Raw genomic sequence first — 55,759 nt, 5'->3', positions numbered from 1 at the left:
CCCGAGAAGAAGGCTCCGGAACCCAAAAGGCCGGAGGCTGCTTCGGCAAGTGAAGGCGAGCTTACGTCTCAAGTTGGTACGACGAAGTGAGTTCAACTACAAACCGTCACCAAGCATTCGCAAGTTGTATATTCAGTTCTTTTCTCGGCGCGGCCTCTATTAGATTAACGCCCCTCAGAACCCTGGGCCCGGAAGTCGCCGGGGGCCATGCCATAGGCGGCGTTGAAGACCCGGTAATAGGTCGCCAGACTCTCGAAGCCGCAGGAGGTCGCGATGTCGGCGATCAGCCGCTCTGGCGCCTCGCGCATCAGGCGGCGGCTCTGCTTGAGACGTTCGTCGGTCACCGTCTGTGAGAAGCTCTTCTCGGCGGCCTCGAACAGCATGTGCAGGTGACGCACGGAGACGCCGAGCTGGTCGGCCACCATCGCCGGCGCGAGCTCAGGGTTGTGGAGGTGGCGCGCGATCAGGCGCCGCGCCTGCGAGAGGCGGGCGGTCCGCAGCGCAGCCTGTCCGAGCCGGCTGCCGGGCCGCACGATGCCGCGCTCGATCAGCGCCAACTGGGCCAGCGCCTGGACGAGGGAGGTCGCATCTGCTGTCCCATCCTCGGCCGCGGCGGCCTCGCCGAGATCGGCAAAGCAGGCACCGAGCAGCGGCGCCAGGGTGAGGTCGTCGAAGGTCCGCGGCGTCAGCTCACGGACCCGCTTGTCCTGGGTGGGGAGGGCGCCGACGGGGATCTTCAGGATCCGCAAGTGGAAGCCGCCCGCACCGAGCGGCGCGGTACGATAGGGCAGGTCGGTATGGCTGGTGGCGAAGCCGCCATTGGCAATCGCGAAATCGCTTCCGCGCATGCCGCCGAACCAGCCGCCGCTACCGAGCTGCTGGTAGACGCAGATGCTGTCGCCGGGCGCGTAGGCGATGTCGGAGGTGCTGCGCTCGACCGTGTAATGCGAGGCCTTCAGCTCGACGAGGCCGCCGCCGCCAAGCTGGCGCAGCGAGAATTCGCCGTAGAAATCCGCGCGCCGCTCACGCTCAAGTTCGGCGGTAACGCCGAACAGGCCCTTGGATCGGACCTCGCGCCAATAGTCGAAGCGGTCGTGCGGTTCGACTTCGTCAGTACACCAGCGATACACGGCAGCCCCCGCTTCCAGTGCAATTGCCCAAGAAAATCGTCCAAGAAAAAGCAGATTCCAGCGCAACCTGCCATAGCCCAGATGATGGAACCGAAGGCCCATACCTGTTCGTGAGCCTGTTCTTGCCCCTGTTCTTGGCCTTGAACCGTCGATATGGCTGGGCCGACTATCACATCAACGGCAGAGGGTTCCATGAACCCCGGTTCAAGGGACTGGCGCGGTGCCGTTCTGCAACGGGAATTTTTCGATGATGCGTCGGCTTTTCAGAATTCTGGCGGCTCTTGGCCTCGTGGCGAGCCTGGGCGGCTTTGCGCTTCCCGCTTATGCCGAGAAACGCGTCGCGCTCGTCGTCGGCAACAACGATTACAGAAACGTTCCGAAGCTGCTCAAGGCCGTCAACGACGCCCGCACCATGGGCGACACGCTGAAGCAGCTCGGCTTCTCGGTGATGGTTGCCGAGAACCAGAGCCGGCAACAATTCTCCGAGACGCTGCTCGCGTTCGACCGGGCGATCGAGCCCGGCGACACTGCATTCTTCTTCTACGCCGGCCACGGCTTCGAGATCGCGGGCCAGAACTATCTGCTGCCGACCGACGTGCCGGCGGCGACGGAAGGGCAGGAAGAGCTGGTGCGCGACGCCTCCATCCTCGCCGACCGCATCGTCGAGCGCCTTCAGAACAAGAAGGCGCGGACCTCGATCCTGGTGTTCGACGCCTGCCGCAACAATCCGTTCGAACGTTCCGGCACGCGCGCGGTCGCCGGTGGCGGCGGGCTTGCCCCGATGGTGCAACTGCCCGAAGGCGTGTTCTCCGTGTTCTCGGCGGGGCCCCGCCAGACCGCGCTCGATCGGCTCTCCAATGACGATGCCAATCCCAATTCGGTGTTCACCCGCACCTTCGCCAAGGAGCTGTTGCAACCCGGCGAGAACCTCGTTCAGGTGGCGCAGCGCACGCGTCGTCTGGTCAGCGAGATGGCCGACACCGTCAAGCACAGGCAGGTCCCGGTCTATTTCGACCAGATGGTCGACGACGTCTTCCTCAGCGGCATCACGAAGGATACGGCCGCGCGTCCGGCCGATCCGCCCGCGCAGAAGCTTGCGGCGCTGCCGCCGGTGTCGGTGCCGCGTGTGCCGAAGGAGGAAACCACCAACGCGCCGATCGCGAGCTTCTCGCGCCACAATGGCGGCTGGAGCGTGGTGTTCTCCTTCGCCGATCCGACGCTCGGCATTTCCTGGCGCATGGCCGGCAACGGTGATTTCCGCGAGACCGGATTCATCGACACGCTCGACCCGCGCACGCGCAAGCGGATGCCGAACCCCTCGATCGAGCTGCCGCCGGATGCTGCGGCCGGCACCATCGAGGTCCGTTATGTCGATCAGTCCGGCGACATGCAGGGGCCGTTCCCGATCAAGTTCGATCCCGAGGCCGCGCTGATCCGCGACCAGCGCAAGATCCTCGACATGACCGCAACGAGCTGGCTGTCATTCCGTGAGTTCAACGGGCTGCTGGTCTACTACACGCATCTCGTCTCGTATCGCTGCGCCATCCGCGAGGTGCGCATCGGCATCGACACCGCCGTGCCCAACCAGGTGCTGAAGATGCCTGCCTGCGATATGCGCGACCCCAGCGCGATCACCGCCGGCATGCCGCTCTACATGAAGCTTGCCCCGGCCACCCAGTCCGTCTCGGTGGAGCTGACCTATCGCGACGGCAGCGTGTCTGAGATCAAGAGTTTTCGCACGGCGAACCGCAGCAACAATTGATGACCCCTGTCATCGCAGAGACGTGACGCTCGGACATTTATCTGCAATGCCTTGATCATTGCGGCCTCCGTCCCATTCGTCATTGCCGTCGCGTTCACTGGCGGCGCGATCTTATTCCTTTCTACAATTTTTAATTGTGATCTTGGCTTGAGTCGAGTCTTAGGTAGAATCGGCGGTCCGGGAACTGCTCCGGTCCGTCAAATTGAGACTGCAGTCGACCGTGACTGGCGCTACAATTATCCGCCGATTCCGAGCGACGGAGCGCGTTGTAGCCGCAATGACATCCGATCAACGGCCGATCCGAGTTCGGTGTTGCATCGTCGGTGGTGGGCCCGCCGGCATGATGCTCGGCTATCTGCTGGGGCGCGCGGGCATCGATGTCGTGGTCCTGGAGAAGCATGCGGATTTCTTCCGCGACTTCCGCGGCGACACCGTGCATCCCTCGACGCTCCAGGTGATGGACGAGCTCGGCCTGATCGACGGATTCCTGAAGCTGCCGCATCAGCGCTTGCAGACGATGGACGGCCTGTTCGGCGGCACTAAGGTGCGGATCGCCGATCTTCGCCGGCTGCACACCAAGTACCCGTTCATCGCCTTCATGCCGCAATGGGATTTTCTGAATTTCCTGCGCGAGGCCGGCAAGCGTTTCGCCTCGCTCAAGGTGATGATGGATACGGAGGCCGTCGATCTGATCCGCCGCGGCGAGACGATCGCCGGCGTGCGAGCAAGGACACCCGACGGCATCATCGACATCGAGGCCGATCTCACCATTGCCTGCGATGGCCGGCATTCGACCGTGCGCGAGCGTGCGGGGCTCGCGGTCGAGGAGATCGGCGCGCCGATGGACGTGCTCTGGTTCCGCGTCGGCCGCAAGGCCGATGAGACCGAGAATCTGTTCGCGCGCATCGAGCCGGGCAAGATGATGATCACCTTCGATCGCGGCGACTATTGGCAATGCGCCTATGTCATCGCCAAGGGGCAGCACGATGCGGTGAAGGCGAGGGGACTCCAGGCGCTACTCGACGACGTCGTGCGCATGGCGCCGGTGCTCGGAAGCGGCATTGCGGATGTGAAGAGTTTTGATGACGTCAAGCTGCTCACCGTCGCGATCAACCGTCTGCCGCGCTGGACGCAGGCAGGCCTGCTTTGCATCGGCGACGCCGCACATGCGATGTCGCCGGTCGGCGGCGTCGGCGTCAATCTTGCCGTGCAGGATGCGGTCGCGACCGCCAACCTGCTTGCCGACAAGCTTCAGCACGGCTGCCCGTCCGAGAGTGAACTCGATGCCGTGCGCCGACGGCGCGAGTTCCCGGTGAATATGACACAACGCATGCAGATGATCGTGCAGAACAACATCATCAGCGGCGCCTTGCAGGGCGGCGACCGGCCGCTGAAGGTGCCGCTGGTCGTGCGCCTCATCACCGCGCTGCCATGGCTCCAGGGCATACCGGCGCGCCTGCTTGCGCTCGGCGTGCGGCCCGAGCACGTGCATTCGAAGGTCGCGCCGGCGCCATAGCGCTACAATTCGGTAGGGATAATGCCGCGTTAAATCGCGCGCGACGCGTTGCGGGCATGCAACAGCGCAGACGGATTCAGGGACCGCGTCCTGCCAATCCGGCGTCTTAACTTTGTTGATTCAAATTTGAGTAAGAACTGCGTGTGAGCGTGCACCCATCAAAGGACACGGGGTGTACCATGCGTAACAAATTGATTGCCGCCTTCGCCTGCACGACCGCTCTGGTTTCGACTGGCGCTGCGTCCGCCGCCGATCTCGGTGCGCGCTACACGAAGGCGCCCGCTTATGCCGAGCCGCTGTTCAACTGGACCGGTTTCTATGTCGGCGGTCACATCGGTGGCGCCTGGACCAATGAGCAGTTCATCAACAGCGCGAACACCACGATCTTTGGCGATCTGGCGCCAGGGCAGGGCTACCGCCAGCGCGGCGCCGGCATCATGGGCGGCGCCCAGATCGGCTACAACTGGCAAGCCAACAACTATGTGTTCGGCATGGAAGGCACCATCTCCGGCCTCGATAACAAGGGCACCGTCGTGAACACCGTGTTTGGCGCGGGTGACGACGTGTTCTCCTGGCGCGCCAACGTGCTCGCGACCGTTGTCGGTCGTGCCGGCTTTGCCGTGCAGAACAACCTGTTCTACATCAAGGGTGGCTATGCTGGCGTGAACAACCGTCTCTCGGTCAGCGACACCGTTCCGAACCCGGCGACGGGCTCGGGTGGTCAGACCCACTGGGCCAACGGCTGGACCGTCGGCGCCGGCTGGGAATACGGCATCACCCGCAACTGGATCGTCGGCCTCGAATACAATTACGCGGCCTTCGGCAGCCAGACCTATCAGCTCGGCGGCACCGGCGGCAGCTACACCTTCGACGCCAAGCCGCGCGACATCCAGTGGGCCGTCGTGCGCGCGAGCTACAAGTTCGACGCGCCGGTCATCGCGCGCTACTGAGCAACGAACGACCAAGCAGCAAAAAAACGATCACGACCCAAATTCAAAGCCCCGGCATTGCCGGGGCTTCTTTTTTGCGTGCAACTTTCCCGCGTGCGGGATGAACTCAAGCCATCACCGAGAACCCGCCGTCGACGGGGATCGCCGTACCCGTGACGAAGTTCGAGGCGGGCGAGGCGAGGAATACCGCGATGCCGGCGAAGTCGTCGATGTCGCCCCAGCGTCCTGCGGGCGTGCGCGCCAGCACGCGCTCGTGCAACCCCGAGACCTCTTTCCGCGCGCCGCGGGTGAGGTCGGTGTCGATCCAGCCCGGCAGGATGGCATTAACCTGGATGTTATCAGGCGCCCAGGCATTGGCGCAGGCGCGCGTGTACTGCACGATGCCGCCTTTGCTCGCCGCATAGGCGGTGGCGAAGCTGGCGCCGAAGATCGACATCATCGAGCCGATATTGATCACCTTGCCGTTGCCCGAGGCCTTCAGCGCCGGATAGGCCAGCTTCGAGCACAGGAAGGCGCTGGTGAGGTTGGTGTTGATCACCTTGTTCCACTCGTCGAGCTCGAGCTCGTGCGGCGGCTTGCGGATGCTCATGCCGGCATTGTTGATCAGGATGTCGACGCGGCCGAGCTCCTTGACGACACGCTCGACCATCGCGGCGATGGCCGCCTTGTCGGTCACGTCAGTGGTGACGGCAATCGCCCTCACGCCGCGCGCTTTGAGATCGGCGACGGCTGCGGCCGACTTGGCCTCGTTGCGTCCGACCACGGCGATATCGGCGCCGGCATCGGCGAGGCCATGAGCCAGGCCGAGCCCGATGCCGCCATTGCCTCCTGTGACGATCGCGACCTTGCCGCGAAGATCGAACCGGTTGGATATCATGCTTGTATTCCCTGGTTTCTTCTATTGGTTGCTCTGCCAGATCAGCACCAGCCCGAAGCCGGCCATGGCTGCGCCATAGCCGGCCCATTGCAGCTGGTTGACCATGAAGCTTGACCGCGGCCAGGGAACCGTGCCCGTGCCCTGTCCGATCCAGAGCAGCCCGACGACGAGGGCAAACAAGCCTGCGACCAGCAGAAATCTGCGCATGCATTCCTCCCCATCGGTCTGCTTCTGTCGCAGTCCTCGGCATACGAACGATCGCCGCGGCCACGAAAACTTCCCGCCAGACTAGCCGTAGCTTCGGTTCGGATACAATGGGCAGCGGACGCAAGGCTGCGCGGAGGACGCATGTCGGTGCGCAAGATCATCATGGGCATCACGGCTGCAGCCGCACTGGCTGCGGCCTATGCCGCCATTCCCCGGCATGCGGATCTGCGGGCACTCGATCCGGCCGAGATGGCGCGGCTCGAGACCGCGATGTGGCGCGACTATTACGACAAGCGCTATGCCGCGCTGTTCTTCCATCTCTACCAATCGACGCGGACGCAGTTCGGCTTTTCTCCGCTTCAGAGCCTGCATATCGCGTTGAGCGCGGCCGAAGCTGCCAGGACGTTCCAGCCGACGCGGTCGCGCCGGGAGGCTGATGCGGCCCTGCCGGCCCTTGTGACGTACTACCGCGATTTTGCGGCTGCCGCGCCCGTGGCGTTCGATGTGCGGGAGGCCGCCCGTCTCGAGCTCGACTGGTGGCAGGCACGCCGCGAGGCCATTGGTCCGCAGGACTATGGCCTCACCATCGCGCGCGTCGCGGCGCTGACCTATGGCGAGGGCGCTGATGCTTCCGGGATCAGGCATTTCGGCATCGCCCGGGCGGAAGCCATGGCGTTCCGCGATGCGCGGGGCGAGGCGATCACCGAAGCTGACTGGAGGAAGATCGAGAGCCAGCTTGGCGAGGCATACCGGTCGCTGAAAGCCAGCGTCAGCCGATAAGGCGCCGCACAACGAAAAAGCCCCGGACGATGCCGGGGCTTTGACGCTTGAGATGTTGGTTGCGATCAGTACTTCGCAACCAGCGGAGCGCCCCAGTTGAAGCGGTAGACGAGTTCGCTGCGAACGCTGTGCTCGCGGAACTTCTGGCTCTCGCCGTAGCCGGTGGCGGGGCCGCCGAAGCCGGTATAGTTGATGCCCACATCGGCGCGATCGAATTCCGAGTAGCGATACTCGGTCTTCCAGAACAGGCCGGGCACGAAGCTGGTCAGAGCGTATTCGTCGCCCGCGCCAATGAACCAGCCCCCTTTGGTCGCTCCGCCCACGCTTGCCGTTCCGCCCGGAAAGAAAATGGAAGTGATCGCGGTGCTCTTCCAGTGTGCCTGCGTGTAGCCGGCCGAAACGTAGGTCAGCAATTGCGGGACGATCAGATAGCCCACGCGGGCGCCGACCGCCCATTGCTGATCCTGCTTCTGGCTTCCAGTCGATCGGGGGACAACAACGCCATCGATGCTGATATCGCCTTTGACATCCATGAAGTCATAGTCTGCGAACGCGCCAACCACCCAGTTCTGGAGCTGGTAGTCGCAACCCACCTGGACGGTGCCGAACCATCCCCGTGCACCGGACGTGACACTGGTGTTGCTCGCAATCGGCACGCCCGTGGTCGGGCCGTAGGTCTCGTTATGGTCGTTGTTGGTCATGGCGCCGCCGCCGCCGGCGCCGACATAGCAGCCGGTCCAGTTTACGACCGGCGCAGCAGCCAATGGCGCCTTGGTGTAGGGACGTGCCGACAGATCGGCGGCAGAAGCCGCGCTCGTCATCGCTGCGACCGCCGTCAGAGCAAGTGCAATCTTTCTCATTTCCAGTCCAACCCTTAATTTCCAGTCCAGCGCTTTGTGAACGCCGATTTACTGTTCCGTGTGGGAACCGTATGTCGACAACGTGCATATGGCTGTAGCTGGCAGGACACAATCTGAAATTGATTGTGCGGGGCGGCAGGACCGGGGGTGTATGATCGTGCCTTGTGACTGCACGGGACGACATGGCGGCCAGCAGGCCATGCCACAAGGCCACCATCAAATAGGAAAAAGCCCCGGACGATGCCGGGGCTTTGACGTCTGATCGTGAGATCAGATCAGTACATTTAAGCTCAGTACTTGGCGACGACCGGGCCGGTCCAGTTGAAGCGGTAGACCAGCGAGGTCGAGATCGTCTGGTTCCAGCTGTTGGCGCGGATGTCGCGGCCAACGAGGACGTTGCCGGCGTCGGTGAGCTCGTTCGAGGTCTTGGCGTTGTAGAAGGCCGAGCGATATTCGGTCTTCATGAACCAGCCGGGCGAGGTCAGGCCGAAGATGTTCAGGCTGTTCTCGACGCCGCCGCCGACGAACCAGCCGTTGCGGTTGTAGCCACCGAGGTGGGCACCGGCCGGCACGCCAGCCAGGGTCATGAAGTTGGTGCTGCCGAAGTGAGCGCCGGAGTAACCGCCGTTGACGTAGGAGAGAACGTTCGGGGCGACCAGCCAGCCGAGGCGGACACCAGCGGCCCAGGAGTCTTCCAGCTTCTGGTTGCCGGTCCAGCCAGCGATCGGGTCCTGCACGGTGGCGCGGATGCTGCCGAACTGACCGTCAGCGAACACGCCGGCGACCCAGGTGCTGTTGAACTGCCAGTCGTAGCCGAGACCGACGGTGCCGAACCAGCCCGAGCCACCCTGGCGCTGGGCGATCGTCAGCGGAACTGCGCCGACGGTGGTCTGGACGGACTGGTCGGCGTTCGAGAGGCCACCGCCGGCGCCGCCGAAGATGTAGAAGCCGGTCCAGTTCGCGACGGGCGCTGCCATCGGGGCCTTCACGTAGGGACGAGCAGCGAGGTCGGCCGCCGAGGCCGAACCGGTCATTGCCGCAACCGCGGTCAGAGCCAGCAAAATCTTCTTCATGATAAAATCCCCAACCTTGGTCTGTAGCAGGCGCGAGCGCACTGAAGTTCGTGTCATCTGATGCCTGAACTATAGACGGTTCTCGCTGAAATGCTGTTGCAGGGCAGGCACAGTTGGCGGAAAACGCCGCTCGGCGGAGATTGGGGTCGGTACCACCAGAATCGAAAATAATCATATCAATTCAATTGCTTGTATCGATTTTCAAAAGTCGAATTTGGGTAAGCTTTCGTTAGTAAAATCGGCTTTGTCCGAAATGGAGGCAATCCTGCCTCGGCCTTGACGCCTGTGAGTCGCTGGCCGAGTCGCAGGCCGCATGTGGCGGATGGCCGGGGATCGCCCGGCATGGACTGTCGGGAAGAGGCGGTATCGTCTCCACAAATGAAAAAGCCCCGGACCTGAGCCGGGGCTTTTTTGGCGGCAGATCCTGGCCTCAGACGTCCAGCAGGTCCTCATTGGCAAACTCGGCCTTGTCCGTGATGAAGGCGAAGCGCGCCTCGGCCTTGGTGCCCATCAGGCGCTCCACCGAATCCGCGGTGGTGTCGCGGTCGTCGGGCAGCAGCACCACCTTGAGCAGCGTCCGCTTGCTCGGATCCATGGTGGTTTCCTTGAGCTGCGCCGGCATCATCTCGCCGAGGCCTTTGAAGCGGTTGACCTCGACCTTGGCGTTGGCGTTGAACGTGCTCTTGATCAGCTCTTCCTTGTGCTTGTCGTCGCGCGCGTAGACCGACTTGGTGCCGTGGGTCAGCTTGTAGAGCGGCGGCACCGCGAGGAAGAGATGGCCTTCGTCGATCAGCTTGGGCATCTGCCGGTAGAAGAAGGTGATCAGGAGCGAAGCGATGTGCGCGCCGTCGACGTCGGCGTCAGTCATGATGATGATGCGCTGATAGCGCAGATCCTCTTCGCGATAGTGCAGGAGCTGGCCGCAGCCGATCGCCTGCACGAGATCGGAGAGCTGGGCGTTCGCCGTCAGCTTGTCCTTGCCGGCGGAGGCGACGTTGAGGATCTTTCCGCGCAGCGGCAGCACGGCCTGGGTCTTGCGGTCGCGCGCCTGCTTGGCGCTGCCGCCGGCCGAGTCGCCCTCGACGATGAAAAGCTCGGAGCCTTCGGTGCCGGCGTCGCTGCAATCGGCAAGCTTGCCGGGCAGGCGCAGCTTCTTGCCCGCGGTTTTTCGCGCGGTCTCCTTCTCCTGCCGCCGACGCAGCCGCTCCTCGGCGCGGTCGATGACGAAGTCGAGCAGCCGGTTGGCCATGTTCGGATTGCCCGACAGCCAATGGTCGAACGGGTCCTTCATCGCCTGTTCGACGATGCGCTGCGCTTCCGCGGTCGCGAGTCGGTCCTTGGTCTGGCCCTGGAATTCAGGCTCGCGCACGAACACCGAGAGCATCACGGCTGCACCGACCATCACGTCTTCGGACGTAATCGACGAGGCGCGCTTGCCCTGGCCGACGCGCTCGGCGTGATCCTTCAGGCCGCGCAGCAGCGCGCTGCGCAGGCCCGATTCATGCGTGCCGCCATCGGGCGTCGGCACGGTGTTGGTGTAGGAGGAGAGGAAGCCGTCGGCATCCGCGGTCCAGGCGACGGCCCATTCGCAGGCACCATGCGCACCGTTGCGGCCGGACTTGCCGGAGAAGATGTCGGGGTGCACCAGCGTGTCGGCGTGGATCGCCGCGGCCAGATAATCCTTGAGCCCGCCGGGGAAGTGGAACGTCGCTTCCGCCGGCACGTCCTCGACGCCCTTCAGGAGCTCGGGCGCGCAGTTCCAGCGGATCTCGACGCCGCCGAACAGATAGGCCTTCGAGCGCGTCATCTTGAACAGGCGTTGCGGCTTGAACGCGGCCTTGGCGCCGAAGATGTCGGTGTCGGGCTTGAAGCGTACGCGAGTGCCGCGACGGTTGTTGATCTTGCCGAGATCCTCGAGCTTGCCCTTGGGGTGGCCGCGCTCGAACGTCATGCGGTAGAGTTTCTGGCTGCGTGCGACCTCGACCTCGAGCAGCGAGGAGAGGGCGTTCACCACGGAGATGCCGACGCCGTGCAGACCGCCCGAGGTCTCATAGACCTTGCTGTCGAACTTGCCGCCCGAATGCAGCGTGCACATGATGACTTCGAGCGCCGACTTCTTCGGAAATTTAGGGTGAGGATCAACAGGTATGCCGCGGCCGTTGTCGGTGACGGTCAGGAACCCGTCAGCGGTGAGCTCGACTCCGATGAAGGTCGCGTGTCCCGCCAGCGCCTCGTCCATCGAATTGTCGATGACTTCGGCGAACAGGTGATGCAGCGCCTTCTCGTCGGTGCCACCGATATACATACCGGGTCGGCGCCGCACCGGTTCCAGGCCTTCGAGCACCTCGATGTCGGCCGCGGTGTAGTCGGCTTCCCCGCCGGTTCCGCGCGGAGCCGCCTTGGCGGCCGCGCGGGACTTCGGCTCGTCGCCGCCAAAAAAGTCGTCTTTTGTCTTGGTCTTCAATTGCTTGGACATATGTCTTGATGCGTTTTGAGGGCCGCGCAGGCCGCGAATCGGTTGAGCCGACTATGCCACTTCTGGCTTGGAAAGGTTACCGCAGGGCCGGTCCGGCGGTGTGGTTGGGAGCCAATCCCGGCGAATTTACGCCGCAGGCCCACCAGTTCCCGGCAATTTGACGCTCCGGCCCGCTCTGGGGCCGACTTTGTGACTTGATGTCACACAAGCCCTTGGCTTACCAGTCTTTTTATCTAACAGGACCGTGACGGGGCGGGGAAGGCAATCTGGAATGGAGCAGTATGCGCACGCACTGGCCGATTTCGTGCGTGCTCACCAGGCCTGGGCGGCTCCGATCGTGTTCCTGCTCGCCTTCGGGGAGTCGCTGGCCTTCATCTCGCTCTTGATCCCGGCCTGGGGCGCGCTGGTGGCGATCGGCGCGCTGATCGGGGCGAGCGGCATCAGCTTCTATCCGGTCTGGATCGCCGGCGGCATCGGCGCCGCGCTCGGCGACTGGGTCTCCTACTGGTTCGGCTATCGCTACAAGGAGCAGGTCGCCCAGATGTGGCCGCTCTCGCGCTATCCGGAACTCTTGCCCAAGGGCGAGGCCTTCGTGCGCAGCTGGGGCGTGCCCAGCATCTTCATCGGCCGCTTCTTCGGCCCGTTGCGCGCCTCGGTGCCGCTGGCGGCCGGCATCTTCGAGATGCCGTACTGGAGCTTCCAGGCCGCCAATTTCATTTCCGCGCTGGTCTGGTCGGCGGCGCTGCTGCTGTTCGGCGACGTGATCGCGAAGATCATGGAATGGCTCTGGCGCGTGATCTGACGCCTGAACCTTGACGGGAACCGCGACTGGCCTTATAGCCCCGCGCCATGATCAACGCCGCGACCATCCTGTTCGCCCGTCGCCGCCGCCGCTCTTTAGCGGTTTGGGCGGTCGATCGCGTTTGAGATCATCGTCTTTGCCGCTGGATCCGATCCGCGGCATTCTCTCTCCTGTCAGCGCGATCTGATCCGGCGGCCCCCAAGGAGGCCCAGCAGGAGACCACGATGTACACGCCACCCTTTTTCAAACCGGACCGCGCCGCGAGCCTGAAGTTTGCCGACGCGCGCGGCTTCGGCACCATGTGCGCCTTCGACGGCCACAAGCCGGTCGCATCCCCGCTGCCGTTCTACCTGACCTATGCCGATGACGGCACGCCGCAGGCCGCCTTTCATGTCGCCCGTCACAATCCGCTGCTAAAGCTTGCGGACGGGACGACGTCCTGGCTGCTCGCGGTCAACGGCGCCGATGCCTATGTGTCGCCGGACTGGTACGTCTCGCCGGATCAGGTGCCGACCTGGCTCTACCAGTCGGTCCATCTGAGCGGGCCGGTGAAGCTGTTGTCGGACAGTGAGCTGGCGGTGCAGATCGACACGCTCAGCGACAAGTTCGAGAGCTGGCTGCTGCCGAAGAAGCCCTGGACGTCGGGCAAGATGACGGCGGGCAGGCTCGAGGCGCTGAAGAAGGGGATCGTGGGTCTGGTCATGAATGTTGAAGAGGTCGAAGGCAGCTTCAAGCTCAACCAGCACAAGTCCGACGCCGATTACACGGCGATCGCCAATGCGCTCGGCGCGCAAGCCCATGCCGACGCCAGGGCAATCGCCCAACTGATGCAGGACGTGAGGCCGGAGGCCTTCGCGAACGAAACCAACATGCTCGAAAGGAGCGCACCATGAGCCTCACGGACACCAAGCAAGCCCCGAAGACGGTCGCTGCGACAAAGCCCGCCACCGTCTTCGTCGATGGCGGCTCCGGCACCACCGGGCTCGGCATCAACGAGCGGCTCAAGCTCCAGAACGACGTGGTCGTCAAGACCATCGCCGACGACAAGCGCAAGGACCCGGCCGCGAAGAAGGCGCTGATGGAGGAGGTGGACCTCGTCATCCTCTGCCTGCCCGACGATGCCGCCAAGGAGACGGTTGCGCTGGTCGACAGCATGGGCGCTGCGGGACCGAAGGTGCTGGATGCTTCCACGGCCTACCGGGTCGCACCCGACTGGGCCTATGGCTTTGCGGAGATGACGCCGGATCAGGCCGGCAAGATCAAGGCCGCGAAGAAGGTCTCCAATCCCGGCTGCTATCCAACCGGCGGCATCGCGCTGCTGCGGCCGATCGTCGATGCCGGACTGCTACCTCCTGACTATCCCGTCACCGTCAATGCGGTGAGCGGCTATTCCGGCGGCGGCAAGTCGATGATCGCGAGCTTCGAAGACGGCAGCGCGCCGTCATTTGAGCTCTACGGCCTCGGCTTCGAGCACAAGCATCTGCCGGAGCTGCAGCTCTATTCGAACCTGACGCGGCGGCCGATCTTCATTCCGTCCGTCGGCAACTACCGGCAGGGCATGCTGGTCTCGGTGCCACTCCAGCTCGACACGCTGCCCGGCAAGCCCAGCGGCGCGGATCTGCAGGCCGCGCTCGCCAAGCGCTACGCCGGCTCAAAATACGTCTCGGTGATGCCGCTTCAGAACGAGGCGTCGAAGGGCGGCCGGATCGAGCCGGAGGCGCTCAACGAGACCAACATGCTCGAGCTCTATGTCTTCGCCAGCGACAAGTACCATCAGGCGGTGCTGGTCGCCCGGCTCGACAATCTCGGCAAGGGCGCCTCGGGCGCAGCCGTGCAGAACATGCGGCTGATGCTGGGCATGGCGGACGCGTAGGGCACACGGCCGTGCCCCGGACGCAGCGTAGCGCCACTTGGCGGTGCGCTGCAGAGCCGGGGCCCATTCTTCTGCGGAGCAGCGCTACGCGCTGCACCGCGTCCGGGACGCGAGACCTCAGTACTTGACCTCAGTACTTGGCGATCACAGGGCCGCCGAACCGGTAGTTGATCCGGGCCGTGATCAGGTCGACGTCTTGCTTGATGCTGTCGGTGCGCGAGAAGGTGCCGACCGGCGTCAGCGCGCCATTGGACGTCAGCGTGACGTCGTGCCGGCCCATGAACAGATGGTCGTATTCGAGGCCGACCGACCAGTTCGGGGCAAAGCCGTATTCCAATCCGACGCCGATCGTGCCGCCCCAGCGGGTCTCGTCGGCGCGATCGAACTCGGCTCCGGCCAGACCACCCGTCCCGATGCCGCGGTAGCGATCGCGGGTGACGGCGGCACCGCCCTTCACATAGAGCAGGGCGTTGTTCCAGGCGTAGCCGACCTGGCCGGTGAACAGGCCGAAGGCGTCAACGTGGGTGCGGTTCGCGACGCCGAACACGGCGCTGGCACTCCGGGCGGAGAGGTCGGCCCAGTCGCCCTGAGCTTCGAGGCCGAACACGAAGGCGCTGCTCTGCCAGCGATAGCCGATCTGGCCGCCGGCGACGGCGCCGGTCGCATCATGACAGCCTTCCGCAACGCCGGGTGCGAAGCCGACGGTCTGGTCCCAGCATTTGCGCGACGAGCCATAGCCGCCGTTGGCGCCGATGTAGAAACCGCTCCAGTCGTAGATCGCCGCGATCATCGGCGGCGCCTTGGTGTAGGGACGGGCGGCGAGGTCAGCGGCACTGGCCTGGGTCGTGACAGCTGCGAGCGAGAGCGCGCCGAGCGCGGAGGCAATCTTCCAATTCATGTCTGTTCCGAATCAATCAATTGCGATGCGCAAATATACGTGTGGATGGACGACAACCTGTATGCGCAAACCGGAGCGCCGGTTGTTTTCTTCCGCACTGTCATCTGGCGGCCACACCTGCGGTTGATGGCTGCCGTCAAACTGGGCAGACTGGTCGAGATTTTGAAAGCGAGTGACGCCATGGACGAGCCCACGCTGACATTCTACCGGCAGAACGCCGAGGCCTATGCCGGTTGGAAGAAGGCTCCCTCGACGCGGCTGCTGAGCTTTCTCGCTTTGTTGCCGCGCGGCGGCGCCATCCTCGAGCTCGGCTGCGGTGCCGGCAATCATTCGGCGGTAATGCTGGCCGAGGGTTTTTCGGTGCGCGCCACCGACGGTTCGCCTGAAATGGCCGAGATCGCGTCGCGGGCGCTCGGCCATCCCGTCGAAACCATGCGGTTCGACCAGCTGGATGCGCATGAGGCCTATGACGGGGTCTGGGCGAGCGCCTGTCTGCTGCACGTGCCACGCGACGAACTCGCCGGCATCCTCGGACGCATTCACCGCGCGCTCAAGCCGTCAGGCGTGTTCTACGCGAGCTACAAGATGGGCGAGAGCGATGGCCGAGACAGCCTCGGGCGCTACTACAGCTATGTGTCGCCAGAGTGGCTCGATGAGACCTACGCCAGCGCGGGGCCGTGGATCACGCTGTCATCCGACACCAACGTGATCCAGAGTTTCGACGATACGCCAGCCAACATGCTGAATCTTGTCATGCGCAAGACTGCGGCCTGATCTTTCGGAAGTCCTGGAGATCACCGGCACCGACTAGGCGGCGATCCATTCCAGCAGGGCGTTCTGCGCATGCAGAAGGTACGCCTTCGCCGCCGTGCTCTGGCAGATGGCATGATCCATCGCATCGGCCGTGACCTCCTGGCCCCTGGTCACCGGCGGGCAGGGGAGGAAAATCGCATCGCGCCGGCATTTGTCGAGCAGTGAGGCAGATATCCGGTAGCTTGCGAGTTGCTCGTCATGCGCGCCGCCGAGCCAGCAATCCGTGATGATCACGTCCGCATCGTGTAATGCGTCCAGATCAGTGCTGGCGGTGAACCTCGGACTTGTGATGTCCCGGATGTGCCAGTCTGCCGGATAGGCCTGGATGACGTTGATCGGCAAGGCGATGGACGCTTCAACCCAGGAGCGGAGGATGTTGGCATCGGGTGCGACGCCAACCACCTTCAGGCCCTCGAGCGTTCCTCGCTTGCCGCTGACATAGGCGAGATCGCCAAGCGTCTCGCAAGGGTGATTCAACCGCGTTCTGGCATTGACGACCGGCGCGGTGGCGTGCGCTGCAAGCTCGCGCAAGGTTGACAATTCCCGGGTGCGTACGACCAGGATGTCGAACCAGTTGTCGAGATATCCCGCAAGATCTGCCGTCGTTTCATGGACATTGAACCTCACCGGAGGCTGCACGCAGATGCCTCCCATGGCCTTGACGCCAAGATCGAAGGCGGCCGTATTTCGCCATCCGCCGTCGTCAGCGATGACGGCCACGCGCCTGCCGGCGAGACTTTGCGGCATGGCACGATCCTTCCACGCCGTAGCCAGGACCTGCGCGCGGTCGATGATGGACAGGATCGTGTGCGCGCCGAGGTCGTGGAACTCTACGAAGTCCCGGCTGGATTCGCTGCGCATGGCCTGAGGTCGAGGAGCCGCGCTCAAAGCACCTTGAAGATCGCCACCGCCAGCACGGCCTGCGCAGCGAAGCCGACGGTGAAGGCCAGCGTGCGGAAGACCGGGATCCCCAGCGCATAGACGATCAGATGCGCGACGCGCGACCAGAAATAGACGGCGCAGGCGAGCACAGTCCATTTCGAGGAATAGTCGATCGCATTCAGGATCAGCACCAGCGGTGCGAACAGCACGAGATTCTCGACCGCGTTGTCATGCGCGAACATCAGGCGGTTCGCCCAGTCCGACTGCGGCTTGTCACCGCGCGAGGGATTGGCCATCGCGCCAGTGAGACCCCGAATCTGGCAGCGGTTGATGGTGTAGGGAATCCAGAGGATTCCGGTGAGAATCACCGTCAATGTCAGCCAGAACAATTCACGCGTCATAACCCGGTCCCCTCATTCATCACTGTGCTGAAAGCGAGCTTATACAAGCGCGCAAGATTGCGCCATGCGCAAGGAATCTCCTGCTAGGCGCGCACCCTGACATAGCTGCCGGGTGCGTCCTCGATCGCGGGCAGGGCGTCGCTACCGACGCAGCGCGCCGGGACTTCCTCGGGATCGAGCCCGCCCAGCCATTCGCGCCAGTCCGGCCACCACGAGCCCTTGTGCTCCACTGCGCCCTTCATCCAGTCGGCGACGGTGACGTCCTTGATGTTGTCGTTGGTCCAGTACTGGTACTTGTTCGAGGCCGGCGGATTGACGACGCCGGCGATATGGCCCGAGCCGGACAGCACGTATTTCACCGGGCCGCCGAAGAACTGCGAGCCGTACAGCACCGACTCGGCCGGTGCGATGTGATCCTCACGGGTGGCGAGGTTGTAGACGGGGACCATGACCTTGGAGAGATCGAGCAGCGTGTTGTCGAGCACCATCGTGCCCGCCGACAGCCGGTTCTCCAGATAGCAATTGCGCAAATAATAGGAATGGTTCGACGCGGTCATGCGCGTCGCATCCGAATTCCAGTGCAACAGGTCGAACGCGCTCGGCTGCTGCCCCTTCAGATAGTTGCTGACGACGTAGGACCAGATCAGATCGTTGGAGCGCAGCATGTTGAAGGCCATCGCCATCTTCGAGCCTTCGAGCACGCCGGCCGCCTTCATGTCCTGCTCGAGCGAAGCGATCTGCTCCTCGTCGACGAAGACCAGCAGATCACCCGCATGGGTGAAGTCGACCTGGGCCGCGAAGAACGTCGCCGACGACACCCGCTGGCGGCGCTTCTCGGCAAGCCAGGCCAGCGTGGTCGCGAGCATGGTGCCGCCGACGCAATAGCCGGCGGTGTGCACTTTCATCTCGCCGGTGACCTTCTCGATCACGTCCATCGCCGTGAGCGGGCCTTCCTTCATGTAGTCTTCCCAGCTCTTGTTGCCGAGCCGCTTGTCGGGATTGACCCATGAGATCACGAACACGGTGATGCCCTGGTCGACGCACCATTTGATGTAGGATTTCTCCGGCTTGAGATCGAGGATGTAGAACTTGTTGATCCAGGGCGGCACGATCAGCAGCGGGGTACGCAGCACGTTCTCCGTGGTCGGAGAATACTGGATCAGCTGCATCATCTCGTTCTGGTAGATCACCTTGCCCGGCGTCGTCGCCATGTTGACGCCGACGACGAGATTGTCCGGGTTGGACTGGCGGATCTTCAGCATGCCCTTGCCGGCGGCGATGTCCTCGGCCAGCATCGTCAGGCCGCGCGCGAGGTTCTCGCCGCTGCTGGCGACGGTCTCGCGCAGCACTTCCGGATTGGTCAGCACGAAGTTCGACGGCGACAGCGCGTTGGTAAGCTGCTGCATGTAGAACTCCGCCTTGCGGCGCGTCTGCGCATCCAGCCCGTCGGCGTCGCGCACCAGCTCCTGCGCCCATTTGGTCGTGAGCAGATAGAGCTGCATTACGAAATCGAAGAACTGGTTGGACTTCCATTCCGGATCGGCAAAGCGCTTGTCGCGCGGCGAGGGCGCGATCGCAGGCGCGGCGTCCTGGCCGGCCATGCGGCGCGCCGCCGAACCCCAGAGATCGAGATAATCCTTGGCGAGCTTGGTCTGGAGATCGGAGGAGCGGGACGTATCCGACAGCCAGTATTCGGCAACCGAGGTGAAGGCCTTGACCACCTCGGTGAGCTCGGCCGGCGGGCGATCCTGCACCTCGCCGCTCTCGCGCGGCTTGAGGTAGGCGGCCAGCGCCTTGCCGCCGCTCTCCATCGCCCGCGCGACATTCATCGCGAAGGCTTCCGCATCGAACTTCGTCTCGGACTTGCTGCCTGACTTGGGCTTGTCGGTCGTGGCGGTACTCATGAGCAGAACAGTAACGATTCATTCCGTATTCGTCACCGCGAAGCTCGCATGTTTGGCGTTAAACACGCTCCAAGATGTGCTGCACTGCGATAAGTTTTCTTGGTTCCGTCATAATCAGGCCGCACCGCTCGGTTTGGTGGTGCCGGGGCGTTTTCTCGCTCGTACCATTTGGGCAGCAATGGTTTGAGCTTGGGCGCGGTGTCGGGTAGGCTTACCCGGGGCCGTGCTTTGGGACGAGTAGGGGAATTCCCAAGTGTTGGCGTTATGGGACCTGCAAAAGTCGCTGCCGATCCGCGGCGCGCTGCTGATCGCGGCGCTCGCGCTGGGCGGCTGTTCGAGTCAGCTCGCGGATATGACGCCTGCGGATGCCCAGGCGCATCCCAGGGAGCCCGGCACCTATCTGCCGGTGCATGACCTGCCGCCGGATCGCGATCAGGCGGTCATTCCGCCGGACCAGCGTGCCAAGATCGAGGCCGAGCTTGCCGCCGCGCGCGACCGTCAGGCCGTCGCCGCCAAGGACGCGAAGTGAGGCGGTGCAAGGTAATCGCTGGCGCCCCCGCCACTCCGTGCTAAAAAGACCTCAATTCAGCCGAGAGTCAGGGCGAAGGTGTTCAGCCCTTGTCACCGAAGGTCGCTCCAAGTATTTGATTTTGAGTGATTTTTGCGCAAGGGGCGACTGCCTTTCCGATCGGCGCCATCACCCGTCGATTCTGTTCTGACCGGTTGCCCGGAGCCCAGAGAGCCATGGACGATTTTTACCGCATCCGCCGCCTTCCGCCTTACGTGTTCGAGCAGGTCAACAGGGCCAAGGCGGCCGCGCGGAATGCCGGCGCCGATATCATCGACCTCGGCATGGGCAATCCGGACCTGCCGGCCCCGCCGCACGTGCTGGAGAAGCTGAAAGAAACCCTCGGCAAGCCGCGCACCGATCGCTACTCGGCCTCCCGTGGCATTCCCGGCCTGCGCCGGGCCCAGGCTGGCTATTACGCCCGCCGCTTCGGCGTGAAGCTCAACCCCGATACCCAGGTGGTGGCGACGCTCGGCTCGAAGGAGGGCTTTGCCAACGTGACCCAGGCGATCACCGCGCCGGGTGACGTGATCCTCTGTCCGAACCCGAGCTATCCGATTCACGCCTTCGGCTTTTTGATGGCGGGCGGCGTGATCCGCTCGGTGCCCTCCGAGCCGACGCCGCAGTTCTTCGAGGCGGTGGAGCGGGCGATCGTGCATTCGATCCCGAAGCCGCTCGCGCTCGTGGTCTGCTACCCCTCGAACCCGACCGCCTATGTCGCGAGCCTCGACTTCTACAAGGACCTCGTCGCGTTCGCGAAAAAGCACGAGATCCTGATCCTGTCCGATCTCGCATACGCCGAAGTCTATTTCGACGAGAACAACCCGCCGCCCTCGGTGCTCCAGGTGCCTGGCGCGATCGACGTGACCGTCGAGTTCACCTCGATGTCGAAGACCTATTCGATGGCCGGCTGGCGCATGGGCTTTGCGGTCGGCAACGAGCGCGTGATCGCGGCGCTCGCCCGCGTCAAATCCTATCTCGACTACGGTGCCTTCACGCCGGTGCAGGTTGCCGCGACCGCGGCGCTGAACGGTCCTGACGATTGCATCAAGGAGATGCGCGACACCTACCGCAAGCGCCGCGACGCGCTGGTGGAATCGTTCGGCCGCGCCGGCTGGGAGATTCCGCCGCCGGAGGCCTCGATGTTCGCCTGGGTGCCGCTGCCGGAGACCTTCCGCAGCATCGGCAGCATGCAGTTCGCGACCTTGATGGTGGAGAAATCCGGCGTCGCGGTATCGCCCGGTGTCGGCTTCGGCGAGCATGGTGAAGGATATGTCCGCATCGCCATGGTGGAAAACGAGCAACGGATCAGGCAGGCCGCGCGCGGCGTGCGTCGCTTCCTTGAAAGCGGCATCGAAACGTTGCACAACGTCGTTCCGCTCGCCAATCGGCGCTAATTCTCTTCGACAGGTTTTCTAGAAGCATCATGGTCGCACCCCTGAAAGTGGGCATAGCGGGGCTCGGCACCGTGGGTGCCGAAGTTGTCCGGTTGATTGAAACGCAAGCCCGCGTGCTTGCCGGCCGCAGCGGCCGGGGCATTCGCGTCGTCGCCGTCACCGCGCGCTCGAAGGCGAAGAAGCGCAGTGTTGACCTGCGCGGCGTCGAGTGGGTCAAGGATCCGATCGCGCTCGCCACGCATCCCGGCATCGACTGCTTCGTCGAGCTGATGGGCGGCGCCGGCGATCCCGCACTTTCTGCGGTTGAAGCTGCGCTGAATGCCGGCAAATCGGTCGTCACCGCGAACAAGGCGTTGCTCGCCAAGCACGGCCTCAAGCTGGCGAAGGCCGCTGAAAAGCACGGCGGGGCGCTGAATTTCGAGGCAGCGGTCGGCGCCGCGATCCCCGTCATCAAAACGTTACGTGAGGGTCTCGCCGGAACCGGCATCAACCGCGTTTACGGCATCCTCAACGGCACCTGCAATTACATCCTGACCCGGATGGAGCAGGAAGGCCTGTCCTTTGCCGAATGTCTCAAGGATGCGCAGCGGCTCGGCTATGCCGAGGCCAATCCGTCCTTCGACGTCGACGGCCACGACACTGCGCAGAAGCTCGCCATTCTCGCCAGCCTCGCTTTCGGCACGAAAGTTGCTCAAAGCGCGGTGTATGTCGAAGGTATCTCCTCCATCGCGCCGGAAGATCTGCGCGCCGCTGACGATCTCGGTTATCGGCTCAAGCTGCTCGGTGTTGCCGTTCGCACCGCCAAGGGCATCGAGCAGCGCGTGCATCCGACCATGGTTCCGAAATCCTCCTCGATCGCGCAGGTGATGGGTGTCACCAATGCGGTCACGATCGATGGCGAGGGCATTCCGCCGATCACGCTGGTTGGGCCCGGTGCCGGCGGCGCTGCGACCGCATCCGCCGTCGTCGCCGATATCGCCGACGTCGCGCGCGGCATCCGCGCCAATCCGTTCGGCCGGCCGATTGCGCAGCTGCGTGACACCAAGAAGGCGCCGATGGAGCGCCACGAGGGCGGCTACTACATCCGCCTCTTGGCGCGCGATTTCCCGGGCACCGCGGCTGCGATCGCCACCCGGCTTGCAGAACAGAAGATTTCGATCGAGTCGATCGTGCAGCGTCATCCCAATGGCGGCGCTGCCCCTAGCGACGGCAAGGTGGTCCCCGTGCCCGTCATCCTGATCACCTATGCCACGCATGAGGACGCGGTGCGCCGCGCGCTCGCCGCCGTGCAGAAGGACAAGGTGATCAGCGGACGGCCGCAGGTGATCAGGATCGAGAAGAACTGAGCATGCTCCGGAAAAGTGTGATGCGGTTTTCCGGCAAGGGCATGCTCAAACTATAAGGCGGTTGTTCGTTCGAACGAACACCGGGTGTTGAGAGTTGATGCGGACGGAGATTTCCGTCCAAAACCGTTTCGAAGGAGTTAGCCGATGTCGACCCATATTTCAGTCCCGCCGCAGGCGTTGCTCGAGCGCATTCTCACGCTGGAGATCGTGCGCGTGACGGAGCGGGCGGCGGTGTCGTCGGCGCGTCTGCGCGGACACGGCAACGAGAAGGCGGCCGACCAGGCCGCGGTGGACGCGATGCGGCGCGAACTGAACAAGCTGCCGATCGAAGGCACCATCGTGATCGGCGAAGGCGAGCGCGACGAAGCGCCGATGCTCTTCATCGGCGAGAAGGTCGGCATGAACGCCGGCCCGCAGGTCGACATCGCGGTCGATCCGCTCGAAGGCACCACGCTGTGCGCCAAGAACATGCCGGGCTCGATCGCCACCATGGCAATGGCCGACGGCGGTACGCTGTTGCACGCACCCGACGTTTACATGCAGAAGCTCGCGATCGGTCCCGGCTACGCGAAGGGCGTCGTCGAGCTCGACGCGACGCCGGCCGAAAACGTACGCCGTCTCGCCAAGGCCAAGGGCGTCCAGCCTGATGGCATCACCGTTCTCGTGCTCGACCGTCCGCGCCACGCCAGCATCATCGAGAGCGTGCGCTCGACCGGTGCCGCCGTGCGCCTGATCACCGACGGCGACGTCGCCGGCGTGATCCACTGCGCCGACCCCGACAACACCGGCGTCGACATGTATCTCGGCACCGGCGGTGCGCCGGAAGGCGTGCTTGCGGCCGTGGCGCTGCGCTGCATCGGCGGCCAGATGCAGTGCCGCCTGATCCTGGATTCCGGCGAGAAGATCGAGCGCGCCGCCAAGATGGGCGTCAACGATCCCAAGATGATCTACGGCATCGAGGACATGGCCCGCGGCGACTGCCTGTTCGCCGCCACCGGCGTCACCACGGGCTCGCTGCTGTCGGGCGTCAAGTTCCGCAAGGACGGCGTAATCGAGACCGAGACGGTGGTGATGCGCTCCGTCACTGGCACCGTGCGCTACATCAAGGCCGAGCACCGCGAACTGGCGAAGTTTCACCTGGACTAAAGCAATGCAATAGCAACTGCCGTCATTCCGGGTCTGCGCGTCACGGCGCATCCGGAATGACCAAGAATGAATAACATACGAGGAAGTGCAGATGTCCGATCTCACCGCCGTCAAAGCCCTCGTCTTCGATGTGTTCGGCACCGTCGTGGACTGGCGCACCAGCCTGATCGCCGATCTCATGTGGTGGGGCAAGGGCCGCGGCATCGCCGCCGACTGGACTGCCTTGGTCGACGGCTGGCGCGGCATGTACACGGCCGCCATGGATGACGTGCGCAAGCACCCCGAACGCGGCTATGTCATCCTCGACGTCCTGCACCGTCGTTCGCTGGACAGACTGGTCGAGCAGTTCGCGATCAAGGGCCTCACCGAAGCCGATCTCGACTACATCACCAAGGGTTGGCATCGCCTGCATCCCTGGGCCGACAGCGTTGCCGGCCTGACGCGGCTGAAGACCAAATTCGTCATCTCGCCGCTGTCGAACGGCAACGTCGCGCTGCTCACCAACATGGCGAAGTTCGCAGGCCTGCCCTGGGACCTCATCATGTCGGCCGAGCTGTTCGAGCACTACAAGCCGGATCCCGAAACCTATCTCGGTGCCGCGCGGCTGCTGTGCCTCAAGCCGGAAGAGGTGATGATGGTCGCCGCGCACAATTACGATCTCAAGGCGGCGCAGAGCCACGGCCTGAAGACCGCCTTCGTCGCGCGCCCGACCGAGTACGGCCCGTTGCAAAAGATCGATTTCGAAGCCACTGGCCAATGGGACATCGTCGCGAAGGATTTCGGCGGGGTCGCCGATCGGCTCGGGTGCTAGGGGACGAAATCGCAATCTTGATAAGTCCGCCTTGCGCGCGGGAGGATGACTGATGCTGGATTTTCACGCGCTCGTATTGTTTGCCCTGGCGTCCTTGGCGCTCACCGCAACTCCAGGGCCTGACATGCTGCTGATTGCAAGTCGCAGCATCGCCCAGGGGCGTTCCGCGGGATTTGCGACGCTCGCGGGAATACAGGTTGGAACCTATTGCCACGCGTTGGCTGCGGCCTTCGGTCTTTCCGAGTTGTTCCTGCTGGTCCCGGTCGCCTATGACGTCGTTCGCTATGTGGGCGCTGCTTATCTCTTGTTCTTGGCATGGCATGCGTTCACTTCGGATAGTCTGTTCGTTCCGGCGCCGTGCGAGAGCCGACAACGCTCGACGTTGTTGGTGTTTCGACAGGGACTGTTCACCAACTTGCTCAATCCCAAGATGGCCCTGTTCGTGTTGGCGCTCTTCCCCCAATTCATCCGAGCCGATGCTGGATCGGTTGCGCTCCAGGTGATGACGTTGGCGACCGTGCTCAACGCGATCGGGCTCGTGGTGAACGGATCTGTCATTGCCGTCGCCAGCCGTGTCGGCGCAAGCGTCTTCAAGACGCGTAGCCTTGGTCGTTGGCCTCAGTATCTGCTGGGAACTGTATTTGGCGGCCTCGCCTTGAGATTGGCTTTCGAGGGGAAGCGCTGAAGAGCTCAACGATCCCACGAGCTGAACGTGTTGGGGCTGACCGAATGAGCCGACCCGCCGCCATCACCGCCGCCGATGCGATCAGCACGTATATTTATGGCTGGCATTTTGCGTCTGACGACGGCGCGTGACGAAGCTGATGATCGAGATCGAGGCCATGTGTGTGCTTCCCGCCGAGGATGCCGCTCCGATCATGCGCTGGCTGGCGGCCCTGCCGTATCCGTGGTGCTCGGGCCCCGAGGCCGTTGAGGTCATTCCGGATATTGGGGATCTGGCGTCAATCGCGCGTTTCCTTGGCGATCGGCGCTGAACAGCGCGATCATTCTCTCAGGACGACGTGCAACGGAACTCACCTCTGTCGGAGGTTGATGACATTTCGCGCGCTTGGCCGAATTGTAGCGAGATCAATGTTTCTATTGAACCGATACATGTGTCGGAGCAATGTTGAGGTGTCCTCCTGATGCACTCCGCGATAGGCGCGTGCGGGAGCGACGGGACGCGGAGACGCGCATATGGATCTGACGGTCACCACGATCCTCGTCGCCTTCGCCGGCGTATTCCTGATCTGCTTCATGAAGGGCGCCTTCGGCGGCGGCTTCTCCATCGTCGGCATTCCGCTGCTGTCGTTCGTGATGGACCCCGTGACGGCCGGCGGACTGCTTGCGCCGCTGTTCATCGCGATGGACCTGTTCGCGCTGCGCTACTGGAAGCCGTCGACCTGGTCGAAGCCGGACCTCGTGCTGTTGTTGCCCGGGCTCGTGGTCGGCATCGGTCTCGGCTATCTGCTGTTCCGTGTGCTCGACCATCGCGCGGTCGCGATCGTGATGGCGGTTGTCACCTTGATCTTCGTCGGCCTGTGGTTTTTCAGCGATCCGAAGCTGATCACTCGTCCGCGCTCGACGCCGAAGGCGGTTGCGGCCGGTCTTGCATCGGGTGTCACGACGATGGTCGCGCATTCCGGCGGGCCGCCGCTGGCGATGTATTTGCTGCCGCTCGGCCTCGGCAAGGAGGTCTATGCCGGCACGACCAGCCTGTTCTTCACCGTCGGCAATGCGACCAAGGCGGTGCCGTGGCTGCTGCTGGTGCGGCCGTCAGGCCATGTCTGGATCGTGATGGCGGCGTGCCTGCTCGCGATCCCTAGCGGCGTCTGGCTCGGTTGGCGGCTGCACGGACAGCTCGACCAGCAACAGATCTACCGTGCCTGCTACGTCCTGCTGGTGGTCACCGCGCTAAAACTGTTGTGGGACGGCGTGTCCGGCTATCTCGCCTGATCCTTGTGCACGCAGAACATCGCGATCGGCAGATCGATCCGCTTGTCGAGCTGGCGGCGGTTGAGATCGGTGTCCGATCTCGTCGCCTTGTGCGGGGGCTGCGGAAAAAATGCACCTTGATGCAAACAGCCGTTCACAATTTGTGACCTGCCCGCAACATGGGTTCCCAATAGTGACATCGGAAACGTTCCGACGCTCTCGTGGTCTTGGCATCGGATTTGCTGACCGCCATACCGGGTGCGGGTGATTTGCAAGCCTTTTGCTGGTCACGGGATGGACTGGGGGAATGGGTGCGGTTTCTTGGGAAGGCGCTGCTTTGCGCAGCCATTGCTGCTGCATCGCTCCTTCTGGCCCCATCTGTGTCTGCCTTCGCGCAGACGGCCGACCTGTCGATCTCTGTCACTGACGGCCATTTCCTTGTCGTTCAAGGCCGCGCAAATACCTACACCATCACGGTGGGTAATGCTGGCCCTGACGCTGCCATCGGCGCGACGGTCGTGGATACCTTGCCTGCGGATCTGACGCTCGGGACCTGGACCTGCGTCGGGGCAGGAGGGGGGACCTGTGCGGCGTCGGGATCCGGCAACATCAACGATACGGTCGATCTTCCCGTCGGTGGGACCCTCACTTACACGCTCAACACCACGATTTCACCGTCGGCTTCGACAAGCGCCAATCTGAGCAATACCGCGACCGTGTCAGCCCCCGCCGGCGTTACTGACCCAGACCCGAGCAACAATTCAGGCACGGATAATGATCTCGTCGGTGCCGGAGTCGATCTCGTCATCAACATGACGGACAGCGTCACCAGCGTGACCGCAGGGGGGACGACGACCTACACCATCGTTGCGAGCAATGCCGGTCCCAACGGGGCAGACGCGACTGTTACGGATACCTTGCCCGCGGCGTTGACGGGCGCCACATGGACCTGCATCGGAGCGGGCGGGGCCGCCTGTACCGCGTCCGGGTCCGGCAATATCAACGATACGACGGTCACCCTTCCCGCGGGCAGCAGCGTGACCTACACGGTCTCGGCAACCATTTCGCCGGCCGCAAGTGGAACGTTGAGCAATACTGCGACCGTGTCCATCCGGACCGCGTTTCTGAACGAATCCAATACCGCAAATAACAGCGCCACCGACAACGATACGATCGTGCCTATTTCCGGGACCGCGACGGCGCTCACCTCCAGCAGCAATCCCAGTCGTCTCGGAGAGTCCGTGACCTTCACCGCAACGGTGACGAGCGGTGCGGGAACGCCGGCAGGAACGGTCACCTTCAAGGACGGCGCAACGGTGATCGGCACGGCTGTGCTATCCGCCGGTGTCGCCAGTTTCGCGACGTCTGCCCTGACGCGCGGATCGCATGCGATCACCGCGAGCTACGGCGGAGGCGTCGGCTTCTCGGCAAGCGTTTCGGCCGCGCTTCAGCAATCGGTCGGCGATCCCCTGGACAGTCTCAAGCTGCGCGCGATGCAGGTGATCGCAGCACCCGTCGTTGCGCAGACTTCAGGTCAGGCCATCAGCGGTGCGATCAACAGCGCCATCAACGAGGCATTCGCTGGCAACGGTTCGCCCGTGACGATGAACGGCGGCGGTGTGCGCTTCAATTTTGCGGCTGAGACGCCAAATGCCGGCGACTCGGCGGGAGCGGGATTGCCACAGAACGCAATGGCGCTGTCTGCGGATCCTGCCGCGCGATCCAGCGCGTCTCCGGCCCGCATCCACAACGCCTTCGACGCCCTGGCTTATGCTGCGCCTGTCAAGGCAACGCCCCTGAGGAAGACTTCGCCGGACTGGTTCGGTTGGGCCGAGGTGCGCAGTGCCGTGCTCGATCACTGGTCGGCACCGGTGCTCGGTGCGCCCGCAACGGCCTCGACCTTGTATGGAAACCAGGTCAATTTGCTGGCCGGTCTGACCTGGAAGGCGACGCCTGTCCTCGCGATCGGCGCGCTCGGCGGCTACGAGACCTTCGATTATCGCTCCGACGCGCTCCAGGGACGCCTCAAGGGCGATGGCTGGACGGTCGGCTCTTATCTCGGTTGGCTGATGGCCGCCAACCTGCGTCTCGACGCCGGTGTCGCCTATTCGGGCATTGGCTATGATGGTTCTTCCGGACTCGCTGCAGCCAATTTCACCGGCCATCGGCTTCTTGTCACCGGAGGTTTCACCGGGACCTACGCAACGATGGGCTGGCAACTCGAGCCATCGCTGCGCGTCTACGCGTTGTGGGAGCATGAAGACGCCTACACCGACACGCTCGGGACGCAGCAGGCGGCGCGCAATTTCTCGACCGGCCGCGCCAGCGCCGGTGCAAAGGTCGCCTATCCCTTCACGATATCGCCGGGCACCCAGATCGCGCCTTATGCCGGTGTCTACAGCGATTACTATTTCAATCGCGACGACGCAGCGCAGCTCCTGGTGCTCGGGGCGGTTCCGACGGTCTACGCGCTCGACGGCTGGTCGGCACGCGCCGTGGGCGGCGTCACGGCGCAGTTTGCCAATGGTGGGCAGCTCGCGCTCGGCGCCGAGCGCGCGGGTCTTGGCGGCAATGTGGGCCTGTGGACCTACCGCGCCCGCGCATCGGTCCCGTTCGGGGCCCAATAGCGCTCCGGCTATCTCGCCTGATCCTCGCCCGCGCAGAACATCGCAATCGCAAGATCAATCCGCCTGTCCAGTGCACGGCGGTTGAGCTTGAACCCGTCGTCGGTCAGCAGCCTGAAATGATCGTGGCTGAACACCATGCCGAGCAGCATTTCGGAGACGACGCGGAGCGACACGCCTGCGAGGCGCGGCTCCAGGCGTACGGTCTTGAGCAGGTCTGCGACGTCGTCCGTCCCGGTCTCCATGATGACCTCCGCGAACATGCGGCCGAGGCCCGGTGAGGCCTGACGCTCGCCGATGATCAGCCGATGCAGCGCGATCTCGCCCGGTGCCAGCGCCACGTCCGCAACGCGTCGGGGCGCTGTCCGGAGCTGCATCGTCGGCGGTCCTGCCAATGGAGGGTTGGCGGGGTCGCCGACAGGCTCGGCTGCTAAAGCATGATCCGGAAAAGTGCGAAGCGGTTTTCGGAAAGATCATGCGTAAACAACAACCTGAAACGCGATGACGATTCATCCAGATCTCATCGCGCTTTGAGGCGCTTGCCGAAGACGTTGCGTGGTGTTTTTCACGCTCCTGTTTCCGCGCGGGCCCTGGCCGCCTGCCAGACTTTGCTGAGCAAGGCCGGGACAAGGCCGTGCGCGGGGCACTGATTCCAGGCACCGGCGAAGAATGCGAAGCCCGGGTCGGAGGCGCGTTGCTGGCGGGCATCTTCGACCGCCAGCAGGACCAACGTCCGTGACCGCAGCCGGATCAAACCAACGAAGTCTCCATCACGCGCCTCGCGGACCACGCGCGCTGGCGCGCGCAGGGTGCGAAGCATCGCCTGCTGCGGTTCGGTCTTCGCCAGATTGTCGTCGCGGAGCGCCAGCTCGCGCATCAGCTCGATCGACTTTACGATGTTGTCCATGGCAAGCGCAGTCGCATGCGCGCAAGCCATATTGCCGCGCGAGGCCGCCTCGATTCGATCGAGCGAGGCCTTCAACGCGCCACTGCGCCTGATCCAGCAGGCACGCAGCGGCCAGGCCGACAGCCAGGCCTGCAACGTGCGCGCGGCGGCGTAGGACTCCTCGCTCGCAACATAGTCGGTGCAGAAGAGCCGGCCGACCGCTTGCTGAACAACGACGCCCAGGCTGCGATGCGCATGCTTGCCGCCGACGTAGTCGCCGAGCTCGGCGATCTCCGGCGCGATCTGTTGCAACAGGGGCTCGATATTCGAAAGCTTGGATTCGAGCGTCGCCTGATGCGTCGCGCGCAGGGGATCGTGCCGGTCACGAAACGCCGGCCAGATGTCGCCCTCAGCCGTCCGGAAAACCGCGAGCTTTGCCGCGACCGATCGATTGAACAGGCCACCGCGGCCGGACAGTGAGCGGGTCACCGTACCCGCATCATTGACTCGGAGCAGTTCGTCCGGATCGCGGACGATGGCGAGGCGAACAAGGCCCGGAATGGTGAGGATGAAGGCCATGTCTCAGCTTCGCGGCACGTTCCAGGGGGCAAACGCGTTGTTGACGCCCTCGAGCGCCGGGCCGAGTTGCGGCACATGCCGCAGCAGCACCGATTTCATTCCGTTGTTGCGGATCCAGTCCAGACCGAAGTCGGTGTAAACTTCCGCCCGGTAATCGTCGGTGAAGAAGCGGTCGCTCTTGAGACGCCGCGATGCCATCAGGATGAAGATGCGGAAGGCGGTATCGCTGAAGCCAAAACCGTCCGGCAGGTCCTCGGCCAACAGCCCGACCATCAGATCAACGCGGTCGACGTCGCCCTTGTAGATCGTGCGCATCTTCTCGGCCGCGCCGGGGATGCTGGTGATTTCCTCGAATGTCTTGACCCGCTTCTTGCCGACCAGCTCGCGGAAGCGGTTGTAGCGCGGCACGCCGCGCTCGCGGTCGCGCATGATATCGATCGCGGCCATGTCGAGCAGCGGCTGGCCGTCCTTTTTGAACTGGCGAAGGAAGTTCGGGTAATTGTGCAGGCGAATGGCGCCAGGATGAGCGGTGCCGAACGAGTACAGCAGCTCGACGAAGCCGTGCGTCTGCATGAACTCGCGGGAGGCGCGCCCCTGCATATCGACGAGGTCGCAAGGTTTGACCTCTGTGGTATCGAGCCGCCGCACATTCATCACGTCCGGCACCAGCGGGTGCAGGCGGTAGACGGCGGTGAATTCCTCGGTCATCGCGTAGGGCGCGCTGTGCTGGTCGGTCGGAGAGCCGATGATGCCATAGGCCGCTTCGCTGTTCTTGCCGAGCACCGCGCGCAGCACCCGGTACGGTATCCCCGACCAGTTGGCGTGCATGCTGAAGTCCAGCGCAGGATGGCCGAGGATGCCCGGTGTCCATTCGACGGTGTGGATCTTGGCGATCAGGGCCGCGTTGATCAGGCGCGCACGCTGGAATAGCTCCTCGTCATTCCAGGTCGGATACCGCGTCTTCAAGCCATCGCAGATGACGTTGTGCTCACGTGCGAAGAGATTGTGCAGCAGGCTGAGCCCGACCCACCAATTGTCGTTGAAGCCGGTGAGATCGGCGCCCGGATGGTCTGGATCGGCTGGGAGCATCCCGTCATCGCCGACCCCAATCTTTCCATCGACCCCGGAACGGATCTGCATCTGCCTTGCGCGATCGCTGCCGTAGATCTGTCCGGCGTCCCACCAGTGCGAGTTGAGGTTGCGGAATGTGGGGGTGGCGCCGAGCCATGGTTCGCGTGATGTCTCGTCGCAAACAGTGCGACGGATCTGCATGCAGCCGTCGATCCGCTCCTCCTCGGGCCAGGTGTCGCCCGGCTTCAGCGGGATTTTGAACTCGTTTCCCGGCCTGGGCAGCCCATGGCTGAACCAGTTATGGGTTTCGAACTGGATCCAGGCCGCGGCCAGCAGATTGAGGCTGGTCGCGGGAATAAAGCTGTCGCGCGCCAGCAATTCCTTCGAAATCAGGCGCGGACTGGGGTCGAGCAGATCGTCTCCGGTGTCCGGCGCGCATTCCGGCAGCGGGAAATTGCGTCCGAACCGGGCGCCCGCCATGCCCATGCGGGGATGGTCGAGGCTGTTGAACGAGCCGTCGGCGGAACGCCACCGTTCATTGCCAGTGCTCCAGCCCGGCGATGTCGTGCCATACCCGGTATGATGGAGGTTGTGCTCCCGCAGCCGGTCGCGGAAGACCGAAAGATTGGCAGCTCCGAGCAGGGTTGGCAGATGGTCCCATCTGACAAAGAAGTTGATGGCCCGATAGACAATATCCAGGACCCCCTGGAGCAGGCCGCGATGGAAGACAAAACCATCGTTCTCGCGGGACATGGACGCTCCCAAACGCAATCGCGTGAAATAAATTCAGCTTGCAACTAGGAAATGTAGTTCAATAGCACCAAAATGCCCGTTTGCCAACGCGACTTGCCGGAGGCTGCGGTCGCCCGGTTAGTCAATTTCCCCTGTCGGTTGAATGTTTGCTCGGCTAGGATGCCATGCAGCCGGGGGGTGTATCAGGCGACCCGGCCGAATTTGCGTGAGTGGGGCGAAGCTGCGCAACAGCGCGTTTCAACCTCGTGAGAACCAGGCCGACACCGGCGTCGGCATGATCGAAAAGCCATCTTAAGTTGCGTGTTTCGCCGTCAAGGGGGTGACGCAGATGGGCAGTATGGTTCGTAACTACGATGGCGGGATCACAAGCTCTCCCGCGCAACTGGTGTCACCGCGCTCCGTCGACGAGATTCAATCGATCCTCAGGGAGACCGATCGCTACCCGGGCCCGGTTCGGGCGATGGGCAGCTATCATTCCTTGACGCCTTGCGCGTCCTCGGATGGGACGATGATCGACATGTCCGGGATGAGCCGCATCCTCGAGATCGATCCACACAGCATGACGTTCACGGCCCAGGCGGGCCTCCAGTTCATCACCGCGTCACGGGTGTTGCGGGCGATGAACCTCCAGTTTCTGACCAATATCGAGATCGGGAACATGACGCTCGGTGCGGCGGCCTGCTGCCACACCAAGGACGGCCTGGACGGCGGCGAGTTCGGGCAGGTCGGCTCGTACATCACGGCGATGAAATGGGTGACGCCCAGCGGGGGGCTGGCGGAAGCATCGGAGGATAAAGACCCGCAACTGATGTACTTGATGCGCTCGAGTTACGGCCTGTGCGGCGTCATCTACGAGGTGACGTTTCGCATCAAGCCACTGGAGGCGATCCACTTCAAATATTTGCCGCGCCCGATCGCAGAATTGACCGAGAAGGAAGTGGATGGGATCATCGACGCGTCGCGAGGCCTGATCTGCTGGACGGTCGGTCGAAAGGCGCACTTCCAGACGCGACATCCGATCAACAGGGTTGGACCGTTGGGGTCGCTGTTCGCCGCCAGCCGCCATACCCTCTGGAATTACGCGGAAGCCCGCATTGGCAGGTTCATCGACAGCAGCATTCCGACCAAGCCTCTCAGGGATGTGTCGCTCGACACGTGGTTCGTCGGCAACAGGCTGTTGATGTCGTTCCTGCACCTGGTCGGCGGAGCGACGCTGTACAATCCCGACAAGACGATCGACTACAGCAAGACGAAGCCGTCGGCCCGATATGCATTTACATTCTGGGCATTTCCGCGCGCTGAATGGCTGAGTGTGCTGCGCGACTACGTGGAGTTCGGCGAAAAGTATTTCAAGGACCATGACTTCCGCTGCAACATGGCGCTCGGCTCCTACTTCATCCGGAAGGACGAGCATTCGTTGCTGTCCTACTCGCATGACGGAGACGTTTTTTCGGTCGACCCCATTCACGCTTATACGGACCGGCCGGCGTGGGACGGGTTTTTGAAGGAGTTCAATGAGTTTGCGTCCAAGAGAAATGGCATTCCTTTGCTGAATCAGAGCCCGTTCATCACCAAGCAGCATGTCACGGCGGCGTATGGGGCGCGATGGGCGCAGTTTTCTGCGCAAGTCAAACATGAGGATCCGCACGGGCGCATGTTGAACCCATTCTTTGCCGATCTGCTCTGAGCCGTGAGGACCGGCCCGGAGCCGTCAAACGGAACTGAACGTGCCTGCAATATCCGATCTGGACTGGAAATTTCGTCGGGCGTGATCGGACAGTATGGCTGACCGATCGTCACCTTACAGCGGCGTGGACTTCTCTCAAGAGAAAGGCGCAAACTCTGCGCGCTCAGGAAAAAGCGGCAGCGGCGCCACATCGAACCGCGGAACACCGTCAGCATTCCGGGATGAGTAATGGACGACCCACACGACAGAGTAACCGAACGACGCCAGCTCACCGTTCTGTTCTGCGACGTCGTTGATTCAACGGGCCTCTCCGAGCGCTGCGACATCGAGGATCTGCGAGAAATATTGCTGGAATTCCAGGCCATCAGCTCGCAATGCATCAGCAATGCCGGGGGCAGCGTCGTCAACTATATCGGCGACGGCATTCGCGCGGAATTCGGCTATCCCCTCGCGTCGGAGAACGAGGCCGAGAGCGCGGTACGCGCCGGCCTGGTGTTGTTGCGGGCACTTCACGAACTGAGTGAGCGCGCCGTCGCGGCGATCCAGGAACCGCTTCGCGTCCGGATCGGGGTCCATACCGGCGTCGCGGTGATCGGTAAGGCCGGGCCGGGCCATGTGCACGATGCGACGGAGATCGTCGGCGACACGCCCAACATCGCATTCCGGTTGCTGGAAATGGGCGAGCCCAATTCGCTCGTGATCAGTGGTGAAACCAGGCGTCTCCTCCGCGACAAATTCGCCCTGCAACCGCTCGGCCTGCGGTCGCTCAAGGGACTGTCGCGGAAGGTCGAGGTCTTTCTGGTCGCAGGCGAGACGTTGGAAGACGGCGCCGGCCATCGCGCCCGCCACCGCAATGCCTTGCGCCTGGTCGACAGGGTCACCGAATTGGGCCAGTTGCTGCAGGCCTGGGAGCTGGCGACGACCGGGCAGGGGCGTACGGTGGAAATCACCGGGGAGCCCGGGATCGGCAAATCGCGCCTGGCATTGGAGTTGATCGAAAGGGCCGCGCTGCCGGACGACCGGATCCTGGCGATCCAGGCCTCCGCCCCGCATCAGAACACACCGCTATACCCGATCATCAGAGCGCTTGAGCAGCGCATCGGCATCGGCAGGGATGAAGACGCCGAGGTGAATTCTGCGCGTCTGCGAGACTTCATGGCCGCGACATCAGGTGGCGACGAGGAGCAGCTGACGCTGATCGGCCAGATGCTCGGTTTGCCGCTGCCGGCGGCGTCAGGCCCGACAATTCCCGATGCGCAGGAGCTGCGTCGGAAGACGCGTGACGCGGCGGTGCGGCTGTTGACCTCGCAAACGCGGGGGGACGCCAGCCTGATCCTGGTCGAGGATTTTCACTGGGCCGATCCATCGACGATCGAGATCGTCGAGCGCATCGCCGGCCAGATCGGTGGCACGCGGAATCTCCTGGTGGTCACCAGCCGTGCGTCTGTCCTCGGCAACGTGTCGCCGATGATCCTGCGCATCGTGCTTCAGCGTCTCGACGACGAGCACTGCCGCGATCTCGCCGGATCAGTCGTGCGCGACAAGCAGCTGTCGAGCCAGTTGATCCAGCAGATCGTCGCGCGATCGGACGGTGTGCCGCTGTTCGTGGAAGAGTTGGCGGCGGCTGCCCTGGAGACCGGCCAGGTCGATCCGGGCGTCAGAACCGCCGGCGCCAGCGGACCTTCAGAAGTGCCATCGGCGCTCTACGACTCCCTGATGCTGCGTCTGGAGCGGCTCGGCAATGCCAAGGCGGTCGCGCAGCTCGCATCGGTGATCGGCCGAAGCTTTCCGCATCGGCTTCTTGCCGCCGTTGCCGGCGATCTTCACGACGCCCTGGAGCCCGCCCTCGAGCGGCTGCGCGCGTCCGGACTGATCGGGCTTGAGCGCAACGACGACGAAAAGGTCTACTCCTTCAAGCATGCCCTGGTCCGGGACGTCGCCTATTATTCGCTGCTCAAACGGCAGAGACGGGAGCTTCACGACCGCGTGGCGGCGGAGATCGAGCTCCACCTGCCGGAGGTCGCCATCACGGAACCCGGCTATCTTGCGCAGCACCTGTCCGAGGCCGGACGCACCTCCCGGGCGGCACAGATGCGGCTCAAGGCGGCCCAGCAGGCAGCCGAACGTTCGGCAAATCTGGAGGCGATCGCCGAGCTCAACATGGCGCTGGAGGAGATCAGGAGGCTTCCAGCGGGACTTGAACGGGACAATCTGGAGCTGAACGCCCAGATCGCGCTGATCGGACCGACGATTGCGCTGCAGGGATTCGGCGCCGACGCGGTCGCTGACGTGAGCAGCCGTGCCATCGAGCTCTGCCGGGCCCTCGACAACGATCCGCGCATCTTTCCGGCGTTGTATGCAAGATGGTCTTATTTGCGCGTCGCAAGCAACGTGCGGGAGGCCGGCACGCTGGCGCAGGACTTCCTGACGCTCGCCGAGCAAAAGGGAACGAGGGCTGATCGGATGGTCGGCCACCGGCTGCTCGGCACGTCGTTGCTCGACGGGGAGACCGAGCAGGCGTGCGTCCATCTCGAGCGGGCGGCCAAGCTCTACGATACGGCCGCCGACCGGGCGACGGCCGTGACCTACGGCACCGACGTGCAGATCACGAGCCTGTCCAATCTGTGCATCTGCTGCTGGCTGGTGGGCCGGGTGAGCGATGCGATCACGCACGGCCGAGAGGCACTCGGACACGCGCGGCAATTGTCGCATGCCCATACCCTCGGCTACGCCTACGCGCATGTCTGCATGCTCTACACGCTGGAGCGGGACGTGCAGACGGTGCGGGCGCTCGCACAGCGGACGCTCGATGGGGCGATCAGACGGGAGCTGCCGCTCTGGGTTTCGGTGGCGCGGACATTTCTCGGTTGGGCCGACGTCGAAAGCGGCCGCCTCGCGGAAGGCATCGATACGCTCGAGAAGCAGCGCGATTTCCTGCAGACGGCGCACCTCGTCTACCAGCTGCCATGGTACCTTTGCTGGCTCGCGGAAGCCTATGTCCGCGCCGACAGGCTGGTGGACGCCCGACGTTGTCTCGATCAGGCGCGCAACGTCTTCGGGCGGGGCGGCAATTACTGGTACGAGGCCGAGTGCCTGCGTATCGAAGGTCGGTTTGCCTCACACGCGCAAATCAACGACACCACGCTCGCCGAACAGAATTTCGAGCTGGCCCTCGCGCTCGCCCACCGGCGTGGCCAGCGCGGATTTGGCTTGCGTGCCGGGGTGGGTCTTGCCGGATTGCTCATCACCAAAGGCCAGACCGAGCGCGCCCGCACGCTGCTACAGGGTGAGTTGCAGTTCTTCTCCGGTCAGCCCGAGGGCGGCGATCGCTCTGATGCCAAAAGGCTGCTGCGCGATTGTACCTCCATTCGATCTCGCTCCTGATGGTCTTCCTCAGCCTCGCCGGGCGGACGTTGCGGCGTCAAAGCCCTATGCCATTGCGGGGCCCGCGGAATGGCGCGATCTACTTCACGATCGGCGTCGTCAGCACGGTATCGGCCGTGTCCACCACGAACACGGCCAGCAGTTTCGCCGGCTCGGTGTCGCTGGCATTGGTGCTGACGGCGTGGCGATCGCCGGGCTTCTCGAAGAAGTTCTCTCCCTTCTGAAAGACCTTGGCGGGCTCGTCATTGACCTGGCTTCGTATCGCTCCCTCGAGCACGGTCGCATAGATGAAGGCCGAGCGCGCGTGGGTGTGGGCCGGTGAGGAGCCTCCCGGGCCATATTCGACCAGCACGCCCTTCATGCTCTTGCCGGGGGCGTTTGGCAGCGCTTGGTCGAACACCACAGTCACTTTGGCCGACTGCGCAGCCAGCGGCGTCTCGGCGGCATGTGCCGGCAGGACGAATGCGGCGCAAGCCGCCGCTGCGATCAGCAATCTGCGCATGGGATTTCCTTCATTGCCGTGGTTGCCGTGAATCCGGGATCGCGGACCTTCAGGCCGTTGCCAGCCATGTCGACAGCGGCGTCTTCCCGAGCCTGGCCTCGCCGAGCGGGACCAGCGATGTGTCCTCGATGGCGGAGCCGTAATACGGCGCCTTGGCGTCTCCCACCACCGGACGGCTATCGCCGGCCGCTTTCAGACGGCGCGCAACGAATTCATTGAAGGGGGCCTTTTCTGGTCCTGCGATATCGATCGTGCCGTTCAGCGGCCGCCCCGTCGCGACCTCCGCGAGGCTGGTGCCCACGTCGTCGGATGCGATCGGCTGGAATGACGCCGATGGAACGACGATCTTGCCGTCAATCGCTCCCGCTTCGCCGATGGCGCCGAGGAACTCAAAAAACTGGGTGGCGCGCACGATCGAGTAGGGGGTCGGCGAAGCCTTGACGATGCTCTCCTGCGCGAGCTTGGCCCGAAAATACGCGATGTCGGGCGAGCGATCCGTTCCGACGATCGACAGCGCGACGTGATGCTTGACATCAGCTGCGGCTTCGCTCGCAGCGAGGTTCTGGCTCGAACGCTGGAAGAAGTCGAGCACGGCTGCGGGCTCCCAGGACGGCGCGTTGGCGACATCGACCACGACATCCGCGCCGGCCAGCGCGGCCGCGAGGCCTTCCCCTGTCACGGCATTCACGCCCGATCTTGGCGAGGCCGCCACGGTCTCGTGGCCCTGCTGCTTGAGCTTCGCCACGAGCTTGGACCCGATCAACCCGCTGCCGCCGATCACGATGATCTTCATGGCCTGTCTCCTGCGCATTTTGCGAGCGCGAGTGGTAAGGCCAGCGGCTCGTTACGCGCTCGCGTCGATGACGATGATGCGTGGCGAGTCTTACCCGAGCAATGCGGCGGGCTCTTGCCTGGAACGGGCCTGCCTTGCCGAAAAATGCTCCAGAAGTGTCGGGCGACAGGAATTGGTCAGGGATCATTCCCCAGTGTCGCGCGCCTGCGGATCAGGTCATTGACCCGGGCCGCACCTGCGCGGCCCGGGCTTGATGTTGCCGACTACAACGTCATCTGCATCGGCTCAGGATAGTAGTGGAAGCCGTCGCCGGCCTTCGCAACGTGGCCGTAGCCCGGCCAGGCAAAGTGATAGGACATCACGGGGACCTTGTTGGCCGCGAGCATGGTGAGCAGCTTGACGCGCGACTCTGCCGCCTGTTTCGGATCGGTGTCGTAGGAGAACTCCATCCGCGGCCGCTCCAGCAGCAGCACCGAATGGTGCGAGAGGTCGCCGAGGAAGGCGAAGGACTTGCCGGCCGACGAGACCAGGAAGATGGTGTGACCGACGGTGTGACCGGGCGCCGCGATCGCCTGCACGCCGGGCAAGAATTCCTGGCCGTCCTTGTAGAAGACGATGCGGTCGCGGACCGGCAGCAGGTTCTTGCGGGCGTGCACGACGAAGTCCTTGGCCGGGCTGCCGAGCTTGCCTTCGTCGGTCCAGAAGTCGAAATCGGTCTGGGAGATGTAGATCTGCGCGTTCGGGAACAGCGGCTTGTCGTTGGCATCGACGATGCCGCCGATATGGTCGATATGGGCGTGCGAGCAGACCACGGCATCGATGTCCTCCGGCTTGATGCCGGCCTCCATCATGCTCTTCTGCTGCCGGCCGGTGGTGGGGCCGAACAATTTGGAGCTGCCCATGCCGGTATCGAACAGGATGAGCTTGTCGCCTGTGTTCACGATCGGCGAGTTCTGCTCGAGCACGACATTGTCCGGCGAGAGGAAGTTGTCGGCGAGCATCTTCTTGACCTCTTCCTTGGGAACGCCGGTGAAGGTGCCGGAGGGATCACCGAGCGGCAACGGTCCGTCCGACACGATGGTGACCTCCGCGTCGCCGAGCGTGAAGCGGTGCCAATAGGGCGTCTGGGTGCCGAGCTTGGGAGCGCGCGCCATCGCGCTGCTGCCAAGCATTGCGCTGGCACCGAGGCCGGCACCGAGTGAGAGCAGGGATCGACGTGAGACATTGAGTGTCATGCGTTTCCTCCATTTTCTGTTTTGATCCGCACGATTTTTCGTGCGTGATGTTCGGCCCTAGGCCGGCACCGAGATGCTGCGCCGGTTCAGATAAGCTCGCAAGTGGAATTGGTTTGCGGATGATCGCGGGCTGCATCGAGAACAATCAATGATTGTGTCGCGATTGTGTTCTCTGACTATGCGATGCGGGGTTGCAGGCGCATCCGCATCTCGCCGCTGCGTATTCCACGGCGCGAACATCGGGCTGCGTCGAGTCTGGCCCGGCGCTGTCTCACGCAATCCGCAGCGTCAGCTCGTTGGCTTCGGTCTCGGCAAAGCCGGCCTGCAGGACCTCTTCGCGCTTGTGGCGCAGATGCGCACGCAGGATGTGCGAGAGGCCGGCGCCGTCGCGCCGCTGCAGCGCGTTCAGGATCGCTTCGTGCTCCTTCACGGCGAAGGCCCAGCGCTGCGGCGTCATCGGCGTGACATAGCGCGCGCGGCGGATACGCGCGGTCACTGAGGCATAGAGCCCGGTCAGCGCGGGATTGTCGGCTGCCGCGACGATGCCCTCGTGAATGGCGCGGTTGCCGCGATAGTACTGGATCAGATCGCCTTCGCGATAATGCCGCACCATCTCCTCATGCGCGGCGGCGATCTCGCCGATCCCGGCATCGCTGATGCGCTCGCAGGCGAGCTCGCCGGCGAGGGCCTCGAGGCCCTGGCAGACCTCGAACAGGTCGCGCATGTCCTTGTCGGTCAGCTTTGCGGCGCGCGAGCCGCGATGGGGCAGCAGCTGCACCAGCCCTTCGGCGGCAAGCACCTTGAGCGCCTCGCGCAGCGGCGTGCGCGAGATCTCAAGCCTCTCGCACAGCTCGCGCTCGGGAATCCGCGCGCCCGGCGGGATCTCGCCGTCGAGCAGGATGGCGCGGATGCGGCCGACGACCTCCTCGTGAAGCATGGGACCATCGCTCCGGTTTGAATGCAAAAATGAAGTTGTCGGCTGATATTCGGAAGTTCCAGCTTGATAATTGCAGATTTTGCATTCAAAAATGTAAAAAACAAGAGGATAAGAGGAAATGGACCAGGCCGCGGAGACGGACGACCTCGTTTTTGAATGCAAGGACGGCATCGGGTGGATCACCTTCAACCGTCCGCAGGCGCGCAACGCCTTCACCTTCGCCATGTACGAGCGCCTCGCGGCGATCTGCGAGGAGGCCAACGTCGATCATTCGATCAAGGTGCTGGTGCTGCGCGGGGCCGGCGACAAGGCCTTTGCCTCGGGCACCGACATCAACCAGTTCCGCGAGTTCAAGACGCCGCAGGACGCGATCGACTACGAGAACCGGATCGATCGGGTGCTCACGACGCTCGAACAGTGCCGCGTGCCGACCATCGCTGCGATCAACGGGTTTTGCACCGGCGGCGGGGCGGGTATCGCCGCCGCCTGCGACCTGCGCATCGGCACCGGCAGCACGAAGATCGGATTTCCGATCGCCCGCACCCTCGGCAACTGCCTGTCGATGTCCAATGTCAGCCGTCTCACCGCGCTGATTGGTGCTGCCCGCGTCAAGGATATCATCTTCACTGCGCGTCTCGTCGATGCCGCGGAAGCCGCCAGCGTCGGGCTGCTCGGCGAGGTCGTCGAGGATATCCCCGCACTGGACAAGCGCGCCGATGAGGTCGCCCGGCTGCTCGCCAGCCACGCGCCGCTGACACTGACTGCGACCAAGCAGGCGGTGGCTCGTCTGCAAAGGCGGCTGACGCGGGACGAGGGCGAAGACCTCATCCTGATGTGCTACACGAGCCAGGATTTTCGCGAAGGGCTCGATGCTTTCCTCAACAAGCGCGCGCCGCAATGGCGCGGTCAATAGGACGCCCCGATGCAAAGCTCGCAATCTGCCTCTCGCCATCAGGGACCGCTCGCCGGCCTCAGGGTCGTCGATCTCACCCATGTCATGGCCGGGCCGACCTGCACGTTGATGCTCGCCGACATGGGCGCCGACGTCATCAAGATCGAGAAATCGCCGAACGGCGACGACACCCGTCACTCCGTGCCGCCGAAGATCGGCGACGAGGCAGCCTCCTTCCTGATGATGAACCGCAACAAGCGCGGCATTGTGCTGGACCTCAAGACCGAAGGCGGCAAGCAGGTGTTGCGGCGGCTGATCGCGGGCGCCGACGTGCTGGTCGAGAACTTTGCGCCCGGCGCCATGGAGCGCCTCGGCTTCGGCTACGAGGAGTTGCACAAGCAGCATCCATCGCTGATCTACTGCTCGCTGTCGGGTTTCGGCCGCACCGGTCCCTACAAGCATCGCCGCGGTTTCGACCTCGTCGCGCAGGCCATGAGCGGCATCATGAGTTTCACCGGCGAGCGACCTGACGGCCCGCCCGTCAAATGCGGCCCGCCACTGTCGGACATTACCGCCGGCCTGCTCGCGAGCATGGGTATTTTAGCCGCCTACACGCATCGCCTCAAAACCGGCGAAGGGCAGTGGGTCGAGACCTCGCTCTACGAGGCAGCCCTGGTGCAGACCTACTGGCAGTCCACGATCGCGCTGGCCGCGGGCACCGCGCCGCGTGCGATGGGCTCAGCCCATCCGCTCAACGCGCCGTACCAGGCCTTCGAGGCCTCGGACGGCTGGCTGGTGGTTGGCGGCGCCAACAAGAAGCATTGGCTGTTGATGCTGGAGGCGCTCGGCGCGAGCGAACTGGCCGCCGATCCGCGCTTCGTCAACGGGGCCGACCGCATGGCCAACCTGAAGGAGCTCGAAGCGGTCCTGAGCGAGCGTTTCCGCACCAAATCGCGGGCGCATTGGCTCGCGGCGCTGGACGAAAAGGGCGTGCCCTGCGGCCCCGTGCACGACATGCTGGAAGCCCTGAGCGATCCGCAGACGCTGGCGCGCGAAATGGTGGTCGAGGTCGAGCATTCCACGCTCGGGCCCGTCAAGACGATCGGGCTTCCCGTCAAGTTCTCGGAGACCCCGGGAAAAGTGCTGTCGGGCGCGCCGGTCTATGGTGAGCATACAAGCGAGGTGCTGGCCGAGTACGGGTTCGACCAGAAGCAGATCGAAGCGCTCGCAAAAGAAGGCGCAATCGTCTTAGGCTCGGTCAGGCGCGAGGAACGCGTCGCCTGACGAGACGTCAGTCAAAAAACAAAACATAAAAGCTGGAGGAAATCATGGGTGGGACGTCAAAGCTTCTGCTGTCCGCGGCCACAGTCGTGCTCGCCGGCACTGTGCCGGCGCTCGCGGCATGGCAACCGCAAAAGCCGATCGAGTTCGTGGCCACGGCCGGGCCGGGCGGAGGCACCGACAATATCGCCCGTGCGGTGCAGAACATCATCACCAAGTACAAGCTGACGGATCAGCCGATTGTCGTCGTCAACAAGGCCGGCGGCAGCGGTGCCGAAGGCTATGTCTACGGCAAGGCGTCATCAGGCGATCCCTACAAGGTGATCTTCGGCACGTCGAATGCCTGGCAGCAGCCGCTCGTCTCAAAGGTCGCCTTCAACTACACCGATCTCACCCCGATCGCCGCCATGGCGCAGGATGAATTCCTGCTCTGGGTCAAGCAGGACTCGCCCTACAAGACCGCGGGCGACTATCTGAAGGCCGCCGCAACGGGCGACTTCAAGATGGGCGGGGCGCAGTCCAAGGATACGGATGAAGTTCTGACCCGCATGATCGAGAAGGTCGGTCAGGTCAAGCTGACCTATATTCCCTTCAAGAGTGGTGCAGAAACTGCCGTGCAGCTTGCCGGCGGGCATCTCGACTCTCACGTCAACAATCCCAGCGAGAGCATCGGCCAATGGCGCGGCGGCACACAGCGCCCGCTCTGTGTTTTCAGTCCAAAGCGGCTGCCTCAGGGTGCAAAAGTCACCGCGAGCGAAGGCTGGAGCGACGTGCCGACCTGCGTCGAGCAGGGCCTCGATATCAAGCAATATGAGCAGCCGCGGACGGTCTGGCTGCCCGGCAAGGTCACGCCCGACCAGGCCGCATTCTATGTCGACCTCATGAAGAAGGTGCAGGCGACGCCGGAATGGAAGGACTACATCGAGAAGACCTCCCAGGTCGACACGTTCCTGACCGGCGCCGAGTTCGACAAGTTCATCAAGGAGGATATCGAGCACCTCAGGCAGGTTGCCGGCGAGCAGGGCTGGCTGATCAAGTGAGGCATGGCGGGCAGGTCGCCTGCGGCCATCCTTCGAGACGCCCGCCTGCGGCGGCCCCTCAGGATGAGGTCGCGCTTTGCGGCGAGAGATCAAACCCTCATGGTGAGGAGCCCGCCAAAGCGGGCGTCTCGAACCATGCAGGCCGAACTCGTTCGGCAGGCGTCCAGCAGCCATATGTGATAGCCCAGCTTTGAGAGGTCCCGCGCCATGATCTCACGCCGCGCCCTTGAACTTGCGACCGCCATCCTCACCGGCAGTTTTGGCGTCGCGGTGGTGGTCCAGAGCCTCGACAACGGCATCGGCTGGTCGAGCGCGGGTGTCGATTCCGGCACGTTCCCGTTCCTGACGGGCACCATCATCGTGCTCGGGAGCCTCTACAATCTGGTCCGGGGCGTGCTGCCGGCTGCGACGCTGGCAAATGTGCCCATCGCGATCACGCCGATCGAGCTGCGCCGGCTTGCCGGCCTGTTCGTGCCGGCTGCAATCTTCGTTGCGGCGATCCCACTGGCCGGAATGTACCTGGCCTCGGCCCTGTATGTCTTTTCAGTGCTGGCGATCCCGAGGCACCAATCCGTACCGCGCGCGCTCGCGATGGCGGGAGCGACGGCGCTCGCGCTCTATGTCGTGTTCGAGCGCATGTTCCAGGTCAGCCTGCCCCACGGCGCGCTCGCCGCCGCACTCGGCTTCTGAGGGCGGGGCTGATGGACAATCTCGGAGAACTCCTGCACGGCTTCACGATCGCGGTCACGCTGCCGCATCTGGCGCTGATGGTGGTCGGCGTGCTGCTCGGCATCCTCGTCGGCGTGCTGCCGGGGCTGGGCGCACCCAATGGCGTGTCGCTGCTGCTGCCGCTGACCTTCGGCATGCAGCCGGTCTCGGCGATCATCCTGCTCTCCAGCATGTATTGGGGCGCATTGTTCGGGGGATCCGTCACCTCGATCCTGTTCAACATTCCGGGCGAGCCGTCCTCTGTTGCCACCACCTTCGACGGCTATCCGATGGCGCGCGACGGCCGGCCGACGACGGCGCTCGCCACCGCCTTCGGCTCGGCCGCGTTCGGCGCGCTGATCGGCGTCATCCTGATCACCTTTCTCGCATCCTGGGTGGCGCAGGTCGCGCTGGCGTTCGGGCCGCCGGAATATTTCGCGGTCTATTTCCTGGCCTTCGCCAGCTTCGTCGGCATGGGCGGCGCGGCGCCGATCAAGACGGTCGTGGCGCTCGCGATCGGCTTTGCGATCGCTGCGATCGGCATCGACACGGTGTCCGGCAGCGTCCGCCTCACCATGGGGATCGACGAGCTGGTCAAGGGCGTGAACTTCGTCGTCGCGGTGATGGGCCTGTTCGGCATTGGCGAGCTCCTGGTCGCGGTCGAGGAGGAGTTTCATGCCCGCGCCGTCTCCTCGAAGATCGATTGGCGCGAGGTGTTTCGCGCGATCGGTCGCCTGCCGCGCCATGGCGTTGCGCTGCTGCGCAGCGCCGCGATCGGCTGCTGGATGGGGATCACGCCGGGCGGTCCGACCGCGGCCTCCTTCATGAGTTATGGCATCGCCCGCCGCTTCTCGCGCCGCGGGCGATATTTCGGCACCGGCGAAGTCGAGGGCATCATCTCGCCGGAGACGGCCGATCATGCTGCCGGCACCAGCGCATTATTGCCGATGCTCTCGCTCGGCATTCCCGGCTCGGCCACCGCAGCCGTCATGATGGGCGGCCTGATGATCTGGGGCCTCAATCCCGGGCCGATGCTGTTCGTCGACCAGAAGGACTTCGTCTGGGGCCTGATCGCCTCGATGTATGTCGGCAACATCGTCGCCGTCGTGCTGGTGCTGCTCACCGTTCCGGTGTTCGCCGCCCTGATGCGGATTCCGTTCGTCATCATCGCGCCGCTGATCGTGATCATCTGCGTTGTTGGCGCCTATTCGGTGTCGAACTCCTATCTCGACGTGGTCATGATGCTCGGCTTCGGTGTCGTCGGCTATCTCTTCAAGAAGCTGTTCTATCCGCTGGCGCCGCTCGTGCTCGCGATCGTGATCGGCGACAAGGCTGAGGACGCGTTCCGGCAGTCGATGCTGATGTCGAAGGGATCGCTCGGGATCTTCTTCGCAAACAAGCTGGTGACCTGCCTGGTGGTGGGCGGGATCGCACTGTTGCTGCTTCCGCTCGTGCTGCAGCTTGCGCGCCTGGGGCGCAAGCCTGGGCCATCCGCCGATGAGACGACAACCCAAGAAACTGCCCAAGAGACAGCTCGTGAGAAGGTGATCATATGACCGCAAAGCCGCTCATTGCATTGGCGATGGGAGATCCCGCCGGCATCAGCCCGGAGCTGACCGCAAAGCTCGTGGCGGAAGGCGATATCCGTGCGGGCTGCCGGCTCGTCGTGATCGGCGACCGCCGCATCTTCGACGAGGGCGCGCGGGTTGCGGGCGTCAAGCCTGATCTGACCCTGGTGGAGCAGGGGGCCGACCTTCGCGCGGCGAAAGGCGATGCGCTGTTTGTTGATCTCCGCCACCTCGATCCCCAGGAGGTCGAGCCGAAGACCGCGACCCTTGCCGGCGGCAAATTCGCGCTGGCCAATTACCGGCACGCGCTCGAACTCGGTCGCGACGGCCGCGTCGAGGCCGTCTGCTTCACGCCGTTCAACAAGCAGGCGATGCGGCTTGCGCGCGCCGAATATGACGACGAGATCGCATTTTCAGCGGAGGTTGTCGGTCTCAAGACGCCGGCGAGCGAATTCAATGTGCTGGACCGGCTCTGGAACGCACGGGTCACCTCGCACATTCCGCTGAAGGATGTCGCTGCAAAACTGTCGAGCGAGCGCATTCATCGCGCGCTCAAGCTGACCGATGCCTGCATGCGCAACGCCGGCTTCGCGCGGCCGCGGATCGCGGTTGCCGGCCTCAACCCACACGCCGGCGACGGTGGCAATTTCGGCCGCGAGGAGATCGACATCATCGCGCCCGTGGTCGCGGCCGGGCAGAGCGAGGGCATTGCCGCCGAAGGCCCGTTCCCCGCCGACACTGTGTTCCTGCGCGCCAAGGGCGGCGCCTTCGATGCGGTGCTGACGATGTATCATGACCAGGGCCAGATCGCGATGAAGCTGATGGGGTTCGATCGCGGCGTGACCTTGCTCGGCGGCTTCCCGTTCCCGATCTGCACACCGGCCCACGGCACGGCCTATGACATTGCCGGGCAAGGCATCGCGTCGATCGGCGCCAGCCGCGCCGCGCTGCTGCTTGCCGCGGAGATGGCGGCGCGTCGTGTTGGGTGATTGCGCCGGGGCGCGTTTTCGGATTTTGCGATGATGGCAGAATGCCAGTGTTTTGCCCGACGTGTCAAAGCGTTTTGACGGAAGGAAAAACATCAACGAAAACAACCCTCCGCCTACTGTGCATGGGGTTGTTTTCGCTGTTTTTGATTGGCGGGCTAGCCGTACCGTTCTGCGAAGCGGATCGCCTCACGCCCCACAGACGATCACGCCATACCAGCCGAGGCCGCGATAGGTCTCGTAGCCCGGGGTGGCATGGAAGGCGACCATGGTGCCGGAGCGGTCCTGATAGAAGCCGGAGCGCTGGCCGTTGAGCGAGAGCGAGATGCGTTCGCTCAGAATGCCCTGGCCGTCGGAGGCGGCGATGACACGGAAGTTGGAGTCGACCAGCAGCACGCGGGCCTTGTCGCTGTCGCCGACGCGGACGCCTTGCACGATCGCGCGGGCCTGCGGCTCCCAGTCGAAATGGATGGCGAGCACGCCGATCGGCGCACCGTTGGCCTGGCCGCCGGCGCGGACGCTGGCGCAATAGGTCGCGACCTGCGCGTTGCCGAGCAGGGGCTGGTTCTCGACGTCGCCGGCGACGTAGTCGTCACCGGAGCGCAAGGTCTTCGCCTCGCGAAACCACTTTGTGTGAGCGACGTTCTGGCCGACCACACGGAAGCGATCGGCGCGGCCGTTGGCGATGACGTTGCCGTCGAGGTCGCAGAGCCAGAGGTCGAGATAGACGGTATAGGCGCCGAGGATGACGCCGAGGCGTTGCGAGGCATAGGTGACCGCCGCCGGAGCGGGCGAGGCCGCGCAATCGACCACGGCGGAATCGGTCGCCCACCAGCGCACGTCGCAGGTGCGCTCATAGAGGTTTCGGTCGATCAGCTCGACCGCGTTGAGGGACAGATCGACCATGCGCTCGCCGCGCGAACGCTGGCTCATGCGGTCGATCGAGGAGACCAGATCGCCGGTGCGCTTGGTCAACTGGCTTTCGAGCTCGCGCGCGATGGTCTCGACCTGCTGGCCGACGCCGCGCACCTCCTGCGCCACCACCGCGAAGCCCGCGCCTTGCGCGCCGGCCCGCGAGCTTTCGATCAGCGCGTTCAGCGCCAGCATCTTCATCTGGTTGGTGATCTGCTGGATCGCCTTGGTCTTGTCGACCGCGATCTGGTTGACCTCCGCGGTGAGGCGATTGATCAGCGCGGAGATGTCGGAATCATCATCGGCGGGTTCGGTGGCGATCGGCTTGGCTTTGAAACCCAGCGCAGCAGACATCGGGGAACTTCCCTTGGCAATGAGGCCTGATCTGCAATGAACCCGGAACAATCGCTTACAGATCGAATACGATTCTTTTTCGAGGATTCCACCTAACGCCTGCTTAATTTGCTGTTCGGCGGAATGCCTAAATGATAGTCACTGCGGCCTGCCTGGCCGACCGTCCACCGCTTTGTGCGCCCCGGCCGTTGCAAATCCCCTGGCTTTCCCGGCCAATCCCCTGAAGCCAGTCACCGGGCTCCTTGCGTGATCGCCCGGAACCCGAGTTCCCAACAGATTGCCTCTTGTCATGACTCCGCCCGCCACCGCCTTGCCCGTCGAAGCGCCCCAGGCGTTCCTGGGAGTGGCGCGCTCGCTGACAGACAAGCTCTGGCGCGATCGGCTGGACGCCCGCGGGGCGGCCCTGGCGCTCGCCATCGTGCAGCGGCACCAGCTGCCGGAACTGCTGGCGCGGGTGCTGGCGGGCCGCGGGGTCGACAACGACGCGGTCGCCGACTTCCTCGACCCGACCATCCGAAAGCTGCTGCCCGACCCGTTCACGGTGACGGAGATGGAGGCTGCCTCCAAGCGGATCGCGGACGCCGCGACGAAGGGCGAGACGGTCGCGATCTTCGGCGATTACGACGTCGACGGCGCGACCTCGGCGGCGCTGTTGGCCTGGCACCTGCGCCATTGCGGGCTCGATCCGCTGATCCACATCCCCGACCGCATTTTCGAGGGCTATGGCCCCAACGTCGAAGCCGTTCGCGGGCTGGCGGCCAAGGGCGCCACGCTGCTCGTCACCGTCGATTGCGGCACCACCAGCATCGAGCCGCTGGCTGAAGCCAAACGCCTCGGGATGTCCGTGGTCGTGATCGATCATCACCAGGCTGGCACGGAGCTCCCTGAGGTTGATGCGCTGGTCAATCCGAACCGGCTCGACGATCTCTCTGGCCTTGGCCATCTCGCCGCTGTCGGCCTCGTGCTGGTCACGCTGGTTGCGGTCAATCGCGAGCTGCGCCAGCGCGGCTTCTGGAATGCGCAGATGCCCGAGCCTGACCTGCTGGGCATGCTGCATCACGTCGCGCTCGGCACGGTCGCCGATGTCGCGCCGCTGATCGGCCTCAACCGCGCCTTCGTCGCCAAGGGACTGATTGCGATGCGGCGGCGCGACCATGTCGGCCATACTGCGCTGATGGACGTGGCGCGGCTCAACGGGCCGCCGGAAGCTTGGCATCTGGGTTTCATGCTAGGCCCGCGCGTCAATGCCGGCGGCCGTATCGGCCGCGCCGATCTCGGCGTGCGACTGCTGCTGGAAGGCGACAGCGTCGAGGCGGCGCGGATCGCCGCAGAGCTCGATCGCCTCAACACCGAACGCCGCGTCATCGAGCAGGCCGCCGAAGCACAGGCCGAGGCCGAGGCGCTCGCCTCGATCGGGCTCGAGGACAAGCTCGGCGTGATCGTCACGGCCTCCGAAGGCTGGCACCCCGGCGTGGTCGGCCTCGTCGCCTCGCGCCTGAAGGAGAAGTTTTCGCGGCCCGCCTTTGCGATTGCGCTCGAGCCCGGCGGCATCGGCACCGGCTCGGGCCGGTCGATCGCCGGTGTCGACATCGGCAAGGCGGTGCGGCAGGCGGTCGCCGATGGCATTCTGCTCAAGGGCGGCGGCCACGCGATGGCTGCGGGCGTGACGTTGCGGAAAGAGAAGCTCGCCGAATTCCGCGCCTATCTCGAAAACGCGCTGGCGCAGGACGTCGCCGAGGCCCGCCATGTCAACGAGCTCTATATCGACGGCGCCGTCTCGGCGCGCGCGGTGACGACGGAGCTTGCGGCCACGCTCAACCGCGCCGGTCCCTTCGGCAGCGGCAATCCGGAAGCCGTGCTGGCGCTGCCGGCGCACCAGCTCGTCTATGCCGATGAGGTCGGCCAGGCGCATCTGCGTCTGCGCTTCAAGTCGGGGGATGGCTCGATCGTGAACGGCATCGCGTTCCGCTCGGTCGGCCAGAAGCTCGGCAACGCACTGCTCGCCAACCGCGGCCAGCAACTGCATGTCGCGGGCTCGTTATCGGTCGATCGCTATCAGGGCGCCGAACGCGTGCAATTCCGCGTCGTCGACGTCGCGCTACCGGACCAGGGGCCATCCGTGATTAGATAACAACGGCCTCAAACAACAAAAAAGAAAAGGAGTGAACATGGCAGGGCAGGTTGAGGGCAAGGTCGCGCTGGTGACGGGTGGCGCCTCTGGCATTGGCGAGGCCATCGTCGAGCTATTCGCGCGTGAGGGCGCCACCGTCATTGCGACTGACATCGACGAGTTACGCGGCCCCGAGCTCGCCAGGCGCATCGCAAAAGCCGGCGGCAAGGCGATCTTCCTGGAGCAGGACGTCACCAGCGAGGAGCGCTGGATCGAGATCGTCGCCGAGATCGCAAAGCGCTACGGCCGGCTCGATATCATGGTCTCCAACGCCGGCATCGGCATCGCCGTGCCCTCGATCGTCGATATGACGCTGAGTGATTGGCACAAGCAGAATGCGATCAATCTCGATGGTGTATTTCTCTCCGTAAAGCATTGCCTGCCGTTGATGCGCAAAACCGGCGGCGGCTCGATCGTCATGATGTCGTCGCTCGCAGGCCTGCGCGGCTCGCCAGGCCTCTCGGCCTATTCGTTGACCAAGGGCGGCGTGCGGCTGTTTGCCAAATCAATCGCGATGGAGTGCGCGGCGGCTGGCGACGGCATCCGCGTCAACTCCGTGCACCCCGGCATCATCGACACGCCGATCTGGGGAAAGATCCCGACCGGTGCGACGGGAGCCGGCCAGAACGCCCCGATCGATCCGGAGGAGCGCGCGCGGCTTGTCGCACCGCTCGCCCGTGCCGGGCAGGCCGTGGAGATTGCCTCCGGCGTGCTGTATCTGGCGTCGGACGCCTCGCGTTACGTCACCGGCAGCGAGCTGGTGATCGATGGCGGCATGAACGCCGGCGGCGTGCCGCGGCGGCAATAAGCTGCCGCGCGGGCTGCGAAGGGCAGGGTGGCGCCCGCGGGGGCTGACGGAGAGGCGTCGGCCCTGTACAACGCGGCTGCTTCCCACCGACAAAGGTGTCCTTCGCCATGGCGCACAGCCTCCATTCGTCTTCTTCCTCGCCCGTGCCATTCCGCTCGAACCGGCCGGACCTCGCTACCGATGCGATCCGCACCGCGCGCGAGGATCTGGCCGCCTGCTTCCGGATGGCTGCGCGCAACGGGTTTGAAGAGGGCATCTGCAACCATTTCTCGGCCGTCGTGCCGGGCCATGACGATCTCTTCCTGGTCAATCCCTATGGCTACGCCTTCCGCGAGATCACCGCGTCAAAACTGTTGATCTGCGACTTCCACGGCAACGTGCTCGACGGCGAGGGCGTGCCGGAGGCGACCGCCTTCTACATTCACGCCGAGATGCACAGGCTGCTGCCGCGCGCGAAAGTCGCCTTCCACACCCACATGCCCTATGCGACGGCGCTGTCGATGACCGAGGGCGATCCCCTGATCTGGGCCGGCCAGACCGCGCTGAAGTTTTATGGCCGCACCGCAGTGGACCGCGACTATAACGGCCTTGCGCTGGACAACCGCGAGGGCGCGCGCATTGCGTCGGCGGTGGGCGATGCCGACATCGTCTTCATGAAGCACCACGGCGTGATGGTGCTGGCGCCGACCATCGCGGAGGCCTGGGACGATCTCTATTATCTCGAACGCGCCGCGGAGGTGCAGGTGCTCGCGATGTCGACGGGACGCAAAGTGTTCCCCGTCGATGCCGCGATCGCAGCTGAGACGTACAAGCAGATGCGCGAAGGCGATTCCGAATCCGCGCGGCTACATCTCGCCGCGATCCGGCGCCAGCTCGACGCGGAAGAGCCGCAGTACCGGCACTGAGGTCGCTTACGATCCCTGCCGTAGCTTCGCCAGCACCTTCAGCCCGCCATACCCATCCGCCGGCGCGATTCCCGCGCGCTGCTGAAAATCCTTGATCGCCTTCATGGTGTCGTTGCCGACGCGGCCGTCGGTGCCGCCGGTGTCGAAGCCGGCCTTGGTCAGGCGCGTCTGCATCTCCTGCACTTCGGCCAGCGTCAGCGCGCGCTCGGAGCCGGGGAAGGGCTGGATGAAGGGCGGCGCGCCGAGGCAGCGGTCGCCGAGATGGCAAATCGCGAGCGCATAGTTCATCGAAGGATTGTAGCTCTTCACCGCGTTGAAATTCGGTCCGAGCAGGAAGGATGGTCCGCCCGCGACCGGCGTCCACAGCTGCGCGGATGCGTTCGGTTGTGGAAACGGCTGGCCGTCGGCGCGGGTGACGCCGGCCGCCTGCCACGCCGCATAGGTCCGGTTGCCGCTCGCCTCGCCGGACGCGCGCACCTCGTAACCCCAATGCTCGCCGCGGTGCCACTTGCCGCGATTGACGAGATATTTTGCGGTCGATCCCAGCGCATCGTCGGGCTTGCCGAACGGCGAGACCTTGCCGTCGCCGTCATAGTCGATGCCGACATTGAGCCAGACTTCCGGCATCCATTGCGAATGGCCCATGGCGCCGGCCCACGAGCCCTGCATCTCCTGCGGCGTGCTCCAGCCCTTGTCGACTATGCGCAACGCGTTGATCAGCTCGGTCTCCCAATAGGCTTTTCGGCGCGGCTCGTTCCAGGCCAGCGCGGCGAGCGAGGGGAATATCGGCGTCATGTGGTTCTGCTGCACCAAGGGATCGCCATAGGCGGACTCGACGCCCCACAGCGCCAGCAGCGTGCCGCGCTCGACGCCGAAATCGCGCTCGATCCGCGCCAGCAGCGCCTCGTTGTTCTTCAGCGCGATCTTGCCGTTGATGACGCGCCAGTCCGAGACGCGGCGGTTGATGTATTGCCAGACCTGCTCGTGGAATTCAGGCTGATTGCGCATCTGCTTGAACACGCTCATGTCGGGCTCGACCCGCCCCATTGCGCGTTGCCAGGTCGCCGCCGAAATGCCCTTCGCCATCGCACGCGCGCGAAAGCTCTCGCGCCATTCGTCGAAGCCCGGAGGCGCGGCGAAGACGCGCGTCGGAATTGCGAGCAGGGCTGCAGCGCCAAGCGTCGATTGCAGCAGGGCACGACGGGTGTGATGGGCCGAGGAATCAGCTTGTTTCATGGATCCATTCTAGCGGGAAACATGGCCCGTGTGAGCCGGTTCCTGGAACGCTGGGGAACAGGCCGTTCCTTTCGGAACAAAGTGTCGCACTGCTGCATTCCCTCCCCATACAATCGAGGAGGACAAGATGCGGAAATATCTGTTTGCCGCCGCCATGGTCACAGCCATCGCGGCCCCTGCGTTCGCGGATGAAGTCGGCGTCCACGTCGGCCCGGTCGGTGCCGGCGTGACGGTCGGTCAGTCCCACGAATATCGCGAGCGGGACCGCGATCGCGACCGCACCACCGTCATCAGGGAGCGCGAGCCATCCAGCCGCACCACGGTCATCAAGAAGGAAGACGAATTCGGCAATCGCAGCAAGACCGTGATCCATCACGACAACGACTGACGGAACGGGGCCCCGGCGTGAGCGCCGGGGCCCGCTATCTTTTAGAATTCGGGGTGGAATGAAGATACGCGCGCATGCGGAAAGCCACGTCGTCGAACTCGACGACGGATCGCGATGGCAGATCTTTCCTGGCGACCTCGCGACCACGCTGAGCTGGAAGCCCGAAACCGATCTGCACCTGGAGCGGAGCGGTGAGCGGGTGAGTTCGCATGTGCTGGTGAACGCCGCTGACGGAAGCCGCGTTCGGGTGATCGCCGCAAGCGAGACCTGGTCAGGCGGTGAGGTTAAGAAAGTGTTGAAGGGCGGGTAGGCTTACCCCGCGCTGGTCGGATATTCCCAAATTTAGACCTGTCACTTTACGGTCGGTTCGCTTCCGTCTGCGCAGAATGCACGCATGCGGGAGCTGCTCGACATCATTCGTGCCAATCCATGGCCGTTCGGCGCCGGGCTCCTCGTCGTGATCCTGATGATCCTCGCTGAGAACTTTGGCCGCGGCATTCATGGCGACGGCGCCGCGGGCGGCGACTTCTCTGATGCCGGCGGGTGTGACGGCGGCGGGGACGGAGGATGCGGCGACTAGGTTTCGCCCGCGTTGGACGCGGCTCGCCTAGTCCTCCTGCAAATCAGCCGCGATGCTGGCGAGCCAGCGGCGAATACTTGCCTCGGCCTTGGCATCCAATCCCCCTGCAAGACGCTTCTCCAGCGCGATCACCCGCTCCCGGCATGCCTTCAGCAACGTCGCGCCGCGCGGCGTCAACGTCCATTGCTGGATGCGGCCGTGGACGGGGTGGGGCGTCATCTCGATCGCACCGTCGCGTTCGAGATTGCGAATGATGACGCCCACCGTCTGCGGGGTCAGGAAGGTCAGGCGGGCGACATCGGCGCCCGACAGGCCCGGATAGGCGTTCAGCATCGTCAGCACAGCGAATTGCGGCGAGGTCACGCCGAGATCTGCGAGCGTCCGCTCCATCGTCAGGCGGACCGCGGCATGGGCCTGCCGCAGGAGATAACCAAGATAGCCTTCTTCGCCGCGCTTGCCTTCGCCGGGGGCGGGCACGCGCACGGCGTCAGGCCCGGCGGTTTTGCCTCGGGATTGCGATCTCGTGATCTTGGGCGTCTTGCGCAACATGTAAGTGCTCTTATAAGATGTAAGCATTCTTATAGCATGAGGTGAACAGCAATGTCACATGCCCGCAGCGAATACGAGGATTTCAAGAGGATCGCGCCCGATGCGTATGATCTGGTGCTGGCGCTGGGCCAGGTGGCGGCCAAGGCGGGCCTCGACAAGCAGCTGCTCGAGCTCGTCAAGCTGCGGGCGTCGCAGATCAATGGTTGCGCCTTCTGCGTGCAGCATCACATCCTGTTCTCGGAGCGCATCGGTGTGCCCGCAGACAAGCTCAATCTGGTCGCGGTCTGGCGCGAGGCGCCGATCTTTTCCGCGCGTGAACGCGCCGCGCTGGCCTGGGCCGAGGCGCTGACCTTGCTGCCCGAAGGCTTCGGCGACGAGGTCTATGCCGAGGTGCAGCGCGAATTCTCCGAGAGCGAGCTGATGTACCTGACGTCGGCAATTGCGTCGATCAACGTCTGGAACCGTTTTGGCGCAGCCTTCCGCTGGACGCCGGCGAAGCGGCCGGTCGCCGCGAACGCCGCGGC

General features: G+C 64.1%; 54 protein-coding genes (2 of these 54 cut by a window edge). 34 read left to right on the top strand and 20 right to left on the bottom strand.

The window, feature by feature from the left end; translation table 11 throughout:
- A protein-coding gene (locus tag AC1RR3_RS31940; RefSeq protein ID WP_492828152.1) for a hypothetical protein crosses the window boundary here: on the top strand, window positions 1–90 show its end. It extends 729 nt beyond the left edge of the window; 90 of the gene's 819 nt are visible here — the last part of the coding sequence; its start codon lies off the left edge, out of view; the stop codon is at window positions 88–90.
- Between the two features lie 74 nt (window positions 91–164).
- Here the strand turns inward: AC1RR3_RS31940 and AC1RR3_RS31935 are convergent, their stop codons facing one another.
- Window positions 165–1,130, bottom strand: a complete 966-nt coding sequence (locus tag AC1RR3_RS31935; RefSeq protein ID WP_492828150.1) for an AraC family transcriptional regulator — start codon at window positions 1,128–1,130, stop codon at window positions 165–167.
- 247 nt (window positions 1,131–1,377) lie between these two features.
- Here AC1RR3_RS31935 and AC1RR3_RS31930 point away from each other — a divergent pair, with 247 nt between their 5' ends.
- From AC1RR3_RS31930 to AC1RR3_RS31920, 3 genes are all read left to right on the top strand, one after another.
- Window positions 1,378–2,892 (top strand): caspase family protein, encoded by a 1,515-nt coding sequence (locus AC1RR3_RS31930; protein WP_492828148.1) that lies wholly within the window; start codon window positions 1,378–1,380, stop codon window positions 2,890–2,892.
- Window positions 2,893–3,169: 277 nt separating this feature from the next.
- Complete coding sequence (locus tag AC1RR3_RS31925; RefSeq protein ID WP_492828146.1) at window positions 3,170–4,408, top strand: FAD-dependent oxidoreductase; 1,239 nt, start codon at window positions 3,170–3,172, stop codon at window positions 4,406–4,408.
- 179 nt (window positions 4,409–4,587) lie between these two features.
- Window positions 4,588–5,358, top strand: coding sequence for an outer membrane protein (locus AC1RR3_RS31920; RefSeq protein ID WP_492828144.1), 771 nt, complete (start codon window positions 4,588–4,590; stop codon window positions 5,356–5,358).
- A gap of 106 nt (window positions 5,359–5,464) precedes the next feature.
- Here the strand turns inward: AC1RR3_RS31920 and AC1RR3_RS31915 are convergent, their stop codons facing one another.
- A complete protein-coding gene (locus AC1RR3_RS31915) occupies window positions 5,465–6,235 on the bottom strand; it encodes an SDR family NAD(P)-dependent oxidoreductase (protein ID WP_492828142.1) in 771 nt (256 codons plus the stop codon).
- Window positions 6,236–6,256: 21 nt separating this feature from the next.
- Window positions 6,257–6,442, bottom strand: a complete 186-nt coding sequence (locus tag AC1RR3_RS31910) for a hypothetical protein (RefSeq protein ID WP_492828140.1) — start codon at window positions 6,440–6,442, stop codon at window positions 6,257–6,259.
- Between the two features lie 141 nt (window positions 6,443–6,583).
- Here AC1RR3_RS31910 and AC1RR3_RS31905 point away from each other — a divergent pair, with 141 nt between their 5' ends.
- Window positions 6,584–7,222 carry a hypothetical protein gene (locus AC1RR3_RS31905; RefSeq protein WP_492828138.1) on the top strand — a complete coding sequence of 213 codons (639 nt, stop codon included), beginning with the start codon at window positions 6,584–6,586 and terminating at the stop codon, window positions 7,220–7,222.
- A gap of 65 nt (window positions 7,223–7,287) precedes the next feature.
- Here the strand turns inward: AC1RR3_RS31905 and AC1RR3_RS31900 are convergent, their stop codons facing one another.
- The 3 genes from AC1RR3_RS31900 to parE form a co-directional block, all read right to left on the bottom strand.
- The gene (locus AC1RR3_RS31900; protein ID WP_492828136.1) at window positions 7,288–8,082 is read right to left on the bottom strand and encodes an outer membrane protein; all 795 of its coding nucleotides are present in this window, start codon (window positions 8,080–8,082) and stop codon (window positions 7,288–7,290) included.
- 290 nt (window positions 8,083–8,372) lie between these two features.
- Window positions 8,373–9,155: an outer membrane protein gene (locus AC1RR3_RS31895; protein WP_492828134.1), complete on the bottom strand. Its 783-nt coding sequence runs from the start codon at window positions 9,153–9,155 to the stop codon at window positions 8,373–8,375.
- A 430-nt stretch (window positions 9,156–9,585) separates the two neighbouring features.
- Complete coding sequence (gene parE, locus AC1RR3_RS31890) at window positions 9,586–11,631, bottom strand: DNA topoisomerase IV subunit B (RefSeq protein WP_492828133.1); 2,046 nt, start codon at window positions 11,629–11,631, stop codon at window positions 9,586–9,588.
- A 271-nt stretch (window positions 11,632–11,902) separates the two neighbouring features.
- Between parE and AC1RR3_RS31885 the strand changes: the two genes are divergently transcribed.
- From AC1RR3_RS31885 to argC, 3 genes are all read left to right on the top strand, one after another.
- Window positions 11,903–12,433, top strand: coding sequence for a DedA family protein (locus AC1RR3_RS31885; protein WP_492828131.1), 531 nt, complete (start codon window positions 11,903–11,905; stop codon window positions 12,431–12,433).
- Between the two features lie 224 nt (window positions 12,434–12,657).
- Complete coding sequence (locus tag AC1RR3_RS31880; RefSeq protein WP_492828129.1) at window positions 12,658–13,326, top strand: FMN-binding negative transcriptional regulator; 669 nt, start codon at window positions 12,658–12,660, stop codon at window positions 13,324–13,326.
- Window positions 13,323–14,306 carry an N-acetyl-gamma-glutamyl-phosphate reductase gene (gene argC / locus AC1RR3_RS31875; protein ID WP_492828127.1) on the top strand — a complete coding sequence of 328 codons (984 nt, stop codon included), beginning with the start codon at window positions 13,323–13,325 and terminating at the stop codon, window positions 14,304–14,306. Before AC1RR3_RS31880 ends, argC begins: the two co-directional genes overlap by 4 nt.
- A 130-nt stretch (window positions 14,307–14,436) precedes the next feature.
- Here the strand turns inward: argC and AC1RR3_RS31870 are convergent, their stop codons facing one another.
- Window positions 14,437–15,204: an outer membrane protein gene (locus AC1RR3_RS31870; protein ID WP_492828125.1), complete on the bottom strand. Its 768-nt coding sequence runs from the start codon at window positions 15,202–15,204 to the stop codon at window positions 14,437–14,439.
- Window positions 15,205–15,384: 180 nt separating this feature from the next.
- Here AC1RR3_RS31870 and AC1RR3_RS31865 point away from each other — a divergent pair, with 180 nt between their 5' ends.
- Window positions 15,385–15,978, top strand: coding sequence for a class I SAM-dependent methyltransferase (locus AC1RR3_RS31865; RefSeq protein ID WP_492828189.1), 594 nt, complete (start codon window positions 15,385–15,387; stop codon window positions 15,976–15,978).
- A gap of 33 nt (window positions 15,979–16,011) precedes the next feature.
- Here AC1RR3_RS31865 and AC1RR3_RS31860 read toward each other — a convergent pair whose 3' ends face one another.
- From AC1RR3_RS31860 to AC1RR3_RS31850, 3 genes are all read right to left on the bottom strand, one after another.
- A complete protein-coding gene (locus tag AC1RR3_RS31860; RefSeq protein ID WP_492828123.1) occupies window positions 16,012–16,878 on the bottom strand; it encodes an ornithine carbamoyltransferase in 867 nt (288 codons plus the stop codon).
- A 23-nt stretch (window positions 16,879–16,901) separates the two neighbouring features.
- Window positions 16,902–17,300 carry an MAPEG family protein gene (locus AC1RR3_RS31855; protein ID WP_492828121.1) on the bottom strand — a complete coding sequence of 133 codons (399 nt, stop codon included), beginning with the start codon at window positions 17,298–17,300 and terminating at the stop codon, window positions 16,902–16,904.
- 83 nt (window positions 17,301–17,383) lie between these two features.
- Window positions 17,384–19,204, bottom strand: coding sequence for a PHA/PHB synthase family protein (locus tag AC1RR3_RS31850; RefSeq protein WP_492828119.1), 1,821 nt, complete (start codon window positions 19,202–19,204; stop codon window positions 17,384–17,386).
- Here AC1RR3_RS31850 and AC1RR3_RS31845 point away from each other — a divergent pair.
- From AC1RR3_RS31845 to AC1RR3_RS31800, 10 genes are all read left to right on the top strand, one after another.
- Window positions 19,203–19,391, top strand: coding sequence for a hypothetical protein (locus AC1RR3_RS31845; protein WP_492828117.1), 189 nt, complete (start codon window positions 19,203–19,205; stop codon window positions 19,389–19,391). The genes AC1RR3_RS31850 and AC1RR3_RS31845 overlap by 2 nt on opposite strands.
- 66 nt (window positions 19,392–19,457) lie before the next feature.
- Entirely contained in the window at window positions 19,458–19,733 is a 276-nt protein-coding gene (locus AC1RR3_RS31840) for a hypothetical protein (protein WP_492828115.1), read from the top strand.
- A 215-nt stretch (window positions 19,734–19,948) separates the two neighbouring features.
- Complete coding sequence (locus AC1RR3_RS31835; protein ID WP_492828113.1) at window positions 19,949–21,169, top strand: LL-diaminopimelate aminotransferase; 1,221 nt, start codon at window positions 19,949–19,951, stop codon at window positions 21,167–21,169.
- 29 nt (window positions 21,170–21,198) lie between these two features.
- Window positions 21,199–22,515 (top strand): homoserine dehydrogenase, encoded by a 1,317-nt coding sequence (locus AC1RR3_RS31830; protein WP_492828111.1) that lies wholly within the window; start codon window positions 21,199–21,201, stop codon window positions 22,513–22,515.
- A gap of 144 nt (window positions 22,516–22,659) precedes the next feature.
- Window positions 22,660–23,661, top strand: a complete 1,002-nt coding sequence (gene glpX, locus AC1RR3_RS31825) for a class II fructose-bisphosphatase (protein WP_015686400.1) — start codon at window positions 22,660–22,662, stop codon at window positions 23,659–23,661.
- A 91-nt stretch (window positions 23,662–23,752) separates the two neighbouring features.
- Complete coding sequence (locus AC1RR3_RS31820; protein WP_492828109.1) at window positions 23,753–24,472, top strand: haloacid dehalogenase type II; 720 nt, start codon at window positions 23,753–23,755, stop codon at window positions 24,470–24,472.
- A 52-nt stretch (window positions 24,473–24,524) separates the two neighbouring features.
- A complete protein-coding gene (locus AC1RR3_RS31815) occupies window positions 24,525–25,157 on the top strand; it encodes a LysE family translocator (RefSeq protein WP_492828107.1) in 633 nt (210 codons plus the stop codon).
- 139 nt (window positions 25,158–25,296) lie between these two features.
- Entirely contained in the window at window positions 25,297–25,467 is a 171-nt protein-coding gene (locus AC1RR3_RS31810) for a hypothetical protein (RefSeq protein WP_492828105.1), read from the top strand.
- Between the two features lie 202 nt (window positions 25,468–25,669).
- Window positions 25,670–26,428, top strand: coding sequence for a sulfite exporter TauE/SafE family protein (locus tag AC1RR3_RS31805; protein WP_492828103.1), 759 nt, complete (start codon window positions 25,670–25,672; stop codon window positions 26,426–26,428).
- Between the two features lie 359 nt (window positions 26,429–26,787).
- Window positions 26,788–29,034, top strand: a complete 2,247-nt coding sequence (locus AC1RR3_RS31800) for an Ig-like domain repeat protein (protein ID WP_492828101.1) — start codon at window positions 26,788–26,790, stop codon at window positions 29,032–29,034.
- 8 nt (window positions 29,035–29,042) lie between these two features.
- Here the strand turns inward: AC1RR3_RS31800 and AC1RR3_RS31795 are convergent, their stop codons facing one another.
- The 3 genes from AC1RR3_RS31795 to AC1RR3_RS31785 all read right to left on the bottom strand — a co-directional run bounded on the left by AC1RR3_RS31795 (window position 29,043) and on the right by AC1RR3_RS31785 (window position 32,320).
- Entirely contained in the window at window positions 29,043–29,408 is a 366-nt protein-coding gene (locus tag AC1RR3_RS31795; RefSeq protein ID WP_492828099.1) for a TetR/AcrR family transcriptional regulator C-terminal domain-containing protein, read from the bottom strand.
- A gap of 188 nt (window positions 29,409–29,596) precedes the next feature.
- Window positions 29,597–30,496, bottom strand: coding sequence for a hypothetical protein (locus AC1RR3_RS31790; RefSeq protein ID WP_492828097.1), 900 nt, complete (start codon window positions 30,494–30,496; stop codon window positions 29,597–29,599).
- A gap of 3 nt (window positions 30,497–30,499) precedes the next feature.
- Window positions 30,500–32,320 (bottom strand): peroxidase family protein, encoded by a 1,821-nt coding sequence (locus AC1RR3_RS31785; RefSeq protein ID WP_492828095.1) that lies wholly within the window; start codon window positions 32,318–32,320, stop codon window positions 30,500–30,502.
- 337 nt (window positions 32,321–32,657) lie between these two features.
- On the opposite strand from AC1RR3_RS31785, the gene AC1RR3_RS31780 reads away from it, so the two are divergent.
- Complete coding sequence (locus AC1RR3_RS31780) at window positions 32,658–34,007, top strand: FAD-binding protein (protein ID WP_492828093.1); 1,350 nt, start codon at window positions 32,658–32,660, stop codon at window positions 34,005–34,007.
- Window positions 34,008–34,235: 228 nt separating this feature from the next.
- Window positions 34,236–37,391 carry an ATP-binding protein gene (locus tag AC1RR3_RS31775; RefSeq protein WP_492828091.1) on the top strand — a complete coding sequence of 1,052 codons (3,156 nt, stop codon included), beginning with the start codon at window positions 34,236–34,238 and terminating at the stop codon, window positions 37,389–37,391.
- A gap of 79 nt (window positions 37,392–37,470) precedes the next feature.
- On the opposite strand, the gene AC1RR3_RS31770 is transcribed toward AC1RR3_RS31775, so the two are convergent.
- The 4 genes from AC1RR3_RS31770 to AC1RR3_RS31755 all read right to left on the bottom strand — a co-directional run bounded on the left by AC1RR3_RS31770 (window position 37,471) and on the right by AC1RR3_RS31755 (window position 40,858).
- Window positions 37,471–37,893 carry a cupin domain-containing protein gene (locus AC1RR3_RS31770; protein WP_492828090.1) on the bottom strand — a complete coding sequence of 141 codons (423 nt, stop codon included), beginning with the start codon at window positions 37,891–37,893 and terminating at the stop codon, window positions 37,471–37,473.
- A gap of 49 nt (window positions 37,894–37,942) precedes the next feature.
- The gene (locus tag AC1RR3_RS31765) at window positions 37,943–38,686 is read right to left on the bottom strand and encodes an SDR family oxidoreductase (protein WP_492828088.1); all 744 of its coding nucleotides are present in this window, start codon (window positions 38,684–38,686) and stop codon (window positions 37,943–37,945) included.
- A gap of 263 nt (window positions 38,687–38,949) precedes the next feature.
- A complete protein-coding gene (locus AC1RR3_RS31760; protein ID WP_492828086.1) occupies window positions 38,950–39,921 on the bottom strand; it encodes an MBL fold metallo-hydrolase in 972 nt (323 codons plus the stop codon).
- Between the two features lie 271 nt (window positions 39,922–40,192).
- Entirely contained in the window at window positions 40,193–40,858 is a 666-nt protein-coding gene (locus tag AC1RR3_RS31755; protein WP_492828084.1) for a GntR family transcriptional regulator, read from the bottom strand.
- Window positions 40,859–40,976: 118 nt separating this feature from the next.
- On the opposite strand from AC1RR3_RS31755, the gene AC1RR3_RS31750 reads away from it, so the two are divergent.
- From AC1RR3_RS31750 to AC1RR3_RS31725, 6 genes are all read left to right on the top strand, one after another.
- Window positions 40,977–41,771: an enoyl-CoA hydratase/isomerase family protein gene (locus AC1RR3_RS31750; RefSeq protein WP_492828082.1), complete on the top strand. Its 795-nt coding sequence runs from the start codon at window positions 40,977–40,979 to the stop codon at window positions 41,769–41,771.
- 9 nt (window positions 41,772–41,780) lie between these two features.
- Complete coding sequence (locus AC1RR3_RS31745) at window positions 41,781–43,034, top strand: CaiB/BaiF CoA transferase family protein (RefSeq protein ID WP_492828080.1); 1,254 nt, start codon at window positions 41,781–41,783, stop codon at window positions 43,032–43,034.
- A gap of 44 nt (window positions 43,035–43,078) precedes the next feature.
- Entirely contained in the window at window positions 43,079–44,071 is a 993-nt protein-coding gene (locus AC1RR3_RS31740) for a Bug family tripartite tricarboxylate transporter substrate binding protein (protein WP_492828078.1), read from the top strand.
- Window positions 44,072–44,278: 207 nt separating this feature from the next.
- Window positions 44,279–44,761: a tripartite tricarboxylate transporter TctB family protein gene (locus tag AC1RR3_RS31735; RefSeq protein WP_492828076.1), complete on the top strand. Its 483-nt coding sequence runs from the start codon at window positions 44,279–44,281 to the stop codon at window positions 44,759–44,761.
- 11 nt (window positions 44,762–44,772) lie between these two features.
- A complete protein-coding gene (locus AC1RR3_RS31730) occupies window positions 44,773–46,335 on the top strand; it encodes a tripartite tricarboxylate transporter permease (protein ID WP_492828074.1) in 1,563 nt (520 codons plus the stop codon).
- A complete protein-coding gene (locus tag AC1RR3_RS31725) occupies window positions 46,332–47,336 on the top strand; it encodes a 4-hydroxythreonine-4-phosphate dehydrogenase PdxA (RefSeq protein WP_492828072.1) in 1,005 nt (334 codons plus the stop codon). Before AC1RR3_RS31730 ends, AC1RR3_RS31725 begins: the two co-directional genes overlap by 4 nt.
- A gap of 186 nt (window positions 47,337–47,522) precedes the next feature.
- Here AC1RR3_RS31725 and AC1RR3_RS31720 read toward each other — a convergent pair whose 3' ends face one another.
- Window positions 47,523–48,599 (bottom strand): methyl-accepting chemotaxis protein, encoded by a 1,077-nt coding sequence (locus AC1RR3_RS31720; RefSeq protein WP_492828070.1) that lies wholly within the window; start codon window positions 48,597–48,599, stop codon window positions 47,523–47,525.
- A 289-nt stretch (window positions 48,600–48,888) separates the two neighbouring features.
- Here AC1RR3_RS31720 and recJ point away from each other — a divergent pair, with 289 nt between their 5' ends.
- The 3 genes from recJ to AC1RR3_RS31705 all read left to right on the top strand — a co-directional run bounded on the left by recJ (window position 48,889) and on the right by AC1RR3_RS31705 (window position 52,482).
- Window positions 48,889–50,730 (top strand): single-stranded-DNA-specific exonuclease RecJ, encoded by a 1,842-nt coding sequence (gene recJ / locus AC1RR3_RS31715; RefSeq protein ID WP_492828068.1) that lies wholly within the window; start codon window positions 48,889–48,891, stop codon window positions 50,728–50,730.
- A 37-nt stretch (window positions 50,731–50,767) separates the two neighbouring features.
- Window positions 50,768–51,577 (top strand): SDR family NAD(P)-dependent oxidoreductase, encoded by an 810-nt coding sequence (locus AC1RR3_RS31710; RefSeq protein ID WP_492828066.1) that lies wholly within the window; start codon window positions 50,768–50,770, stop codon window positions 51,575–51,577.
- Between the two features lie 107 nt (window positions 51,578–51,684).
- Entirely contained in the window at window positions 51,685–52,482 is a 798-nt protein-coding gene (locus AC1RR3_RS31705; protein WP_492828064.1) for an aldolase, read from the top strand.
- A gap of 6 nt (window positions 52,483–52,488) precedes the next feature.
- Here the strand turns inward: AC1RR3_RS31705 and AC1RR3_RS31700 are convergent, their stop codons facing one another.
- Window positions 52,489–53,718, bottom strand: a complete 1,230-nt coding sequence (locus AC1RR3_RS31700; protein WP_492828062.1) for a lytic murein transglycosylase — start codon at window positions 53,716–53,718, stop codon at window positions 52,489–52,491.
- Between the two features lie 127 nt (window positions 53,719–53,845).
- Here AC1RR3_RS31700 and AC1RR3_RS31695 point away from each other — a divergent pair, with 127 nt between their 5' ends.
- The 3 genes from AC1RR3_RS31695 (at window position 53,846) to AC1RR3_RS31685 (ending at window position 54,686) form a co-directional block, all read left to right on the top strand.
- Complete coding sequence (locus AC1RR3_RS31695) at window positions 53,846–54,106, top strand: hypothetical protein (protein WP_008130551.1); 261 nt, start codon at window positions 53,846–53,848, stop codon at window positions 54,104–54,106.
- A 58-nt stretch (window positions 54,107–54,164) separates the two neighbouring features.
- The gene (locus AC1RR3_RS31690) at window positions 54,165–54,416 is read left to right on the top strand and encodes a hypothetical protein (RefSeq protein WP_492828060.1); all 252 of its coding nucleotides are present in this window, start codon (window positions 54,165–54,167) and stop codon (window positions 54,414–54,416) included.
- 84 nt (window positions 54,417–54,500) lie between these two features.
- Window positions 54,501–54,686, top strand: coding sequence for a hypothetical protein (locus AC1RR3_RS31685; RefSeq protein WP_492828058.1), 186 nt, complete (start codon window positions 54,501–54,503; stop codon window positions 54,684–54,686).
- 27 nt (window positions 54,687–54,713) lie between these two features.
- Here AC1RR3_RS31685 and AC1RR3_RS31680 read toward each other — a convergent pair whose 3' ends face one another.
- Window positions 54,714–55,235, bottom strand: a complete 522-nt coding sequence (locus tag AC1RR3_RS31680; RefSeq protein ID WP_492828056.1) for a MarR family winged helix-turn-helix transcriptional regulator — start codon at window positions 55,233–55,235, stop codon at window positions 54,714–54,716.
- A gap of 51 nt (window positions 55,236–55,286) precedes the next feature.
- Between AC1RR3_RS31680 and AC1RR3_RS31675 the strand changes: the two genes are divergently transcribed.
- A protein-coding gene (locus tag AC1RR3_RS31675; RefSeq protein WP_492828054.1) for a carboxymuconolactone decarboxylase family protein crosses the window boundary here: on the top strand, window positions 55,287–55,759 show its 5' portion. 7 nt of this gene lie beyond the right edge of the window; 473 of the gene's 480 nt are visible here — the first part of the coding sequence; the start codon lies at window positions 55,287–55,289; its stop codon lies off the right edge, out of view.

This window comes from Bradyrhizobium sp. GW821-FHT13H05 (genome assembly GCF_058804065.1).
Note: the sequence above shows the minus strand (reverse complement) of the source record. Positions and strands in the feature narration are given on the sequence as shown.

Excerpts from the sequence above, each read along its gene's own strand:
- AC1RR3_RS31740 (WP_492828078.1), top strand. The coding sequence starts at position 43,079 with ATGGGTGGGACGTCAAAGCTTCTGCTGTCCGCGGCCACAGTCGTGCTC.
- AC1RR3_RS31720 (WP_492828070.1), bottom strand. The coding sequence starts at position 48,599 with ATGTCTGCTGCGCTGGGTTTCAAAGCCAAGCCGATCGCCACCGAACCC.
- AC1RR3_RS31920 (WP_492828144.1), top strand. The coding sequence starts at position 4,588 with ATGCGTAACAAATTGATTGCCGCCTTCGCCTGCACGACCGCTCTGGTT.
- AC1RR3_RS31745 (WP_492828080.1), top strand. The coding sequence starts at position 41,781 with ATGCAAAGCTCGCAATCTGCCTCTCGCCATCAGGGACCGCTCGCCGGC.
- AC1RR3_RS31885 (WP_492828131.1), top strand. The coding sequence starts at position 11,903 with ATGGAGCAGTATGCGCACGCACTGGCCGATTTCGTGCGTGCTCACCAG.
- recJ (WP_492828068.1), top strand. The coding sequence starts at position 48,889 with ATGACTCCGCCCGCCACCGCCTTGCCCGTCGAAGCGCCCCAGGCGTTC.
- AC1RR3_RS31755 (WP_492828084.1), bottom strand. The coding sequence starts at position 40,858 with ATGCTTCACGAGGAGGTCGTCGGCCGCATCCGCGCCATCCTGCTCGAC.
- argC (WP_492828127.1), top strand. The coding sequence starts at position 13,323 with ATGAGCCTCACGGACACCAAGCAAGCCCCGAAGACGGTCGCTGCGACA.
- AC1RR3_RS31770 (WP_492828090.1), bottom strand. The coding sequence starts at position 37,893 with ATGCGCAGATTGCTGATCGCAGCGGCGGCTTGCGCCGCATTCGTCCTG.
- AC1RR3_RS31915 (WP_492828142.1), bottom strand. The coding sequence starts at position 6,235 with ATGATATCCAACCGGTTCGATCTTCGCGGCAAGGTCGCGATCGTCACA.
- AC1RR3_RS31710 (WP_492828066.1), top strand. The coding sequence starts at position 50,768 with ATGGCAGGGCAGGTTGAGGGCAAGGTCGCGCTGGTGACGGGTGGCGCC.
- AC1RR3_RS31910 (WP_492828140.1), bottom strand. The coding sequence starts at position 6,442 with ATGCGCAGATTTCTGCTGGTCGCAGGCTTGTTTGCCCTCGTCGTCGGG.
- AC1RR3_RS31860 (WP_492828123.1), bottom strand. The coding sequence starts at position 16,878 with ATGCGCAGCGAATCCAGCCGGGACTTCGTAGAGTTCCACGACCTCGGC.
- AC1RR3_RS31760 (WP_492828086.1), bottom strand. The coding sequence starts at position 39,921 with ATGACACTCAATGTCTCACGTCGATCCCTGCTCTCACTCGGTGCCGGC.
- AC1RR3_RS31790 (WP_492828097.1), bottom strand. The coding sequence starts at position 30,496 with ATGGCCTTCATCCTCACCATTCCGGGCCTTGTTCGCCTCGCCATCGTC.
- AC1RR3_RS31785 (WP_492828095.1), bottom strand. The coding sequence starts at position 32,320 with ATGTCCCGCGAGAACGATGGTTTTGTCTTCCATCGCGGCCTGCTCCAG.
- AC1RR3_RS31700 (WP_492828062.1), bottom strand. The coding sequence starts at position 53,718 with ATGAAACAAGCTGATTCCTCGGCCCATCACACCCGTCGTGCCCTGCTG.
- AC1RR3_RS31845 (WP_492828117.1), top strand. The coding sequence starts at position 19,203 with ATGAGCAGAACAGTAACGATTCATTCCGTATTCGTCACCGCGAAGCTC.
- AC1RR3_RS31765 (WP_492828088.1), bottom strand. The coding sequence starts at position 38,686 with ATGAAGATCATCGTGATCGGCGGCAGCGGGTTGATCGGGTCCAAGCTC.
- AC1RR3_RS31900 (WP_492828136.1), bottom strand. The coding sequence starts at position 8,082 with ATGAGAAAGATTGCACTTGCTCTGACGGCGGTCGCAGCGATGACGAGC.
- glpX (WP_015686400.1), top strand. The coding sequence starts at position 22,660 with ATGTCGACCCATATTTCAGTCCCGCCGCAGGCGTTGCTCGAGCGCATT.
- AC1RR3_RS31835 (WP_492828113.1), top strand. The coding sequence starts at position 19,949 with ATGGACGATTTTTACCGCATCCGCCGCCTTCCGCCTTACGTGTTCGAG.
- AC1RR3_RS31820 (WP_492828109.1), top strand. The coding sequence starts at position 23,753 with ATGTCCGATCTCACCGCCGTCAAAGCCCTCGTCTTCGATGTGTTCGGC.
- AC1RR3_RS31730 (WP_492828074.1), top strand. The coding sequence starts at position 44,773 with ATGGACAATCTCGGAGAACTCCTGCACGGCTTCACGATCGCGGTCACG.
- parE (WP_492828133.1), bottom strand. The coding sequence starts at position 11,631 with ATGTCCAAGCAATTGAAGACCAAGACAAAAGACGACTTTTTTGGCGGC.
- AC1RR3_RS31930 (WP_492828148.1), top strand. The coding sequence starts at position 1,378 with ATGATGCGTCGGCTTTTCAGAATTCTGGCGGCTCTTGGCCTCGTGGCG.
- AC1RR3_RS31680 (WP_492828056.1), bottom strand. The coding sequence starts at position 55,235 with ATGTTGCGCAAGACGCCCAAGATCACGAGATCGCAATCCCGAGGCAAA.
- AC1RR3_RS31895 (WP_492828134.1), bottom strand. The coding sequence starts at position 9,155 with ATGAAGAAGATTTTGCTGGCTCTGACCGCGGTTGCGGCAATGACCGGT.
- AC1RR3_RS31880 (WP_492828129.1), top strand. The coding sequence starts at position 12,658 with ATGTACACGCCACCCTTTTTCAAACCGGACCGCGCCGCGAGCCTGAAG.
- AC1RR3_RS31735 (WP_492828076.1), top strand. The coding sequence starts at position 44,279 with ATGATCTCACGCCGCGCCCTTGAACTTGCGACCGCCATCCTCACCGGC.
- AC1RR3_RS31690 (WP_492828060.1), top strand. The coding sequence starts at position 54,165 with ATGAAGATACGCGCGCATGCGGAAAGCCACGTCGTCGAACTCGACGAC.
- AC1RR3_RS31810 (WP_492828105.1), top strand. The coding sequence starts at position 25,297 with ATGATCGAGATCGAGGCCATGTGTGTGCTTCCCGCCGAGGATGCCGCT.
- AC1RR3_RS31830 (WP_492828111.1), top strand. The coding sequence starts at position 21,199 with ATGGTCGCACCCCTGAAAGTGGGCATAGCGGGGCTCGGCACCGTGGGT.
- AC1RR3_RS31805 (WP_492828103.1), top strand. The coding sequence starts at position 25,670 with ATGGATCTGACGGTCACCACGATCCTCGTCGCCTTCGCCGGCGTATTC.
- AC1RR3_RS31695 (WP_008130551.1), top strand. The coding sequence starts at position 53,846 with ATGCGGAAATATCTGTTTGCCGCCGCCATGGTCACAGCCATCGCGGCC.
- AC1RR3_RS31925 (WP_492828146.1), top strand. The coding sequence starts at position 3,170 with ATGACATCCGATCAACGGCCGATCCGAGTTCGGTGTTGCATCGTCGGT.
- AC1RR3_RS31855 (WP_492828121.1), bottom strand. The coding sequence starts at position 17,300 with ATGACGCGTGAATTGTTCTGGCTGACATTGACGGTGATTCTCACCGGA.
- AC1RR3_RS31780 (WP_492828093.1), top strand. The coding sequence starts at position 32,658 with ATGGTTCGTAACTACGATGGCGGGATCACAAGCTCTCCCGCGCAACTG.
- AC1RR3_RS31815 (WP_492828107.1), top strand. The coding sequence starts at position 24,525 with ATGCTGGATTTTCACGCGCTCGTATTGTTTGCCCTGGCGTCCTTGGCG.
- AC1RR3_RS31750 (WP_492828082.1), top strand. The coding sequence starts at position 40,977 with ATGGACCAGGCCGCGGAGACGGACGACCTCGTTTTTGAATGCAAGGAC.
- AC1RR3_RS31705 (WP_492828064.1), top strand. The coding sequence starts at position 51,685 with ATGGCGCACAGCCTCCATTCGTCTTCTTCCTCGCCCGTGCCATTCCGC.
- AC1RR3_RS31775 (WP_492828091.1), top strand. The coding sequence starts at position 34,236 with ATGGACGACCCACACGACAGAGTAACCGAACGACGCCAGCTCACCGTT.
- AC1RR3_RS31685 (WP_492828058.1), top strand. The coding sequence starts at position 54,501 with ATGCGGGAGCTGCTCGACATCATTCGTGCCAATCCATGGCCGTTCGGC.
- AC1RR3_RS31725 (WP_492828072.1), top strand. The coding sequence starts at position 46,332 with ATGACCGCAAAGCCGCTCATTGCATTGGCGATGGGAGATCCCGCCGGC.
- AC1RR3_RS31795 (WP_492828099.1), bottom strand. The coding sequence starts at position 29,408 with ATGCAGCTCCGGACAGCGCCCCGACGCGTTGCGGACGTGGCGCTGGCA.
- AC1RR3_RS31905 (WP_492828138.1), top strand. The coding sequence starts at position 6,584 with ATGTCGGTGCGCAAGATCATCATGGGCATCACGGCTGCAGCCGCACTG.
- AC1RR3_RS31865 (WP_492828189.1), top strand. The coding sequence starts at position 15,385 with ATGGACGAGCCCACGCTGACATTCTACCGGCAGAACGCCGAGGCCTAT.
- AC1RR3_RS31870 (WP_492828125.1), bottom strand. The coding sequence starts at position 15,204 with ATGAATTGGAAGATTGCCTCCGCGCTCGGCGCGCTCTCGCTCGCAGCT.
- AC1RR3_RS31850 (WP_492828119.1), bottom strand. The coding sequence starts at position 19,204 with ATGAGTACCGCCACGACCGACAAGCCCAAGTCAGGCAGCAAGTCCGAG.